Origin of the sequence: Hydrogenophaga pseudoflava (assembly GCF_004353865.1) — a bacterium.
GTDB classification, from domain to species: domain Bacteria; phylum Pseudomonadota; class Gammaproteobacteria; order Burkholderiales; family Burkholderiaceae_C; genus Hydrogenophaga; species Hydrogenophaga pseudoflava.
The window spans coordinates 4,267,511-4,323,817 of sequence record NZ_CP037867.1; the positions used below are offsets into that span (position 1 = coordinate 4,267,511).

Annotated in this window: 50 protein-coding genes (2 of these 50 only partly in view); 23 read left to right on the forward strand and 27 right to left on the reverse strand. The window is 68.8% G+C overall.

Features of this window, described 5'->3' with window-relative positions:
- From HPF_RS20590 to HPF_RS20605, 4 genes are all read right to left on the reverse strand, one after another.
- A protein-coding gene (locus HPF_RS20590) for a VOC family protein (protein WP_133157687.1) crosses the window boundary here: on the reverse strand, window positions 1-444 show its 5' portion. It extends 96 nt beyond the left edge of the window; the window shows 444 of its 540 coding nt (coding positions 1-444); its start codon is at window positions 442-444; its stop codon lies off the left edge, out of view.
- Window positions 445-482: 38 nt separating this feature from the next.
- Window positions 483-707 (reverse strand): DUF2783 domain-containing protein, encoded by a 225-nt coding sequence (locus HPF_RS20595; protein ID WP_066154945.1) that lies wholly within the window; start codon window positions 705-707, stop codon window positions 483-485.
- A gap of 17 nt (window positions 708-724) precedes the next feature.
- Window positions 725-2,437 (reverse strand): FAD-dependent oxidoreductase, encoded by a 1,713-nt coding sequence (locus tag HPF_RS20600; RefSeq protein ID WP_133157688.1) that lies wholly within the window; start codon window positions 2,435-2,437, stop codon window positions 725-727.
- 464 nt (window positions 2,438-2,901) lie between these two features.
- Window positions 2,902-3,357 carry a universal stress protein gene (locus HPF_RS20605; RefSeq protein ID WP_079366679.1) on the reverse strand — a complete coding sequence of 152 codons (456 nt, stop codon included), beginning with the start codon at window positions 3,355-3,357 and terminating at the stop codon, window positions 2,902-2,904.
- Between the two features lie 244 nt (window positions 3,358-3,601).
- On the opposite strand from HPF_RS20605, the gene HPF_RS23980 reads away from it, so the two are divergent.
- From HPF_RS23980 to HPF_RS20620, 4 genes are all read left to right on the forward strand, one after another.
- Window positions 3,602-3,949: a hypothetical protein gene (locus tag HPF_RS23980; RefSeq protein ID WP_143434334.1), complete on the forward strand. Its 348-nt coding sequence runs from the start codon at window positions 3,602-3,604 to the stop codon at window positions 3,947-3,949.
- Between the two features lie 64 nt (window positions 3,950-4,013).
- Complete coding sequence (locus tag HPF_RS23985) at window positions 4,014-4,475, forward strand: MarR family winged helix-turn-helix transcriptional regulator (protein WP_243721630.1); 462 nt, start codon at window positions 4,014-4,016, stop codon at window positions 4,473-4,475.
- Between the two features lie 97 nt (window positions 4,476-4,572).
- Window positions 4,573-5,607, forward strand: a complete 1,035-nt coding sequence (locus HPF_RS20615; RefSeq protein ID WP_133157689.1) for an aromatic ring-hydroxylating oxygenase subunit alpha — start codon at window positions 4,573-4,575, stop codon at window positions 5,605-5,607.
- Window positions 5,604-6,569 (forward strand): PDR/VanB family oxidoreductase, encoded by a 966-nt coding sequence (locus HPF_RS20620; protein WP_066154966.1) that lies wholly within the window; start codon window positions 5,604-5,606, stop codon window positions 6,567-6,569. Before HPF_RS20615 ends, HPF_RS20620 begins: the two co-directional genes overlap by 4 nt.
- Here HPF_RS20620 and HPF_RS20625 read toward each other — a convergent pair whose 3' ends face one another.
- From HPF_RS20625 to glmS, 4 genes are all read right to left on the reverse strand, one after another.
- Entirely contained in the window at window positions 6,570-7,007 is a 438-nt protein-coding gene (locus HPF_RS20625; protein ID WP_079366676.1) for a response regulator, read from the reverse strand.
- Window positions 7,004-10,789: a PAS domain-containing protein gene (locus tag HPF_RS20630; RefSeq protein WP_133157690.1), complete on the reverse strand. Its 3,786-nt coding sequence runs from the start codon at window positions 10,787-10,789 to the stop codon at window positions 7,004-7,006. Before HPF_RS20630 ends, HPF_RS20625 begins: the two co-directional genes overlap by 4 nt.
- On the reverse strand, window positions 10,789-11,817 hold the full coding sequence (locus HPF_RS20635) for an ABC transporter substrate-binding protein (RefSeq protein WP_133157691.1): 1,029 nt from the start codon (window positions 11,815-11,817) through the stop codon (window positions 10,789-10,791). The genes HPF_RS20630 and HPF_RS20635 overlap by 1 nt, the downstream gene beginning before the upstream one ends.
- Before the next feature lie 101 nt (window positions 11,818-11,918).
- Window positions 11,919-13,781, reverse strand: coding sequence for a glutamine--fructose-6-phosphate transaminase (isomerizing) (glmS, locus tag HPF_RS20640; RefSeq protein WP_133157692.1), 1,863 nt, complete (start codon window positions 13,779-13,781; stop codon window positions 11,919-11,921).
- 138 nt (window positions 13,782-13,919) lie between these two features.
- Here glmS and HPF_RS20645 point away from each other — a divergent pair, with 138 nt between their 5' ends.
- Window positions 13,920-14,429, forward strand: coding sequence for an Lrp/AsnC family transcriptional regulator (locus tag HPF_RS20645; RefSeq protein ID WP_066154977.1), 510 nt, complete (start codon window positions 13,920-13,922; stop codon window positions 14,427-14,429).
- A gap of 92 nt (window positions 14,430-14,521) precedes the next feature.
- Window positions 14,522-15,232 carry a DUF2726 domain-containing protein gene (locus HPF_RS20650; RefSeq protein ID WP_066154980.1) on the forward strand — a complete coding sequence of 237 codons (711 nt, stop codon included), beginning with the start codon at window positions 14,522-14,524 and terminating at the stop codon, window positions 15,230-15,232.
- 19 nt (window positions 15,233-15,251) lie between these two features.
- Here the strand turns inward: HPF_RS20650 and glmU are convergent, their stop codons facing one another.
- Entirely contained in the window at window positions 15,252-16,661 is a 1,410-nt protein-coding gene (gene glmU / locus HPF_RS20655; protein WP_133157693.1) for a bifunctional UDP-N-acetylglucosamine diphosphorylase/glucosamine-1-phosphate N-acetyltransferase GlmU, read from the reverse strand.
- On the opposite strand from glmU, the gene HPF_RS20660 reads away from it, so the two are divergent.
- Window positions 16,660-17,568 (forward strand): DUF6279 family lipoprotein, encoded by a 909-nt coding sequence (locus tag HPF_RS20660; RefSeq protein WP_133157694.1) that lies wholly within the window; start codon window positions 16,660-16,662, stop codon window positions 17,566-17,568. The two genes, glmU and HPF_RS20660, sit on opposite strands and share 2 nt — an antisense overlap.
- A 3-nt stretch (window positions 17,569-17,571) precedes the next feature.
- On the opposite strand, the gene HPF_RS20665 is transcribed toward HPF_RS20660, so the two are convergent.
- A complete protein-coding gene (locus tag HPF_RS20665) occupies window positions 17,572-18,834 on the reverse strand; it encodes an SLC13 family permease (protein ID WP_133157695.1) in 1,263 nt (420 codons plus the stop codon).
- Window positions 18,835-18,934: 100 nt separating this feature from the next.
- On the opposite strand from HPF_RS20665, the gene HPF_RS20670 reads away from it, so the two are divergent.
- Window positions 18,935-19,357 carry a PKD domain-containing protein gene (locus HPF_RS20670; protein ID WP_079366668.1) on the forward strand — a complete coding sequence of 141 codons (423 nt, stop codon included), beginning with the start codon at window positions 18,935-18,937 and terminating at the stop codon, window positions 19,355-19,357.
- Between the two features lie 66 nt (window positions 19,358-19,423).
- Here the strand turns inward: HPF_RS20670 and HPF_RS20675 are convergent, their stop codons facing one another.
- On the reverse strand, window positions 19,424-20,413 hold the full coding sequence (locus HPF_RS20675; RefSeq protein WP_133157696.1) for an MBL fold metallo-hydrolase: 990 nt from the start codon (window positions 20,411-20,413) through the stop codon (window positions 19,424-19,426).
- 116 nt (window positions 20,414-20,529) lie between these two features.
- Window positions 20,530-21,129: a TetR/AcrR family transcriptional regulator gene (locus HPF_RS20680; protein ID WP_127804234.1), complete on the reverse strand. Its 600-nt coding sequence runs from the start codon at window positions 21,127-21,129 to the stop codon at window positions 20,530-20,532.
- A 42-nt stretch (window positions 21,130-21,171) separates the two neighbouring features.
- Here HPF_RS20680 and HPF_RS20685 point away from each other — a divergent pair, with 42 nt between their 5' ends.
- On the forward strand, window positions 21,172-21,540 hold the full coding sequence (locus tag HPF_RS20685) for a TfoX/Sxy family protein (RefSeq protein ID WP_133157697.1): 369 nt from the start codon (window positions 21,172-21,174) through the stop codon (window positions 21,538-21,540).
- Between the two features lie 21 nt (window positions 21,541-21,561).
- On the opposite strand, the gene HPF_RS20690 is transcribed toward HPF_RS20685, so the two are convergent.
- On the reverse strand, window positions 21,562-22,035 hold the full coding sequence (locus tag HPF_RS20690; protein ID WP_165961751.1) for a DUF2917 domain-containing protein: 474 nt from the start codon (window positions 22,033-22,035) through the stop codon (window positions 21,562-21,564).
- 121 nt (window positions 22,036-22,156) lie between these two features.
- Between HPF_RS20690 and HPF_RS20695 the strand changes: the two genes are divergently transcribed.
- Window positions 22,157-23,179: a LysR substrate-binding domain-containing protein gene (locus HPF_RS20695; RefSeq protein WP_079366665.1), complete on the forward strand. Its 1,023-nt coding sequence runs from the start codon at window positions 22,157-22,159 to the stop codon at window positions 23,177-23,179.
- A gap of 63 nt (window positions 23,180-23,242) precedes the next feature.
- Window positions 23,243-24,160 carry a DMT family transporter gene (locus HPF_RS20700; protein ID WP_133157699.1) on the forward strand — a complete coding sequence of 306 codons (918 nt, stop codon included), beginning with the start codon at window positions 23,243-23,245 and terminating at the stop codon, window positions 24,158-24,160.
- Window positions 24,161-24,181: 21 nt separating this feature from the next.
- Here the strand turns inward: HPF_RS20700 and HPF_RS20705 are convergent, their stop codons facing one another.
- Complete coding sequence (locus HPF_RS20705; RefSeq protein ID WP_243721631.1) at window positions 24,182-25,366, reverse strand: alpha/beta hydrolase; 1,185 nt, start codon at window positions 25,364-25,366, stop codon at window positions 24,182-24,184.
- The gene (locus tag HPF_RS20710; protein WP_133157700.1) at window positions 25,348-25,980 is read right to left on the reverse strand and encodes a 5-formyltetrahydrofolate cyclo-ligase; all 633 of its coding nucleotides are present in this window, start codon (window positions 25,978-25,980) and stop codon (window positions 25,348-25,350) included. The genes HPF_RS20705 and HPF_RS20710 overlap by 19 nt, the downstream gene beginning before the upstream one ends.
- Before the next feature lie 9 nt (window positions 25,981-25,989).
- Here HPF_RS20710 and HPF_RS20715 point away from each other — a divergent pair, with 9 nt between their 5' ends.
- Window positions 25,990-27,978 carry a lytic transglycosylase domain-containing protein gene (locus HPF_RS20715; RefSeq protein WP_243721632.1) on the forward strand — a complete coding sequence of 663 codons (1,989 nt, stop codon included), beginning with the start codon at window positions 25,990-25,992 and terminating at the stop codon, window positions 27,976-27,978.
- Entirely contained in the window at window positions 27,975-28,922 is a 948-nt protein-coding gene (locus HPF_RS20720) for a complex I NDUFA9 subunit family protein (RefSeq protein WP_133157701.1), read from the forward strand. Before HPF_RS20715 ends, HPF_RS20720 begins: the two co-directional genes overlap by 4 nt.
- Window positions 28,923-28,935: 13 nt before the next feature.
- Here HPF_RS20720 and HPF_RS20725 read toward each other — a convergent pair whose 3' ends face one another.
- Both HPF_RS20725 and HPF_RS20730 read right to left on the reverse strand, forming a co-directional pair.
- A complete protein-coding gene (locus tag HPF_RS20725; protein ID WP_207959224.1) occupies window positions 28,936-30,165 on the reverse strand; it encodes an OmpP1/FadL family transporter in 1,230 nt (409 codons plus the stop codon).
- 52 nt (window positions 30,166-30,217) lie between these two features.
- Window positions 30,218-30,796: a DUF302 domain-containing protein gene (locus HPF_RS20730; RefSeq protein ID WP_066155021.1), complete on the reverse strand. Its 579-nt coding sequence runs from the start codon at window positions 30,794-30,796 to the stop codon at window positions 30,218-30,220.
- Between the two features lie 231 nt (window positions 30,797-31,027).
- Here HPF_RS20730 and HPF_RS20735 point away from each other — a divergent pair, with 231 nt between their 5' ends.
- From HPF_RS20735 to HPF_RS20765, 7 genes are all read left to right on the forward strand, one after another.
- On the forward strand, window positions 31,028-31,351 hold the full coding sequence (locus tag HPF_RS20735) for a metal-sensitive transcriptional regulator (protein WP_066155024.1): 324 nt from the start codon (window positions 31,028-31,030) through the stop codon (window positions 31,349-31,351).
- A 98-nt stretch (window positions 31,352-31,449) separates the two neighbouring features.
- Window positions 31,450-32,136: a glutathione S-transferase family protein gene (locus tag HPF_RS20740; RefSeq protein ID WP_133157702.1), complete on the forward strand. Its 687-nt coding sequence runs from the start codon at window positions 31,450-31,452 to the stop codon at window positions 32,134-32,136.
- Window positions 32,137-32,167: 31 nt separating this feature from the next.
- On the forward strand, window positions 32,168-33,046 hold the full coding sequence (locus HPF_RS20745) for a PhzF family phenazine biosynthesis protein (RefSeq protein ID WP_133157703.1): 879 nt from the start codon (window positions 32,168-32,170) through the stop codon (window positions 33,044-33,046).
- Between the two features lie 43 nt (window positions 33,047-33,089).
- Window positions 33,090-34,403 carry a multifunctional CCA addition/repair protein gene (locus HPF_RS20750; RefSeq protein ID WP_133157704.1) on the forward strand — a complete coding sequence of 438 codons (1,314 nt, stop codon included), beginning with the start codon at window positions 33,090-33,092 and terminating at the stop codon, window positions 34,401-34,403.
- 9 nt (window positions 34,404-34,412) lie between these two features.
- Window positions 34,413-34,823, forward strand: coding sequence for a hypothetical protein (locus tag HPF_RS20755; protein ID WP_066155037.1), 411 nt, complete (start codon window positions 34,413-34,415; stop codon window positions 34,821-34,823).
- Between the two features lie 24 nt (window positions 34,824-34,847).
- Window positions 34,848-35,555, forward strand: coding sequence for a response regulator transcription factor (locus HPF_RS20760; protein ID WP_066155040.1), 708 nt, complete (start codon window positions 34,848-34,850; stop codon window positions 35,553-35,555).
- Window positions 35,552-36,739 carry a sensor histidine kinase gene (locus tag HPF_RS20765; protein ID WP_133157705.1) on the forward strand — a complete coding sequence of 396 codons (1,188 nt, stop codon included), beginning with the start codon at window positions 35,552-35,554 and terminating at the stop codon, window positions 36,737-36,739. Before HPF_RS20760 ends, HPF_RS20765 begins: the two co-directional genes overlap by 4 nt.
- On the opposite strand, the gene HPF_RS20770 is transcribed toward HPF_RS20765, so the two are convergent.
- The 10 genes from HPF_RS20770 to HPF_RS20815 form a co-directional block, all read right to left on the reverse strand.
- Window positions 36,687-37,478 carry a carbohydrate ABC transporter permease gene (locus HPF_RS20770; protein WP_133157706.1) on the reverse strand — a complete coding sequence of 264 codons (792 nt, stop codon included), beginning with the start codon at window positions 37,476-37,478 and terminating at the stop codon, window positions 36,687-36,689. The two genes, HPF_RS20765 and HPF_RS20770, sit on opposite strands and share 53 nt — an antisense overlap.
- Window positions 37,468-38,346 carry a carbohydrate ABC transporter permease gene (locus tag HPF_RS20775; protein ID WP_066155052.1) on the reverse strand — a complete coding sequence of 293 codons (879 nt, stop codon included), beginning with the start codon at window positions 38,344-38,346 and terminating at the stop codon, window positions 37,468-37,470. Before HPF_RS20775 ends, HPF_RS20770 begins: the two co-directional genes overlap by 11 nt.
- Window positions 38,343-39,626, reverse strand: a complete 1,284-nt coding sequence (locus HPF_RS20780) for an ABC transporter substrate-binding protein (RefSeq protein ID WP_133157707.1) — start codon at window positions 39,624-39,626, stop codon at window positions 38,343-38,345. The genes HPF_RS20775 and HPF_RS20780 overlap by 4 nt, the downstream gene beginning before the upstream one ends.
- Before the next feature lie 102 nt (window positions 39,627-39,728).
- Window positions 39,729-40,979, reverse strand: a complete 1,251-nt coding sequence (locus HPF_RS20785) for an ABC transporter substrate-binding protein (protein ID WP_127807283.1) — start codon at window positions 40,977-40,979, stop codon at window positions 39,729-39,731.
- Window positions 40,980-41,145: 166 nt separating this feature from the next.
- Window positions 41,146-42,126: a glucokinase gene (gene glk / locus HPF_RS20790; protein WP_079366653.1), complete on the reverse strand. Its 981-nt coding sequence runs from the start codon at window positions 42,124-42,126 to the stop codon at window positions 41,146-41,148.
- 79 nt (window positions 42,127-42,205) lie between these two features.
- Window positions 42,206-42,652 (reverse strand): thioredoxin TrxC, encoded by a 447-nt coding sequence (gene trxC / locus HPF_RS20795; protein ID WP_133157708.1) that lies wholly within the window; start codon window positions 42,650-42,652, stop codon window positions 42,206-42,208.
- A gap of 82 nt (window positions 42,653-42,734) precedes the next feature.
- Complete coding sequence (locus tag HPF_RS20800; RefSeq protein ID WP_066155069.1) at window positions 42,735-42,929, reverse strand: DUF2905 domain-containing protein; 195 nt, start codon at window positions 42,927-42,929, stop codon at window positions 42,735-42,737.
- A gap of 8 nt (window positions 42,930-42,937) precedes the next feature.
- Window positions 42,938-44,089 carry a class I SAM-dependent methyltransferase gene (locus tag HPF_RS20805; RefSeq protein WP_424955182.1) on the reverse strand — a complete coding sequence of 384 codons (1,152 nt, stop codon included), beginning with the start codon at window positions 44,087-44,089 and terminating at the stop codon, window positions 42,938-42,940.
- 27 nt (window positions 44,090-44,116) lie between these two features.
- Window positions 44,117-47,722: a TonB-dependent receptor gene (locus tag HPF_RS20810; RefSeq protein ID WP_133157709.1), complete on the reverse strand. Its 3,606-nt coding sequence runs from the start codon at window positions 47,720-47,722 to the stop codon at window positions 44,117-44,119.
- 37 nt (window positions 47,723-47,759) lie between these two features.
- Window positions 47,760-54,575 carry a beta strand repeat-containing protein gene (locus HPF_RS20815; RefSeq protein ID WP_133157710.1) on the reverse strand — a complete coding sequence of 2,272 codons (6,816 nt, stop codon included), beginning with the start codon at window positions 54,573-54,575 and terminating at the stop codon, window positions 47,760-47,762.
- Between the two features lie 325 nt (window positions 54,576-54,900).
- Between HPF_RS20815 and HPF_RS20820 the strand changes: the two genes are divergently transcribed.
- The 3 genes in view from HPF_RS20820 to HPF_RS20830 are tightly spaced (at most 46 nt apart) and all read left to right on the forward strand, a layout consistent with a single transcriptional unit that may run on beyond the window.
- Entirely contained in the window at window positions 54,901-55,440 is a 540-nt protein-coding gene (locus tag HPF_RS20820) for a phage tail protein (protein WP_133157711.1), read from the forward strand.
- A 46-nt stretch (window positions 55,441-55,486) separates the two neighbouring features.
- The gene (locus HPF_RS20825) at window positions 55,487-56,017 is read left to right on the forward strand and encodes a phage tail protein (RefSeq protein WP_066155079.1); all 531 of its coding nucleotides are present in this window, start codon (window positions 55,487-55,489) and stop codon (window positions 56,015-56,017) included.
- Window positions 56,018-56,049: 32 nt separating this feature from the next.
- On the forward strand, window positions 56,050-56,307 hold the start of the coding sequence (locus tag HPF_RS20830; protein WP_066155081.1) for a phage tail protein. The gene runs 285 nt beyond the window's last position; only the first 258 of its 543 coding nucleotides appear in the window; it begins with the start codon at window positions 56,050-56,052; its stop codon lies off the right edge, out of view.

Here is a 56,307-nt window from a genome sequence, read left to right on the forward strand (position 1 = left end):
GTCGAGCTTCTTCATCATCTCGGGCGTGGCGGTGTTGGCGGCCAGCTCCAGGCGGTGGCCGTTGGGGTCGAAGAAGTAGATCGACTTGAAGATGGTGTGGTCGGTCAGGCCCACCACCGGGATGCCGGCCGCTTCCAGCTTCGCCTTGGTGGCTTCGAGTTCGGCCACGGTGTCGACCTCCAGCGCGATGTGCTGGACCCAGTCGGGCGTGTTGGGGTCCTTGCCCATCTCGGGCGAGTTCGGCAGTTCGAAGAAGGCCAGGATGTTGCCGCCACCCGCGTCCATGAACAGGTGCATGTAGGGGTCTGGCGCGTGGGTGGACGGCACCTGGTCTTCGGCGATGGCCAGCACGAAGTTCATGCCCAGGTGCTTCTGGTACCACTCGACCGTGGTCTTGGCGTCCTTGCAGCGGTAGGCGACGTGGTGGATCTTGCGGATGTTCATGGGGTTCTCCTGTGGGTGTTCCGTTGTCGGGTGCGGGTTCAGACGCCTTCACGGGCGATGGCCAGGGCTTGTTTCAGGGCCGAGATGTCGCCGACCTGGTTCGCCAGCAACAGGATCAGCTTGGCATTCAACATCTGGCTCTGTTCGTCGCTGAGGTCTCGGTGGGTCTCGATCAGGGCTTCGTAGAAATCGTCGCCGGGCGTGAAGTCGCGGAAGTAGCGCTGGCCGGGTTCGGCGAGGTTGGGTTGCAGTTGCAGGCTCATGAATGTCTCCTCGGGGTTCAGGCGGCGACGGCTTCGGGCTGGGCGGCCGCGGCGGTCAGGCCCTGTCCGGTGGCGCGGGCCAGGGCGGCGCGCACGGCGGCCAGGTCGGAGCGGCGCCAGCGGGCGGTCACGTGCTGGTCGGGGCGGACCAGGTAGGTCGTGCCCGGGCGGGCGTCGTAGCGCTGGGCGAACAGGCCGTCGCGGTCCTGCAGCACGGTGAAACCGACGGCGTTACCGCCATGCGGCGTCACCAGCACCGTCTCCACCGGCACCGGGCCGGCGGCCAGCGCCGTGGCCTGGGCGCGCAGCGACGGCTCCAGCTGGCCCGGGTCGTCCACGAAGGCCAGCAGCACGAAGCGGTTGCCCAGCTGGTCGAGCAGCCAGGCGTCGTAGCCGGCCACGCGCACCGGCGCGTCGTCCATCGGCGCGCCAGGGACCATGTTGCCCTCGAAGGTGTCGGCGTCGGGCGTGTTCAGCGCCGACTGCACCAGGAAGGCAGGCACCGACAGGCGGCCCGAATTGACCAGCTTGCGGGCGAAGGGCTGCGTGCGCGCCAGTTCCAGTGCGGCGTTGCGGAACAGCTTGCTGACCGCGCTCTTGGGCGTGATGAAGTCGGTGGAGCGGGTGGAGTTGCGGATGTTCTCGTCGGCCGCGTAGGTGCGGTCGGCGTCGTAGCTGTCCAGCAGTGCCTCGGGCGCCTGCCCCTTCATCACCAGCGCCAGCTTCCACAACAGGTCGTCGGTGTCCTGGAAACCGGAGTTGGCGCCGCGCGCCCCGAAGGGCGAGACCTGGTGCGCCGCGTCGCCCACAAACAGCAGGCGGCCGTGGCGGAAGTTCTTCATGCGCCGGCACTGGAAGGTGTAGATGCTGGCCCACTCCAGCTCGAACTCGCGGTCGTCGCCCAGCATGGCCTTGACGCGCGGAATGATCTTCTCGGGCTTCTTCTCTTCCTCGGGGTCGGCGTCCCAGCCGAGCTGGAAGTCGATGCGCCAGACGTTGTCGCTCTGCTTGTGCAGCAGCACGCTCTGGTTGGGATGGAAGGGCGGGTCGAACCAGAACCAGCGCTCGGCCGGGAAGTCGGCCTTCATCACCACGTCGGCGATCAGGAAGCGGTCCTTGAAGACATGGCCCTCGATGTCCAGGCCGAGCTGGCGCCGCACGTTGGAGCGCGCGCCGTCGGCCACGATCAGCCAGTCGGCATCGATCTCGAAGTGGCCGTCGGGCGTCTCGACGCTGACGCGGGCGCCCTCGCTTCCGTTGTCACCCAGGGGCTGCACGCCCACCACCTTGTATTTCCAGCGCAGGTCGGCGCCCAGTTCGGTGGCGCGGTGCACCAGCGCCTCTTCGAGGTGGTACTGCTGCAGGTTGATCATGCCGGGGCGCTTGTGGCCGGCGTCGGGCACGAGGTTGAAGCGGTAGACCTCTTCCTCGCGCAGGAAGGTGCGACCGACGTTCCAGCTCACGCCCTTGTCGACGATGGCGTCACCCACGCCCAGGCGGTCGAGGATTTCGAGCGCGCGCTTGGCGTAGCAGACGGCGCGCGAGCCGAAGGAGACGCTGTCTTCTTCGTCGAACAGCAGCACGTCCAGGCCGTGCAGCCGGGCGTCGATGGCGGCGGCGAGGCCGACCGGGCCGGCGCCGATGACGATCAGGGGTTTGCGCTGCGGCGCGCCGGCGATGAGGTCGGCGGGGGCGCGGTACGGAAAGGTGGGGTAGGTGTAGGTGCCCATCGAGGTCGGTCTCCTGCGGGGGGTGCACCGGCTTCAGGGTCGGCCGGCCGGGGTTTGGTCCGGGGCGTACTGTAGCTCAGAATTTCGTATTGGTAAATACGTTTCTCTAAACGTAATTCGCAAAACCTCCCAAGAGGTTCTCGGACCTACCTCGCAGGCACGGCGGCACATGGCGCACTGCGCCGCTCATGTCCCCCGACGGCCTGCGGCCCTCTCCTCCTTTACTTCGCTCTGCAGAACGCCATGCACCGCCATGCATACACGTGCAGGCTCGCCAACGGTGGTTCGTCCACAGTCGTGCGGGCGCCAACGGCGCCGGGTGATCACGCAGCGAAGTAAAGGAGGAGGACCGGCGCAGCCGGTCCGGGGGACATGAGCGGAGTGGTCACCCGGCGCCGTTGGCGCAAAGAGGGGGAGTCCTCAACAACGCAACGTACGAAGGCAGGCCGCCGGAGAACAACAGCTCACTCGTCTTCTTCGGAAGGCGCGACCGGCTCCCGCACCACCGTCACCGGCACCGGCGAGTGGTCCACCAGGTGCTGCGTCACCGAACCCAGCAGGGCTGCCCGCAAGCCCCCGCCGGTGCCAGCGGTCATGATCACCGCCTGACAGCCATACCGCTCGATGATGTCGATCAAGGTGTTCGCCGGATCACCGCTGGCCACTTCCTTCTCGACCTTCTGCCCCGCCGCCTCCAGCAGCGCCACCGCCGGCCGCATCAGGTCCAGCCCCGCGCCCTCGCTCACCTTCTCCAGCACCTCGGGGTCGTGCGCCACCACCATCTCGTACAGCGTCGCGCTCTCCTGCACGTTCGCCACCACGAAGCGCGCCCGCAGCCCCGAATGCACCAGCCGCACCGCGTGGTGCACCGCCAGCAGCGCGTGGGAGGAACCGTCGACCGGGATCAGGATGTTCAGCATGGCGCTCGCCTCCAGCGAATGGCCCCGCCCCTTGCAGGACCTCCGGACCATGATGCCACGCGCGTGCCGCGATGACCATGCCGAGTCCCGTGGCAGCCACAGGGTTGCACCGTGTGCGGAAAGTCTCGCGCTTCCGCCGGCATCCGCAACAACCTGTCAGTGCTGACAGTGATTCATGCTGGCACACCGGGCAAGATGGCGACAGCAACCGCTCCCGAACCGTCAGACCACCGTCCACCACGCCATGCGCCCCCAGACCCGAGAGCTGTTCACCGAGTCCGCCTACGGCGCCCTGCCCCAGCCGGACCCGAGGCTGGCCGCCGCACAGGCCGCCCAGCCCACCGTCGAACCGCCGACCTTCGTCGAAACCCTGGGCTTTCCCAAGGGCACGCCAGCGCTGCCTCTGGCCCTGGTGCTCGAAGACATCCGCGCCACCGCCCCCGGCACCCGCGTCAACCGCCTGCTGGCGCCCGGCACCCTCAGTCGCCTGTTCAGCCAGGAGGCCGCCGCGGCCTCCTACGCGCTTGCCATCCTGTCCATCGTCGAATCCCCCGACTTCGAGTCGACGCTGGCGCGCCTGCGCGCGTGTTGAGTTTCTGCACCTCGCTGCGGGTGCGCGCTTAAGATCTCGGCATCCAACAGCCGCCGAGCCTCACGTGAACACGGACCCGCCGACCAACCTGACGCTGCAGGCCGAACCCGGCCACCTGATCCGCCGCGCGCACCAGCTCGCGGTGTCGACCTTTCATGAAACCCACGGCCGGCAGGTCACGCCGGTGCAGTACGCCGTGCTGCGCGCGCTCAAGGCCGAGCCCGGCATCGACCAGGTGACGCTGGCCGACCGGGTGGCACTGGACACCTCGACCACCGCCGACATCGCCACCCGGCTCGATGCCAAGGGCTGGATCGTGCGCGAACTGCTGCCAAGGCGCCAGCGCGCCCTGCGCCTGACCGCCGACGGCGAGTCGGTGCTGGCCGACATGCTGCCGCGCGTGCACCCGATGTACTCGCGCCTGCTGGAGCCGCTGGAGCCCCACGAACGGGACGAGTTCCTGCGCCTGCTGCGCAAGTTCGTGCACCTCAACGAACAGTCTGGCTCCCCTTCCGATCAGGGTTAACCCGGACTTGCGGGGTCTTTTTTTCCTCGCGCCCTGTTCGTACAATGCACTTCATTCAGCATACTGAATGAAGAAACCACCCACGAAGGAGACCCGCATGTTCCCCGTCAACACCTGGTACGTGGCCTGCTCGGCCGACGAGATCGACGAAAAGCCCCTGGGCCGCACCATCTGCAACCAGGCCATCGTGTTCTACCGGGCCCACGAGGGCAAGGTGGCGGCGGTGGAGGACTTCTGCCCGCACCGCGGCGCGCCGCTGTCGCTGGGTTACGTGTGCGAGGGCAAACTGGTCTGCGGCTACCACGGCCTGGAGATGGGCTGCGACGGCAAGACGGTGGCCATGCCGGGCCAGCGCGTGGGGGGCTTCCCGGCCATCCGCAGCTTCCCGGTGGAAGAGCGCTACGGCTTCGTCTGGGTCTGGCCGGGCGAGAAGGACAAGGCCGACCCGGCGCTGATCCCGCACATGGAGTGGCACGACAACCCCGAGTGGGCCTACGGCGGCGGGCTCTACCACGTCAAGGCCGACTACCGGCTGATGATCGACAACCTGATGGACCTGACGCACGAGACCTACGTGCACGCTACCAGCATCGGCCAGCCGGAGATCGACGAGACGCCCTGCAAGACCACGGTCAACGGCGACGAGGTGGTGACCAGCCGCTTTATGAGCGACATCCCTGCGCCGCCGTTCTGGAAGGCCGCACTGCGCGCCAAGGGCCTGGCCGATGACGTGCCGGTGGACCGCTGGCAGATCTGCCGCTTCACGCCGCCCAGCCACGTGATCATCGAGGTGGGTGTGGCCCACGCCGGCCACGGCGGCTACGACGCGCCGGCCGAACACAAGGTCTACAGCCAGGTGATCGACTTCATCACGCCCGAGACCAACACCTCGATGCACTACTTCTGGGGCATGGCGCGCAAGTTCAACCCGGGCGACAAGGCGCTGACCGCGCAGATCCGCGAGGGCCAGGGCAAGATCTTCTCGGAGGACCTGGAGATGCTGGAGCGCCAGCAGAAGAACCTCAGCGCCTTCCCGGACCGCGCCCTGCTCAAGCTCAACATCGACACCGGCGGCGTGCAGTCGCGCAAGGTGATCGAGCGCGTGATCGCCGCAGAACGGGGTGCTTCATGACCGCCGCCCTGATCCGTGTGCGCGTGGCGGCCCGCCAGGACGAGGCGCTGGACATCTGCAGCCTCGACCTGGTGCCGGTGGACGGCAGCGCCCTGCCCGCCTTCAGCGCCGGGGCCCACATCGATGTGCACCTGCCCGGCGGCCTGGTGCGCCAGTACTCACTGTGCAACACGCCCGGCGAAACCCATCGCTACCGTATCGCCGTGCTGCGCGACGCCGGCTCGCGCGGCGGCTCGGCCACGGTGCACGACCAGCTGCAGGTGGGCACGGTGCTGGACATCGGCACGCCGCGCAACCTGTTCGAACTTGCCCCTTCGGCGCCGCACCACCTGCTGCTGGCCGGCGGCATCGGCATCACGCCGCTGCTGGCCATGGCCGAGCAGCTGGCAGCACAAGGCGGCGGCTTCACGCTGCACCACGCCACGCGCTCGCGCGAGCGCACACCCTTCGTGGCGCAGCTGGCGAGCGCCCCCTACGCGGACCGAGTGCACCACCACTTCGACGACGGTCCGGCGATGCAGAAGCTGGACCTCGCCGCCACGCTGCGCAGCGCGCCGGCCGGCAGCCATCTCTACGTCTGCGGCCCCACCGGCTTCATGGAGGCGGTGCTGGCCGAAGGCCGCGCCCAGGGCTGGGACGAGGCCCGCCTGCACCGCGAGTACTTCGCGGCCGCGCCCACCGGCACGGCGGGCGACGGCGGCTTCGAGCTGGAGCTGGCGAGCAGCGGCCGCGTGATCCCGGTGGCGGCCGACCAGACCGCGCTGGCCGCGCTGCTGGCGGCCGGTCTGGACATTCCGATGTCCTGCGAGCAGGGCGTCTGCGGCACCTGCCTGACGGGGGTGAAAAGCGGCGTGCCGGACCACCGCGACCAGTACCTCACGCCCGAGGAGCGCGCGGCGAACAACCAGTTCCTGCCGTGCTGCTCGCGCGCCAGCAGCGCGCGTCTGGTGCTGGACCTCTGATCAGGCCCGGCCGGGCCGCTCGTTGAGCACGCACCAGTAGAGCTCGATCTGCTCGGCCACTTCCATGAACTTGCTGAAGCTCACCGGCTTCTCGATGTACGAGTTCACGCCCAGGTCGTAGGCGGCGGTGAGGTCGCGGTCTTCGCGCGAGGAGGTGAGGATCACCACCGGGATGCGGCGGAAACGCTCGTGCGCCTTGAGCTGGCGCAGCACTTCCAGCCCGTTGACCTTGGGCAGGTTGATGTCTAGCAGGATCACCGCCGGCAGCTGTTCTCCCGCGTCCCAGCGCGCCATGAAAGCCAGCGCCTCCTCGCCATCGCGCGCCACCTGCACATGGTTGGTGAGCCGCTTCTTCGTGAACGCCCGGAGCGTCAGGTCCAGGTCCATCGGGTTGTCCTCGACCAGCAGGATCGGGGGCGGCTGCAGGGCAGTGTTCATAGCGGGAACTCCAGATAGAAGGTGGCGCCGGCGCCCGGGGCACTCTCGGCCCACACACGTCCGCCCATGCGCTGCACAGCCTTGGCCACCAGCGCCAGACCGACGCCCGTGCCCGGAAACTCTTCCGCCCGGTGCAGGCGCTGGAAGATGCCGAACATGCGATCGTGGTATTTCATGTCAAAACCCACCCCGTTGTCACGCACCCAGAGGACACGGCACCCGTTTTTCAGGCAGCTGCCGATCTCGACCACGGGCGGGCTGCTGTCCCGGCTGAACTTCAGCGCGTTGCCGATCAGGTTGCGCAGCACCACCGAAATGCCCTCGCGGTCCAGTGCCAGCGTGAAATCCTCCAGCCCGGTCCGCACCTGTGCGCCCTGGCGCTCGATGTCGGCATGGAAACTCTCCAGGATCGATTCGACCAGCGGCCGGATCGCCACCGGCCCGGCGGCCATGTCGCGCCGTTCCATGCGCGAGTACTCCAGCAGGTCGGAAATCAATGCGCCCATCTGCTGCACCCCGTGGCGGATGCGGCGCACGAAGTGCCGGCCCTCTTCGTCGAGCTTGTCCCCGTACTCTTCCACCAGCAGCTGGCTGTAGCCGTCGATGCCGCGCAGCGGCGCCTTGAGGTCGTGCGACACGGTGTAGGAAAACGCCTCCAGCTCCTGGTTCGCCTGGCTCAGCTGCGCGGTGCGCTCGGCCACCCGCTGCTCCAGCGCCTGGTTGATGTGCCGCAGCTGCTCCTCGGCATGCACCGACTCGGTGATGTCCAGCAAGGTGCCGATGTACCGCGGTTGCAGCTTCTCGGCGCTCCGGTCGATGCGGCGCGCGGTCCGGCGCATCCAGCGCACAGGGCCGTGGGCGGGGTTGGTGCGGAACACAAAGTCCTTGGGCGGGCCACCGGCGCGGATGGTCCGCATGTCGTCCATCACCATGGGACGGTCGTCGGGGTGGATGCGGTCCAGGTACTGCGCATCCGTCGGCGGCCGGGCCGCCGGCTCCAGCCCCAGGTTGCGGAACAGCTGGGCCGAGACATTGAGCCGCTGCGTTTCCGCATCGCCGGCCCAGCTGCCCAGCAGCGACACCGTTTCGGCCTGCTCCAGCATGTCCTTGAGGTCGGTCACCACTTGCGAAGCCAGCACCCGCTCGGTGACGTCCATCGTGGTGCCGAACAGGCGCATCGGCTTCCCCTGACCGTCGCAGGACAGGCGCGCCCGTGTCTCCAGGTACCGGACCCCTGCCGGCGTCACCACGCGGTGGTCGACCACACGGGTGTCGCCGTCCTTGCCAGCGAGGTGCTCCCGCATGGTCTGCTGCATTCGCGGACGGTCGTCCGGGTGCATGCTGGCCATGAAGTTCTCCATCGAGGCCTGGTCGGCGTCCGGGTCAAAGCCCAGCAGCGGAAACAGGCCTCTCGACCAGGACACCTGACGCGACGGCAGGTCGATGCGCCAGTTGCCCATGCGCGAGAGTTCCTGCGCCTCGGCCAGCACCCGGCCCTGCTCGCGCAGCGCGGCCTCGGCCACCTTGCGCTCGGAGATGTCGCGCAGGATGGTCGACAGGTACATCAGCTGCCCGTCGGCTCCGTGGTGCGAGAGAATCATCTGCGACATCGGGATCTCGCGGCCATCCGCGCCGTACACCGCCGTCTCTCCCAGCCAGCGGCCCTGTGCGATCGCCACCGGTATGCCCTGCTCCTTCACGATCCGCACCGCCCATTCGGGGTGCACGCGACCGATCGCGTCTGCCAGCGGTGCGTCCTCAGGCAACCCGAGCACCTCGTAACCGGCGCGGTTGTAATAGAACACCTCCCCCCGAGGATTGGCCATGCTCACGATGTCCGGGGTCGCCTCCAGCACCGAGACCAGGCGGTCCCGGTCACGCTGCGCCTCGACCAGGTCGGTCTCGTCGACCACCATGCCGACGCAGCGCACGAACTGCCCGTCCTCGGGTTCGAACTCGGCCCGCACATGCAGGTGGCGCACACCGCGCACCGGGTTCAGGACGCGGCAGCGCAGGTCGCTGGGCTCACCGGTGCTGGCACCGCGCCGGACGGCCTCCCGCACCAGCGCCCGGTCTTCCGGCACCACCAGGGCATCGGCTTCCTCCAGCGTCATTTCCGGACGTCCGGGGTCGGTGCCATAGATCACCAGCGCCTGCGGCGACGCCACGAAGGTGCGCCTGCGCAGGTCCATGGTCCAGCTTCCCATGTTGCCGATGCGCTGCGCCTTGAGCATCTGGTCCTGCATCTGCTGCAGCGTCTGTTCGTACCGATGGCGTTCGGTCACGTCCTGGATGGTGGCGAACAGCTGCCGGACCTGTCCGCGCTCGTCACGGACCGCGCGCACGTCGATTTCGGCGTGCACCATGCGCCCGTCCTTACGCACGAAGCGCTTGGACATGCGGTAGCCGCTGCGCTGCCCGGCGATCAGCTCGTCGAACAGCGCCACGTTGCGCTCCAGGTCGCCCGGCGGCGTCATCTCGGCCCAGTTCTTGCGCAGGAGCTCCTCGCGCGGGTAACCGAGGATCTCGCACAGCTGGTCGTTGACCTGCATCCAGCGCTTGTCGGTCGGCGACGAGATCGCCATGCCCAGGAAGGGCAGTTCGTAGAACATGCGCAGCAACTCGGCCTGCTCCCGCTGGGCCTGCTGGGCCTCCTTCTGTGCGCTGATGTCCAGCAGGATGCCGCTGATCCGCACCACCTGGCCGAGTTCGTTGCGCTCGTGGCGGGTGTGGTCGTGCACCCAGGCGGTGGCACCGTCGGCCCGGAGGATCCGGTATTCCTGGTGGTACTCGTCCGGCCCGTGCTCCAGGAAGCGGTCCACCTCGGCCCCGACCCACCCCGCATCGTCCGGGTGCAGCAGCGAGACAAACGGCACGCCCCCCGCCACCAGCGCGTGCGGGTCGTAGCCCCACTGGCGGATGTTGTCGTTGACATAGTGCACGGGCCAGCCAGGCGCCAGACGCCACTCGATCACCACCAGCGGCGAACGGTTGACCAGCTCGCTCAGGTGCAAGGCCACGGCCCGGTCGGTCTCCAGCTGGCCGGCCATGTGGTCGGTGGCGCGTCCGATCAGCGCAAGTTCATCCTCCCCGGTCAGCCCCGCGCGCGCCGAGAGGTCGCCTGCGCCCATGTGTTCCAGGGCCGTGACCAGCTTCTGGGCCCGCCGGAACCAGATCAGGTGCAGCAGCAGCGCCAGCAGGGTCGCCACACCCAGCGCGGCCAGCGCCTCGACGGCCAGTTCCCGCTGCGCCTGCTGCCGGCGCTGCGCCAGAGGGACGGAGATGTCCACGAGCACTCCCAGACGGTGTCCGTCCAGCAAAGTCACCCAGCCGGTCAGCAACGAGGCCTCCCGAACCACCGAGATGTCGATCCCGGTGCGCACCGGCCCGTTGAAAAGCGCCCGCAGGCGCTCGCGCTCGTCGACCTGCGCGAGCGCCTCGTCCAGCGTCCGCCCGATGTCGGCCCGCGACAGCGAGGCCAGCACCACGTTCTGGGGACTGACGAGATAGGCGTGGTCCATGCCATCGTGCAGGCCCAGTGCGCCCACGATCCGGCGCAGCATCAGCGGGTCGGACATGCCCATGCGCACGTCGAGACGGTTCTGGTCAATGCCCAGGCGGTCCCGCAGCCGCTGGGCTTCGATCGCTTCCACTTCGGCCGTCATGCGCCCCATCTGGTGCTGGTACCGGATGCCGATCGCCAGCAGGGCCACCAGAAAGATCAGCAGGGGCACCAGCCGGCGGCCGGACATGCCCAGCAGACCATGGCGCAGCGCCGGCATCACGGCTGTGCACTTTCCAGGGCCTGCAGGCGGTCGGCCCAGCCCTCGTCCAGCAGCCGCGCCCAGTCTGGCGGTGTCCTGATCAGGCCCATCAGGCCCAGGGTGATGGCCAGACTTTCCGACTGCCGCCCCAGTGCGCGCGGCCGGCCCGACATGAGCGCCTGGCCCTCCTGATCGGTATAGAACTTCAGCCCCTTCAGCGTGGTGAGGTAGTCGGCGGGCGTGAGGTCGACACCCACCGCCAGCAGCTCGGCACTCGCCTGCGGATCGCTCTCCAGGGCACTGAGCCCGCGGCGCCAGCCGAGCACGGCCGCCTCGACCTGCGGCTGGCGCCGCGACAGCGTCTCTGCCCGGACCACCAGCACGTCCACGATGTCGCCCGGCATCTGGCGGCTGTCGAACACCGGCCGCAGTCCTTCGGCCTGCAAGGTCCCGGCCAGGGGCTCGTACGTCACCGCCGCATCGACCAGCCCGTTGCGCAGCGCGGCCAGGTGCTGCGAGGCCTCCAGGTTGCGAACCTGCACCTCGTGCGGCTGCAGGCCACCGACCTGCAGCAGGCGCTGCAGCATCAGGGCGCCCACCGTGGTCCGCTCGACGGCAATCGAGCGGCCACGCAGCCCGGCCGGGCTGCGGATGTCCGGACGCGCCATCACCACATCGGCACCGGCCGAGGTCGACAGCAGGAGCACGATGCGCAGGTCGACGCCCTCGTCGGCCAGACGCAGGGTCTCGTCCAGGGTCAGTGCGGCGCCGTCGAGCAAGCCGTTGCGCAGATGGCGCTGGGTCTCCGAGCTGGAGGCCAGCTCCACCACCTTGACCTGCGCCGCGTCCAGCAGCCCCCGGTCACGCGCCAGCACCATCGGGTCGTAGCCGACCCAGGGGTTCAAGCCCAGTTTCAGTGGCGCCTGGGGCGGCGGCTGGCAGGCGGTCAGCGCCGCCGCACCCAAAGCCAGACAGGTCAGCAGGGCCCTGCGGCTCAGGGTCCTCCCGGTTTCGCTGTCTGCGCCTGTCTGTGATTCCTGTGGCATGCAATGGGCCGCTGGCTTCTGGTGTGGAACATTCTGTCACCGAAGCTGACAGGCCGGAACCAAGCGTGGTCAACGAAACCCGCCGGTTCCCCAAGAAAGCCTCACTCCACCGTCACGCTCTTGGCGAGGTTGCGTGGCTTGTCGACATCGGTGCCCCGGGCCAGCGCCGTGTGGTAGGCCAGCAGTTGCAGCGGCACCACATGCAGGATGGGCGAGAGCGCGCCGTAGTGTTCGGGCATGCGGATGACGTGGATGCCATCGCTGCTTCCGATGCGGGTGTCGGCGTCGGCCAGCACGTAGAGCACGCCGCCGCGGGCCCGCACTTCCTGCATGTTGCTCTTGAGTTTCTCCAGCAGCGCGTCGTTCGGCGCCACCGTGACCACCGGCATGGCGCTGGTCACCAGGGCCAGCGGGCCGTGCTTGAGCTCGCCGGCCGGGTAGGCCTCGGCGTGGATGTAACTGATCTCCTTGAGCTTGAGCGCGCCTTCGAGCGCGATCGGGTAGTGCAGGCCCCGGCCCAGGAACAGCGCGTTGTCCATGCGCGCGAAGTCCTCGGCCCAGCTGATGACCTGGGGCTCGAGCGCCAGCACCGCCTGCAGGGCCACCGGCAGATGACGCATGGCCTTGAGGTGCGCCGCCTCCTGCTCGTCCGACAGGCGCCCGCGCACCTGGGCCAGCGCCAGCGTCAACAGGAACAGGCCCGCCAGCTGGGTGGTGAAGGCCTTGGTGGAGGCCACGCCGATCTCCACGCCGGCCCGCGTGATGTAGGCCAGGCGGCACTCACGCACCATGGCGCTGGTGGCGACGTTGCAGATGGTCAGCGTGTGCGCCATGCCCAGGCCCTGCGCATGGCGCAGCGCGGCCAGGGTGTCGGCGGTCTCGCCGCTCTGGCTGATGGTGACCACCAGCGTCTTCGGGTCGGGCACGCTGGTGCGGTAGCGGTACTCGCTGGCCACCTCCACCTGGGTCGGGATCTGCGCGATCTCCTCCAGCCAGTACTTGGCGGCACAACCGCTGTAGTAGCTGGTGCCGCAGGCCAGGATCAGCACCCGGTCGATCTGCTTGAAGATGCCATAGGCGCCGTCGCCGAACAGCTCGGGGGTGACACCGTTCACGCCTTCGAGCGTGTCGCCAATCGCACGCGGCTGCTCGAAGATCTCCTTCTGCATGTAGTGCCGGTAGGGGCCGAGCTCGGCGGCGCCACTGTGCGCCTGCACCGTCTTCACCGGGCGCTGCGCGGCGTCGAAGCTGCGCCCCTGGCCGTCGGTCACCCAGTAGCGGCCCAGCTGCAGGTCCACCAGGTCGCCCTCTTCCAGGTAGACGATCTGGTCGGTCACGCCGGCCAGGGCCATGGCATCGCTGGCCAGGAAATGCTCCTTGCCGCCATCGCCCACCCCCAGGATCAGCGGCGAACCGGCGCGCGCGCCCACCACGCGATGTGGCTCGTCCTTGTGGAACACCGCCAGCGCGTAGGCGCCGTGCAGTTGCGCCACCGCCGCCTGCAGCGCCGCGAACACGTCGCCTTCGTAGAGCGAATCGATCAGGTGCGCGATGACCTCGGTGTCGGTCTGGCTCTCGAACACATAACCCTTGGCCTGCAGGACTGCGCGCAGTTCGTCGTGGTTTTCGATGATGCCGTTGTGCACCAGGGCGACCCGGCCGGCCGCACCGCTGGCACTGGTGTGCGCCGGGCCATGGCTGAAATGGGGGTGGGCGTTGTGCACCGCCGGCGCCCCGTGCGTGGCCCAGCGCGTGTGGGCAATGCCGGTGCCGCTGGCGATGTGCTCGGCCTTCACCTGCTCGACCAGTTCGGCCACCCGGGCCGTGCTGCGCGCCCGGCGCAGCCCCTCGCTGTGCACCGCCACGCCACAGGAGTCGTAGCCGCGGTACTCCAGCCGCTGCAAGCCCTGGACCAGAACGGGCACCACATCACGCCCCGAAACCCCTGCCACGATGCCGCACATATTGGTTCACTCCATTGGTTGGTATGGGGGCATCGTAGGCACGGCAAAAAGAAATAGGCATTCACATATATGCCATTCAGTGCTTGATAATTTCTTCATTTGCTGTGCTTTTGTTTTTATTTCACAAACTACACATTTATGGAATCTGAATTCCTTGATGCCACCGATCTGAGGCTGCTGGAGCTGCTGCAGACCGACGCCAGCCGACACAACCAGGCCCTGGCCGCCCTGGCCCACGTGTCCCCGCCCACCAGCCTGCGGCGCATCAAGCGCCTGCGGGAAACGGGCGTGATCGAACGCGAGGTGGCGCTGCTGCACCCCGACCGCCTGGCCCCGCTGATCGGCCATGGGCTGACCACACTGGTGGAGGTGACACTGGAACGCCAGGGCGCCGAACACCTGGACGCCTTCGAGGCCCATGTGCTGCCCGACCCCGCCGTGCAGCAGTGCTACCGGGTCAGCCCGGGCCCCGATTTCATGCTGGTGGTGCACACCCGTGACATGCCCGCCTACCTCGCTCTGGCACAGCGGCTGTTCACCTCCAGCGCCAACGTGCGCAACGTCAAGGCCTTTTTCAGTGTGAAGCGCGCCAAGTTCGATCCCAGGATCCCGCTGTCCGGCGGCCTCCAGCCCAGCCCGGCCGATTAGTAACAAGGGGTTATTTACGCCCAGACCACGTAACACCCCACCTAGAATCCCTGCACCAAAAAGTTGCCATTTGCCAACAGTCAGGAGGTTGCATGTTTCCGTTGTGGACCGCGTTCTTGGTCGCCATCGCCCTGGTGGCGGGGGGTGTCTGGGTCTATCGCCGCTACTTCCGCAAGGTCTCCGGGCGCGAGGACCGCTACACCCCCGAGCGCATCCTGACGCCCGAACAGGTGGCCATGCTGGACTACCTGCGCGACACCTTCCCCGACCAGGTGGTGCTGCCCAATGTCCCGCTCCAGAACATGCTGTCTGTGCGGCGCTCGGCCGACATCCAGCGCGCCAAGGAACGGCTGAAGACCCAGAAGGTTGACTTTGTGGTCTGTGACGCCGACGGGCGTGCGGTGTTCGCCTTCGATGTCGAGCAATACCATCTCAGCGACGCCAAGGCCAAGGCCCACCAGGTCAAGATCAAGAACCGCATCCTCAAGACCGCCGGCGTGCGCTTCCTGTTCCTCAAGAACAGCATCCACCGCATGCCCACGCCCAACGACTTCCGCCGCCAGCTCGATCTGGCCGCCCTGCCCCGGCCCAAGGCCCAGGACGGCGAAAGCAACAACGGCGAAAGCGTCCGCCAGCAATTGGAGTCGAAATTCTCGGAGTTCGACACCCTGGTCTATCCCAGCACCGGCTTCAAGGAGTCCGAGGTGATGGGCCTGAGCGGCCTGATGGAGCTCGGGGAGGCCCGGACAGACCGCAAGTCTCAGCACGAGCGGCAGATCGAAGCGGTGCGCCGCCGCGCCTGATCCGGGCCGCCCGACCCGATCAACCCTTTTTCTTCGCGGGCCGCTGCCAGTTCGGAATCACCGCCTGGCGCCCGCGCGCCACGCTCAGCGCGCCCGGCGGCGTGTCGCGGGTGATGGTCGAGCCGCCCCCCACCGTCCCTCCAGCGCCGATCGTGACCGGTGCCACCAGCACGCAGTTGCTGCCCACATGCACGTCGGCTTCGATCACCGTGCGGTGCTTGTTGGCGCCGTCGTAGTTGGCAGTGATGCTGCCGGCGCCGTAGTTCACCCGTTCGCCCACGCTCGCATCGCCCAGGTAGGCCAGGTGGTTGGCCTTGGCGCCGTCGGCCAGCGTGGAGTTCTTGACCTCGACAAAGTTGCCGATGTGCACCTCGCGCCCCAGCCGGGCGCCCGGCCGCAGGCGGGCAAACGGGCCGATCAGTGCGCCTTCGCCGACCGACACGCCGGCTTTCTCGCCTTCAATGTGGGTGAACGGATGGATCACCGCACCGGCACCGATCACCGCGTTGGCGATCACGCAATTCGCACCGATGCGCACCCCGGCGCCCAGTTCCACGCGGCCTTCAAACACGCAGTTGACGTCGATTTCCACGTCCTGTCCGCAGACCAGTGCGCCGCGCACGTCCAGCCGCGCCGGGTCGGCCAGGCGCACGCCCTGCTCCATCAGCGCCTCGGCCACGCGCCGCTGGTGCGCGCGCTCCAGCTCGGCCAGCTGCGCCGGGCTGTTGACGCCCGCCACCTGCAGTGCGTCGGTGATGCGGTGCGCCTGCACGGCCACACCGTCGGCCACCGCGAATTTCACCACGTCGGTCAGGTAGTACTCGCCCTGGGCGTTCCGGTTGTCCAGGCGCGCCAGCCAGCCGCGCAGCAGCTGCGTGGGCACGGCCATGATGCCGCTGTAGATCTCGGTGATCGCGCGCTGCGCCTCGCTGGCGTCCTTGTGCTCGACGATCGCGGTCACCGAACCGTCGGTTGCGCGCTCGATGCGTCCGTAACCCGTGGGGTCGGGCATGTCGAGCGTCAGCAGCGCCAGCCGCTGCCCGCCGCTGAGGTTCAGCAGCGCCTGCAGGGTTTCGGGCCGGGTCAGCGGCACGTCGCCCGAGAGCACCAGGGTCACACCGTCGTCGGGCAGCACCGGCACCGCCTGCTGCACCGCATGACCGGTGCCCAGCTGCGGCTCCTGCCGCACAAACTGCAACTTCAGCGCTTCACCCGACTCCAATGCCGGAGCGACCAGGCCGGCTTCCACCTGTTCGGCGCCGTGACCGGTGATCACCACCACCGAACGCGCCGATACCCGGGCGGCCGTGTCGATCACATGCTGGGCCAGTGCACGACCGCCCAGACGATGCAACACTTTGGGCCTGCTGCTCTTCATGCGCGTGCCTTTGCCGGCCGCCATCACCACCACATCCACAGGGAACGACATGAACACCTTTCCTGAGGCCGACAAGGGCACCTCTTCGATGGCGCGGATTATCGCGCGCGCCCTGGTGCTGGGCCTGCTCTCGCTCGTGCTCGTGGGCTGCAGCGCGCTGCGCCTGGCCTACAACCAGGCGCCCAGCCTGGGCTACTGGTGGATCGACGGCTATGCCGACCTGAACGAGGCACAGACGGGCCAGCTGCGGCGCGACATCGATGCCTTCTTTGCCTGGCACCGCACCACGGAACTGCCGGGCTACATCCAGCGCCTGCAGCAGTGGCAGCAGATGGCCCAGACCGACAGCAGCGCCGACCTCGCCTGCGCTCAGTTTGATGCCCTGCGCGGCGCCTACCTGCGCATGGTCGACCGCAGCCTGGAGCCCATGGCCCGGCTGGCCCTCACCCTGACCCCTGCCCAGCTGCAGCATCTGCAGAAGAAGTACGACAAGAACAACCGGGAGTTCGAGCAGAAGTACATCCGCGTCAGCGACGAGGAGCGGCTGGACAACCTGATGGACCGTGCCCTGGACCGCTACGAACCCCTGTACGGCGACCTGAGCAATGCCCAGCTGGCCCTGCTGCGCGAGCGCATCCGCAGTTCGCCGTTCGACGCCCAGCGGGTGAACACCGAGCGCCTGCGCCGCCAGACCGATTTGATCCGCACCCTGCGCGAACTGCAAACCGAGCGCGGCGCCACCGTGGCCACCGCCACCACCGCGCTGCGCCGCTGGCACGACCGCGTGATGCAGTCGCCCCTGCCCGGCTTCGCCGCCTACAGCGACAACCTGGTGCGCAATGCCTGCGAGCAGTTCGCCGCCGTGCACAACACCACCACGGCTGAACAGCGGCAGCACGCCGTGCGCGTGCTCAAGGACTACGAGCTCGACCTGCGTTCGCTCACCGCGCAGCACTGAAACTCAGGCCAGCAGCCAGACCACCGCCAGCGACATCAGGGTCACGGGCAGGCCGGTGACCACGTGCCGCTTCCAGTCCAGCACGATGCCCTCCCGGGCCGCGAGGTCGGCCACGATCAGATTGGCGATCGAACCCACCAGCAGCAGGTTGCCCGCAAAGGTGCTCACCAGCGCCAGCTGGGCGCCGGCATGCTGGTGGTCGGCCCCCAGGTGCGGCAGCAGCAGCATCACCGCCGGCACGTTGGACACCAGGTTGGACAGCACCGTGCCCAGCACCAGCAGGGTGCCCGGGTCGGTCAGGTGCACACCCTGGGTGGCCAGCCAGGCGACCGCCTCGGCCGCCAGTCCGGTCTGCTCGAACGCGTGGTTGACGATGAACAGTCCGATGAAGAGCAGCAGCAGCTGCCAGTCGACCGAGCCCATCACATCCGCGGAATGGAAACGGCGGCTGAGCAGCAGCACGGCCGCCCCCACCAGCGCGGCCACGTCGCGGTGCCAGCCGGTGGCCAGGAACACCACCATCAGCACCAGCGCCACGGTCAGCCCCTTGGCTGTCTGCCAGCGGTCGAACGGCGGTTCGTCTTCGGCCCGCCCCGTGCCGCTGGCCGGCCGAACCGCCGCCGCAGCCCCCACACGCGCCCCGGGACCGTAGGCCAGCCAGAGCCAGAGCAGCGCCAGGCTGATGCCCACGGGCAGCAGGGCCTGCCGCATGTAGCCGTCGAACGGCAGGCGCAGCACGGAACCGATCAGCATGTTCTGCGGGTTGCCGATCAGCGTGGCGGCCGACCCGATGTTGGCGGCGCAGGCCAGACCGATCAGGAACGGCACCGGGTTGAGGCCGCGCTGCAGGCACAGGCGCGCGACCACCGGCGTCATGGCCAGGCAGACGATGTCGTTGGAAAACACCGCCGACAGCCCGCCAGCGACCACGATCAGCGCGGCCAGCAGGCCGGCCCGCGACAGCGGCAGCGCCCCCACCCGACGCGTGACCTCGGTGTAGAAGCCGCCCAGCCGCATCTGGGCCGACACCACCATGAAGGCGAACAGCAGCACGATGGTCGGTAGGTCCACCGACCGGGCCGCGTCCTCCACCGCCATGCCGGAAATCGCGATCACGGCGATGGCGCCCAGCAGCGCCACGCCGGACCGGTCCAGTTTCAGGCGCGGCAGACCGCCGAGAAACATGCCCAGATAGACGGTGGCGAAGACCAGAACCACCCCCCATTCCGAGGGCGACGAGACAAAGGAAGACAGCGCAGGCGACATGAGGAGGCTACAGATCGATACACGATTGTCGGCCCTTGTGCGGTAGCTCCCGGACCCCGAATGGGATTACCATCGTTGGCCACCGATCCGGGAGCCACACATGACAACGTTCAGAAACCTGACCTTCTCGAAATTCCTGCTGGCGAGCTTCACGGCGCTGGCACTCACCGGCTGTCTGCCGGTGCCGATTTACGACGTCACCCCCAGCACCGCGCGGGCCGGTACCGAGCTGACCTTCGACGCGTCCGGATCGGTGGTGTCCAACATGCCCGAGGGCAATGTGGCCGTGGGCTGGTCGTGGAGCTTTGGCGACGGCAGCACCGCCAAGGGCGAAACCGTGACCCACACCTACGACAAGGCCGGCATCTACACCATCAAGCTCACCGTGACCGACAGCGCGGGCCGCGAGGCCTCCGTCGAGGACCAGCTGGAGGTGAAGGAGGCGCTGGTGATCGTGGATACGACCAGCGACGACGAGGACACCAGCTCGCCCCCCCCCATCACCAGCACAACGACGCAGTAGCCCTCTTGCGCCAGCCAACAAAAAAGCCGCTGTATTCACAGCGGCTTTTTTGTTGCCGGAGCGACCTCAGGCCTGCAGCGACTTCCACATCTCCATGTCGCGCTCGGCCGTCCAGATGCGCGGGTTCTTGATGCCGCTGGCCTCGTCGTAGGCGCGGCTGACGTCGAACGGCAGGCAGTGCTCGTAGATGAACACGTGGCCGAACACCGGGTCCATGCTCTTGCGGGTGTGGGCCATGGCGGCCTTGAGGTCCATCCTGGCGGCCACGGCTTCCTTGCCGGCCTGGAATAGGGTCGTGACCCAGCGCTTGGTGTAGTCCAGCGCCTTGTTCACGTTGGCGTTGCCCTTCATGGCCTCGCCGCGGCCGGGCACGATGAACTCGGCGTTCAACGCGCGCAGCGCTTCGAGCGTGGCAGGCCACTCTTCCAGCTGGGCGTCGCCGGTGTAGACGCCGGCTTCGTACTCGACCAGGTCGCCGCTGAACAGCACCTTCTCGTCTTCCACCCAGGCGATGGTGTCGCCGCGCGTGTGGCCGTGGCCCGGACTCCAGATCTGCACCACCACGCCACCCAGGTTGATCGACAGCTTGCCAGGCTTTTCGCCCTGGGTCGGGTCGCCGCCGCCGATCACCATGGTCGGCCAGGTCAGGCCCGGCACCGAGTCGGCACCGCGGAACAGGCGCGGGAAGCGCTCCATCTCGCTCTTCATGTCCTGTTCGCCACGCTCCTGGATCAGCTCCAGCGTGCCCTGACTGGCGATGATCTCGGTCGCACCTTCGGCGAAGTAGGCGCTGGCACCCAGCACGCGCACCGCGTGGTAGTGGGTCAGCAGCACGTACTTGATCGGCTTGTCGGAGACGGTGCGGATCTGCCGGATCAGGTCCTTGGCCATGGCCGGGGTGGCGGTGGCGTCGCTGACCATGATGAATTCGTCGCCAATGATGACGCCCGAGTTCGGATCGCCCTCGGCGGTGTAGGCCCAGCAGTGCGGGCTCAGCTGTTCGAACGTGGTCTTTTTGTCCTGCAGATCGGCCTGGGAGGCGAAGGCTTTGCTCATGGGGAGGTCTCCTGTGGGAATGGTCGACATCGGGCGCCGGAGCGCGAACCGAAGAATTTTACCTAATCGAAATTAATTACGGATGGGTAAATCACTAACCCCATGCATCCACAGGGTCAGCCACCCAGGCCCTGCTCCAGCACCGCCACCACCTCGTCGGCAAAGGCGGCGTAGCTCATGGGCCCGCCGGGACGCAGCCAGGTGAAGGTCCAGTTGATCATGCCGAACAGCATCATGGTCAGCGCGGTCTGGTTGGCCGGCGTCACACGACCGGGGTAGGCGCGCTTGATGAAGCGGGTGAAGGCCGCCACCACGTCGCGCTGGCGGTTGAGGATCAGTTCGCGCTGGGTGTCGCCCAGGAACTTGGTGTCGGACACCAGGGCCACATGGCGCGTGGCCGAGCTTTCGTATTCCGCCAGAAAGGCCCGCACCAGCGCGTGCAGGGCCTCACGCTCGCTGAGGTTCTGGCGCTGGGCATGGGCCTCGGCCTCGCCGATCAGCGCCAGCAGGCGCTGGGTGTAGCGGTCCAGCAGGTCGAACAGGATCGCTTCCTTGCTCTCGTAGTAGTGGTAGAGCCGCGCCTTGCTGGTGCCGCAGGCGGTGGCGATGTCGTTCATGCTCGCGGCCGGGAAGCTCTGGCGCGCAAAGCACTGGGCAGCGACATCGAGGATTTCCTCGCGTTTGAGGTCGTGGGAGGCGGATTTCGGGCGGGCCATGTGGAGATTGTCCACCCCCGCGAGCTTGTCTACGATGCGCGCATGGCGACCAAACCCATCACCGACCCGTTTGCCCTCCACGCCTGCGAGCTGCTGTCCTGCCTCGGCCCAGTGAAGGCGACGCGCATGTTCGGGGGTTACGGCCTGGCGGTGGACGGCATGAACGTGGCCATCATTGCCTGGGACACCCTGTTCCTCAAGACCAACGCCGAGACCGCGCCGCGGTTTCTGGCCGAGGGCGCCCGGGCGTTCGAGTACGAGGCCCGGGGCAAGACCATGAGCCTGCACTACCACACGCCGCCCGAGGAAGCCCTCGAGTCGCCGGCGCTGATGGCGCCCTGGGCACGGCTGGCGCTGCAGGCGGCGGTGGCGGCTCGCCAGCCGGCGCCCCGCCGGGCGAAGCGCCCCTGAGCGCTTGCCGAACGGGGTCTGTCAGCGCATGCACTCCAGCGGCGACAGCACCCGCCCGCGGCCGGCCACCAGGAACTCGCTGTAGCCCAGCAGCCCCCGGGCCACCCGAACCAGCGCCCAGGCCGCCTGGCCGAAGGCCGTGACCGCCTCGCGCAGCGGCGCCCGCACCTCGCGGCCGAAGCGGCTGTCCTTTGCCTGTGCGGCGTCCGACCAGTCGAAACAGACCGGCCCGTCCGACTCGCGCCGCGACAGCGGCTCCATCACCAGCCGGGCGCCGGCGGGCACCACCATCGACTCGCCGGCCATCAGGAAGCGGTCGCCCGAGTCCTGTGGCGACGGGGCGCCCGGCTCGCCCAGGGTCACCCACACCGGGCCGCGGTGGATGCGCAGCACCGAGGTTTCCTGCGGGCGCAGGCTCATGGCGTGGCCGGGGTGCAGGCGCCAGCCGCCGGCCGGACGGAACGAGGACACAGTGGAAGCAGCAGATGAGGACATGACGGACTCCAGTGACGACAGCATGGGCGTCATCTTCTGTGCTGCAGCGCCGCACGTCCAATGAAATGGGGCTAAGCTATTGATTCCCTCATCGCATCAATCCAGTCCACCCTGTCCGCCCATGTCTCAGGCCCTCACACCCAGCCATCCGCGCACCCGGCCGATCTCGGCCGGCCACCTGCGCGCCTTTGAGGCGGTGGCCCGCCACCTCAACTTCCGCGCCGCGGCCGAGGAGCTTTCCCTCACGCAGAGCGCGGTCAGCCGGCAGATCCAGTCGCTGGAGGACGAGGTCGGCTCGGCCCTGTTCCTGCGCCACACACGCTCGGTCGAACTCACCGGCGCCGGCACCATCCTGCTGCGCGCGGCGGGTTCGGCGCTGGAGCGGATTGATGCGGCGGTGAGGCAGATCCGGCAGAGCGCCGGGCGCCGCAGCGTGGCCATCACCACCTGGGCCTCGTTCGCCTCGATGTGGCTGATCCCGCGCCTGGAAGCCTTCCAGCGCGAGCACCCGGACATCGACATCCGCATCGACGCCACCGACGCCGCGGTCGACCTGGCCACCGCCGACGTCGACCTGGCGCTGCGCTACGCCGTGCCCGACACCATCGCCGCCGGCGCGATCCGGCTGTTCGGCGAACAGCTCACGCCGGTGGCCAGTCCCTGGCTGCTGCGCGAACACCGCATCGCCACGCTGGACGACCTGGCCAAGGTCACGCTGATCGAGGCCGGCGACGCTCACCGCACGCGCCACCTCGAATACCTCACCTGGCAGCGCTGGCTGGACCACTACGCCCCGACGCCCACCGGCAACGCGCGTGCGCGCAGCAAGGCGCGCCTGAGCCCACAGCGCTGGCTGTACTTCAACTACGCCAGCCAGATCGTGCAGGCCGCCCTCACCGGCCAGGGCGTGGCCCTGGCGCGCATGCCCCTGGTGGCCGAGAGCCTGGCCAGCGGCGACCTCGTCGAGCCGCTGCCGGCCATGCGGCTGGATTCGCCCCTGGTCTACTGGCTGGTGCTGGCACCGCGCAGCAAGACGCGGCCGGAGGTCAAGGCCTTCTGCGACTGGCTGCTGCGCGAGGCCGAGCGGACCAGGGCCGCGATTGGCGACATCCCCGACCCCGACACGGTGGACCACATCGACTGACCCCCAGTGGCGCCCGCGGCCGTCCGCGGCTGGTGCACACTGCGCCGCTTTGCCTCTTCGTTCATGACCTCCGCCACCCAGCACGCCCAAGGCAATCTCCGCAGCATCGTCAACATGATGCTGGCGGTGATGTTCTTTTCGCTCATGGACGCGGTGCTCAAGACCCTGTCGGCCCACTACCCGCCGCTGCAGATGGCCTGCCTGCGCGGCGCCACGTCCTTGCCGTTGGTGCTGGCCTGGATCCAGTGGCGCGGGGGCTGGCACCGTTTGCGCCGGCTGCGCTGGTCGCTGCACCTGCTGCGTGGCGGCCTGGGCATCGTCATGCTGTCCCTGTTCACTCTGGGCGTGAGAGAACTGCCGCTGTCGGCCACCTACACGCTGTTCTTCATCGCTCCGATGCTGATCACGGCCTTGTCGGTTCTGGTGCTCAAGGAGCGTGTGCCCAAGGCCCACTGGTGGGCCATTGCGGCGGGCTTCGGCGGCGTGCTGGTGGCGCTGCAGCCCAGTGGAGAGGACCTGCAAGCCGGGTTCATCACCATCGGTGGCGCCGCCATCCTGGGGGCGGCGCTGTGCTACGCGGTGGCGGCCGTCGCGGGCCGTCTGCTCAGCCGCACCGACAGCAGCGAGTCCATGATCCTGAGCGGGATGGCATTCATGAGCCTGGGCGGCGGCCTGCTGGCCGCACCGGGCTGGGTACCTCTGTCCATGGAGCATGCGGGGCTGTTGCTGGCGCTGGCCATCACCGGCTTTCTGGGCCAGCTGACCATCAACGAAGCGTTCCGCCATGGCCAGGCCAGCGCGGTGGCGCCCTTCGAATACACCGCCCTGGCCTGGGGCGTGGCGCTGGACTGGCTGATCTGGCAGACCCTGCCCGAGGCCCACACCTGGTTCGGTGCCGCCATCATCATCGGCAGCGGGCTCTACCTCGTGCGGCGCGAGAAGCGCATCAGCGAGGTGCACGCCAACGCCGAGCACCCCTGAGCCGGGAGCTTCCGCGGGAACTCAGCCGAAACGTTCGCGGGTCCAGCCGCTGACCAGCGCCACGCCCTGCTGCATCTGCTCCGGCTGGCCCTGGAAGTAGTGGTTGGCACCGGCGATCACGTGCATCTGCTTGTCGGCGCCGCCGGCGGCCGCGAACATGAGCCCGATGTCGGGCTGCGGCACGGCGTCGTCGGCGCCGTGTTCGATCGCCAGCAGCGGCACCGTGACCCGCCGCGCACAGGCTTCGCCATCGGCGCGCGAGTCGTCGACGGACCACTGCGACAGCCAGGCGCGCAGCGTCGAGAAGCGCGCCATGCCCACCGGTCCGGTGTTCACCGTCTCGGGCACCCCGAGGTAACAACGCCCGACCGGACGCCCGTTGGGGTCGATGCTGCCATCGAGAAAGCGCGGGTCGGCCAGCGTGCGGTGGGTGACGAAGCCGCGTTCCAGCTCGGCGCCGCCGCGGCGCTTCAATTCCGCCAGCGTCTCTTTCACGCGCTGGGTGATGCGCCGGATGCGCGCCAGCTGGGCCGCGCGGTAGGCCACCAGCCAGTCGGCCGGGTATGGCGGCTTCACCGGCAGGTCGGGCGAATAGAGGTCCAGCGCCGGGTCGCGCCGGTCCGGGTCGGACTCATCCAGCACGGACGGGTCGATCCAGTCGCGCAGGCACTGCGCGCGCGAGCGGTGCGCCGCCTCCAGCACCACCGCGTCGGCCGGAATCAACCCGGCGCCCACCAGGTCGACCGGGTCGCCCGCGGGCGTGTGCGTGATCGTCGGCTGCTCGGCCTGCGACTGGTAGAACAGCGCCAGAGAGCCGCCGCCCGACCAGCCCATCAGCACCACGCGACGGAAGCCCAGCACCTCTTTCGCATGGCGCACGCAGGCGCCCATGTCCAGCAGCACCTTCTCCATGATCAGCGCGGTGTCGTTCTTCGCGTAGCGGCTGCCCATGCACAGCACCGGGTGGCCGGCCGCGGCCAGCGCGGGCGGCAGCGGCAGCAGCTGCAGCGTCGAGCTGGGGTGCATCATCAGGAACACCACCTCGCGCGAAGCGCCGGGTCCGCTGATCAGCAGCCCTTCAAGGTTGACCGCCCCCTGGCTGCCCGAAAAACCGTAGGTCTCGGTGAAGGCGCTGGTCTCGCGGTAGGCGATGTGCACCCACTGGTGCTGCAGGTCGCCCACGGCCCTCAGCCCTTGAGCGGCCACATCACGCCAGTGTCCGCCAGGATCGCGTCCAGCGGCACGTCGTGGGTCTCGGGCTCCAGGTCCGGCAGATAGGCGAAGTCGTAGCCCAGGCCGACGGTGAAGGGCTTGGGCCGCAGCGAGGCCAGGGTGCGGTCGTAGAAGCCGCCGCCGTAGCCCAGCCGGTAGCCACCCGGCCCGAACCCCACGCAGGGCACAAAGATCAGCGTCGGCTCGATGATCTCGGTGTCCTTGGGCTTGGGAATGCCGAAGGCGTCCTCTTCCATCGGGCAGCCGGGATACCAGCTGTAGAAGGTGAGCGTCTTGTCGACTTTGTTGACCACCGGCAGGCCGATGCGGCGGTGGCGCGCGGCGCTCTGCGCGTCCTCCTCCAGGCCGGCCTCCTGCCAGCGGAACAGCGCCGGCAGCGGGTCGAATTCACCCTTGATCGGCCAGTAGGCGCCGATCACGGTGTCGGGCCGGTGGATCAGCCAGACCCGCATCACGCGCTGCAGCAGATCGTTGCGCCAGGCGCGATCCGCGAGATTCTGCCGCTTGTCGATCAGCTGCTTGCGCCAGGCGGTTTTGGGGGCTTGCGAGGCCGGGTCTTTCGCGGAGCTGGAGGGCTTGTTGTCCATAATCGACGCATGAGATTGATGCGCGTGAAACAGGGGCTGTTGCCCATTATGGCCGCGCTGCTGATGCAGGGACCGGTCCTGGCCCAGACCAGCGCGGACGCTGCCCTGCTGGAGATGCGCGACGCCTTCCGGCGCAATGCCACCCCCACCCTGACCGCCCTGCTGTGGCGGGTGCAAGGCCACGTGCTCGAACCGGTGGCGGTGTACTGGGAGGCCAGGGCCCGCCTGGAATCGGCACCGGCCGCGGAGATCCGCGCCGCCATGGACCGCATGGCCGGCAGCTACTGGGAAGACCGGCTGCGCAACGACTGGCTGCTTCAACTGGGCAAACAACGCGACTGGGCCACCTTCGAGGCCGAGCTGCCGCGTTACCGCATGAACGACGACCGCCAGGTGCAGTGCTACGCGCTGATGCTGGACGCCGCGGCCCGCCGCAAGCCGTCGGAAGAGGCCGCGCAGGAGGTTGCCCGCCTCTGGCATGCGCAGCGCGAGGCCGACGACGCCTGCGCCACCGCGGCCAAGGCCTTCCTGGACAGCGGCCACCTGCGGCCCGAGGCCGCCTGGCAGCGGGCACGCCTGGCCATGGAAGCCGGCCGCACAGCGGCCGCGGTGCAGGCGGTGAACCTGCTCAACCCCGACTGGGTGCCGATGGTGCATGCCATCGCCAATGACCCCGCGCGTTACCTCGACGAAAAGTTCACGGCCATCCGGCCGCGCACCAAGGAACTGGTGACGCTGGCCCTCATCCGGCTGGCCAGCCAGGACGTGGCTGCCGCCGCGCGCGAGATGGACCTCACCCGCTGGAAGGCGCAGCTCACCACCGAGGAGCGCAGCTGGGTCTGGGGCGTGATCGGCAAGCGCATGGCCCAGTCGCTGCAGGGCGATGCGCTGGCGGCGTTTGCCAACGGGAACGACCGCCACATGGCGCCCGACCACCTGGCCTGGAAAGCCCGCGCCGGGCTGCGCGCGGGCTCCTGGGGCCATGTGCGGGACGCCATCGCCGCCATGGACGAGGCGCAGCGCCAGGAGCCGGTCTGGGTCTACTGGCGCGCCCGCGCGATGCAGGCCCTGCGCGAGCCCGATGCGCTGACGGCCCAGATCGTCGCCAGCGGCCTCTACCGCTCGATCGCCTCGCACCAGGGCTTCTACGAGCTGCTCGCACTGGAAGAACTGGGCCACAGCGTGACCACGCCGCCACCGCCTGCACCGCCCACCCCGCAGGAGATGGCGTCCATCCAGACCCACCCGGGGCTGCAGCGTGCGCTGGCCGCCATCCGGCTGGGCCTGCGCAGCGAAGGCGTGCGCGAGTGGAACTACACCACCAACCTGCACACGCGCGGCGGCATGGGTGACCGCGAACTGCTGGCCGCCGCCGCACTGGCCTGCCAGCACGAGCTCTGGGACCGCTGCATCAACACCAGCGAGCGCACCCGCAGCCTGCAGGACCAGGCCCAGCGCTTCCCGATGCCGTTCCGCACGCAGGTGCTGCGGCGCACGGCCGAGATCGGGCTGGACCCGGCCTATGTCTACGGCCTGATCCGCCAGGAGAGCCGATTCGTCACGGACGCACGCTCGGGCGTGGGCGCCTCGGGCCTGATGCAGGTGATGCCGGCCACGGCCCGCTGGACCGCCCGCAAGATCGGCCTGACCGACTTCCAGTCGCACCAGATCACCGACCGCGACACCAACATCCTGATCGGCACCGCCTACCTCAAGCTGGCGCTGGACGACCTGGACGGCTCGATGCCGCTGGCCGCAGCCGCCTACAACGCAGGGCCGGCCCGCGCCCGCGCCTGGCGCCAGGGTCCGGTGCTGGCCGGAGAGGTCTGGGCCGAGAACATCCCGTTTGAAGAAACCCGCGACTACGTGAAGAAGGTGCTGGCCAACACCACGCACTACGCGAGCCTGATCACCGGGCAGCCGCAGTCGCTGCGCGCCCGGCTCGGGGTCGTCGGCCCCCCCGCCCGCCCGGACGGCTACAACCGGGAGCTGCCATGAAGCGGGTGCTGGTTCTGGGCGGCACCGGGTTCGTCGGGCGCCACCTGTGCGAGAAGCTGCAGCGCGCGGGCTGGCAGACCACCGTGCCGACCCGCCGCGCGGCCAACGCATCGGCCGTGCAGCACCTGCCGCGGCTGACAGTGGTCGAGGCGTCGGTGCATGACGAGGCCACGCTGACCCGGCTGCTGGCGGGCCACGATGCGGTGGTCAACCTCGTGGCCATCCTGCACGGCGACCAGGCCGCCTTCGAGCGGGCGCATGTGCAGCTGCCCGCCACCCTGGCCCGCGCCTGCCAGGCCAGCGGTGTGCGCCGGCTGGTGCATGTGAGCGCGCTGGGCGCCCAGCTGGACGGGCCCTCGATGTACCAGCGCAGCAAGGCCCGCGGCGAAGAGGTGCTGCGGTCCGCCGGACTGGCGCTGAGCATCCTGCGGCCCAGCGTGATCTTTGGTGATGGCGACCGTTTTCTGAACCTGTTCGCGCGGCTGCAGTCGGTATTCCCGGTGATGCCGCTGGCCGGCGCCGGCACGCGCTTCCAGCCGGTCTGGGTGGAGGACGTGGCCGACGCGGTGCTCGCCTGCCTGCGCGACACCGGCCTGCCCCGCAGCAGCATCGGCCAGACCTTCGAATGCGCCGGACCCGACGTGCTCACGCTCGGCGAACTGGTGCGGCTGGCGGGGCGGCTGGGCAGCCGCGAGCGCCCGGTGCTGCCGCTGCCCACCGCCATCGGGCGCCTGCAGGCCCTGGCGATGGAGTGTCTGCCGGGCGAGCCGCTGATGAGCCGCGACAACCTCGATTCGATGGCGGTCGACAACGTCGCCACCAGCCAGTGGCCCGGCCTGTCCTCGCTGGGCATCGTGCCGCGGTCGGTGCACACGGTGGCGCCGCTGTACCTCGGCCCGCAGGCTGGTCGCGGCCACCTGACCAGCTACCGGAAGCCCCGGTAGCCGTCGCGGCGCCTCAGTACCGTCGGCTGTACTGCAGGCCGAAGCCGTTCTGGCTCATGCCGATGGAGGTCGGGGCCGGCGCTGAACCGCTCACGGTGTTCTTGCTGCCGTGCCAGGCGGCGAAGGTCAGCTCGTCCTTGTCCGACAGGCTGTAGGTCGCCCCCAGAGTGATGTGCGACTTGATGACGCCCGGCGCCAGCGTGTTGAGGAACACATCGGGCGAAGTCACGGGGTTGGTGCCCTGGTTGTAGCCGGCGCGCAGCGTCCACTGCGGGTTCAGCTGCCACTGCACACCCAGCTTCACCACCTCCACATCCCTCCAGCCGAAGCCCGGGCCATTGCTGGCGCCGAAGCCGTTGCCGAAGTTCGCCAGACTGGCGTTGCCGATGGCCTTCACGCCGCTGTAGTTGATGCGCGAGTAGTCCAGCGCCACCTGCACCGCGGGACTGACCTGGAACGCCACACCCAGCGCGTAGTTCTCGGGAATGTCGAAGTCGCCGCGCTCGGCGAACAGGCGCTCGTACTTCTTGAACCGGCCCATGGCGATCTTGGGTGAGTAGGACGCGCCGATGGTGACCGCGTCGCCGAGTTTGCCCATGTAGCCCAGGCGCAGGCCGACGCCGGTGCTGTCGTCGGTGCCGGGGTTGTTGATGCCGAAGGCCTGCAGGCCCTGGGCCTTGAAGCGCTGGTACACCAGCAGCGGCGACACACCCAGTGCGTGACCGGGGGCCACTTCGTACGACACCGTGGGCGCCACGATCAGCTGCATCAGGTCCACGCCCAGCTTGCCGGTGCCGCAGGTGGTCGGGCTGCTGCACATGAAGTTGCTGTTGCCCGGGAACACCGCCGGGTATTCGGTGTTCATGCCGCCGTTGCCATAGACCGTCAGACCCGCCGACAACTTGCCCGAGAGCCGGGTGGTGAACCCCAGTTCCGGGATCAGGAAGCTGTCCTTGCCACTCTTGACCTCCATCGCCCCCATCGGGGTGCTCACGGTGGCGCTGCGCCTGGGCATGAACACCTCGGCCCCGAGGTCCCAGCGGTTGCCCGCATAGGACACCGAGGCCGGGTTGTTCACGCCGCCGAAGGCGTCGTGCGACTGGGCCACGGCGGTGCCGCCCATGCCCTTGGCCTTGAGGCCGAAACCATGGGGGAAGTAGCCGTTGGTGGCCTGGGCGGGTGGCAGGGCGGTGCCCAGCGCGAGCAGGGTGGCGCCTCGCAAGACGTGCATGCGAACGTTCATGGGTTGTCTCCGTTGTGGTCGTGGGGGGATGGGAACGCGGCGGGGCAGGCGCTCAGAACTCGCCCTTGGAGGCGCGTTCCATCATCTGCCAGATGGTCTCGCGCACCGCCCAGGCTTCTTCCTTGAGCGGCGAGGGCAGCTTGCGGCCCATCTTGACCATCATGTCCATGTTGAGCGTGTACAGCCACAGGCTGCCGTCGTCGTGCTCCACCACGCTGATGCGGCAGGGCAGGTAGGCCGCCATGTGCGGGCTGAAGTCCACCATCTTGCGGGCGGTGGCCGGGCTGCAGTAGGAGTACACGGTCAGCAGCTTCTCTTTCTTGCCCGAGCGGGCTTCGAGTTCCTTGGACAGCGGCAGCACGCCGACGTCGCGCATGTTGCGCTCCACCGCCACCAGCTTGAGGATTTCTTCGACGTCCTTGGCCGTCACCCCCGGTTTGACTTTGCGCTCCCAGGTGGTGGCGACGGCAATGTCCCCGTTGCCCTCGACCCAGCGGTCCCACATGCGAGAGGCCTCGCCACCGGCGCCGTCCTCGAGCTTGCCGATGGTCGAGACCGTGCCGCAGCCGGTGGTCAGAAGCGCGGTGGCCAGCAAGGCCGATGCAACAGAGATTCGTGTCCAGATGCGCATGGAAATGTCCTCGAAGGGCGAATGGATGAGAGGTGTGGACGGGGCGCCGACCTGACATTTGTCAAAGCCACCGACGAACCACACCGTATCCGTGCATTCGAATATCGCCATCGGCGATTACCCTAGGGGGTAGGGTAATCATGACGCCCTCCTCATGGCATCGCGCCGGTCAGCACCCGTGCCCGGGGTTTTTTGGCACACTTCCCCGGTCCCATCCAACCGAGACACACCATGGCCAGCACCCCCGTCAAAACCAAGCCGATGCCGTCCACCGACGCTGCAGCCGCCGCCTTCCGTTCGGAACACCAGCGCGATGTGGTCAACCGTCTCAAGCGCATTGAAGGCCAGGTGCGCGGGCTGATCGACATGGTCGAAAGCGGCCGCTCCTGCGAAGACGTGGCCCAGCAGATGTCGGCCGCACGCAAGGCCATGGACAAGGCCTTCTACCGCATGATGGCCTGCTCGGTGATGGAGGCCGTCGCGGTGTCGGACTCGGAAGAGCAGACGATCCGCGAGGTCGAGCGCTCAACCCGCATCCTCGAAAAATACGCCTGAACCGCACACCTGCAGGCGGCGAATCAATCGGCCGCCTCTTTGTCATCAATGGCCCGCGGCCAGAGCCCTACCATGCGGGCTCTCAACCGGAGGAACCCATGGCATCGCAGCTCTACATCGGCAACAAGAACTACTCGTCCTGGTCCATGCGCCCCTGGGTGCTGCTGACCGGAGCCGGCATTCCCTTTGAGGAAAAGATGGTGCGCTTCGACTCGTTCGATGCGCAATCGGCGTTCAAGTCGGTGGTCGCGGCCATCAACCCGGTGGGCAAGGTGCCGGTGCTGGTGGACGATGGTTTCGCGGTCTGGGACACGCTGGCCATCGCCGAGTACCTGGCCGAGCGTTTCCCCGACAAGCAGCTCTGGCCAGCCGACGCCAGGGCGCGCGCCCGGGCCCGCAGCGTCTGCGCCGAGATGCACAGCGGCTTCAACGCCCTGCGCAGCCACTGCTCGATGAACATCGAGGCCTCGCTGCCCGAGGTGGGGCGCATCCTCTGGCGCGACCAGGCCGGCGTGCGCGCCGACATGGCGCGGCTCGAAGCCATGTGGACCGGCCTGCTGGCCGAACACGGCGGGCCCATGCTGTTCGGCGACTTCGGCATCGCCGACGCCTACTTCGCCCCGGTGTGCTCGCGCATTCGCACCTACGCCCTGCCCGTCAGCCCGACGGTGGCGGCGTATGTGGACCGCGTGCACCAGCTGCCGGCGGTGCAGGCCTGGGTCCAGCAGGCCCTGGCCGAACACGACTTCATCGACTTCGACGAGCCCTACCGCAGCCGGCCCTGATGCCGGCCGCCGCGACCACAGGACGGACCCCATGCAGGTCGCCGTTCACATCGTCCACGCCTTCCCCGACGCCCCCGGCGGCGGCAACCCCGCCGGCGTGGTGCTGGATGCCGACGCGCTGACCCCGGCCCAGAAGCTGTCGATTGCCCGGCAGGTGGGCCTGTCCGAGACCGCGTTCGTCTCGGCGTCGCAGAAGGCCACCCTCCGGCTGGAGTTCTTCACGCCGGCGCGCCAGATCGCCCACTGCGGGCACGCGACCATCGCCACCTTCTCCCTCCTGAGGCAACAGGGTGTGCTCGGGAACGGCCGCTTCTCGAAGGAGACGGTGGACGGCCCCCGCGACATCCTGCTGGACGGCGACATGGCCTTCATGGAGCAGACCGCACCAGCCTACAGACGCATCGACCCCGCATCGGACCTGGGCGCCCGGATTGCGTCGTCCATGGGCCTTCCGCCAGGACGTCTGGCCGCCGAGGTGGACCCGCATGTGGTCAGCACGGGCAACGCCTTTCTGCTGATCGCCCTGCCGGACGCTCAGGCCCTGGCCGAGCTCCGCCCCCGACAGGACCTGGTGCACGCGATCAGCGAGGAGCTGGACCTGATCGGGGTCTACGCGTTCACCACGAAGACGCAGCGCCCCGGCCGCCATGCCGGCGCCCGCATGTTTGCGCCCCGGTTCGGCATTCCCGAGGAGCCGGGCACGGGCATGGCGGCGGGTCCGCTGGCCTGCCTGCTGCACGACGTGCTGGGTGTGCAGGACCGGGAGCTGCTCATTGAGCAGGGCTGGCTGATGCAGCCCCCGTCGCCAAGCCTGATCCGGGTGGTCCTGGAACTGGAAGACGGGCGCATCACCCGCCTGATGGCCGGTGGCACCGGCCACATCAGCCGGTCGATGGTGCTGGAGGCCTGACCGCACACGTGGCAGGGTGCAGGCCCCGGCCTACACTCGCCCGATGGACATCTACCTGGTGGGCGGCGCGGTGCGCGACGCCCTGCTCGCCCGTGACACCACCGCCGCCGCCCACGTGGACCGCGACTGGGTGGTCGTCGGGGCCACACCCGAGGCCATGGCCGACAGCGGCTTCCTGCCGGTGGGCAAGGACTTCCCGGTCTTCCTGCACCCGCAGACGCGCGAGGAGTACGCGCTGGCCCGCACCGAGCGCAAGACTGCGCCGGGCTACCACGGCTTCGCCTTCCACACCGACCCCGGCGTGACGCTGGAAGAGGACCTGGCGCGGCGCGACCTGACGATCAACGCCATGGCGGTGGCCCAGACCGAGGCCGACGACCCGGCCCGCGCCGCGCTGATCGACCCCTACGGCGGCCGGAGCGACCTGGAGAACCGGGTGCTGAGGCATGTCACCAGCGCCTTCGCCGAAGACCCGGTGCGCATCCTGCGGCTGGCGCGTTTCGCCGCCCGCTTCCCCGACTTCACGGTCGCGCCCGACACCCAGGCGCTGATGGCGCACATGGTCGGGCACGGCGAGGTCGACCACCTGGTGCCCGAGCGCGTCTGGCAGGAGCTCTCGCGCGGCCTGATGGAGCAGCGGCCCAGCCGCATGTTCGAGGTGCTGCGCAGCTGCGGTGCGCTGGCCCGGCTGCTGCCCGAGGTGGACCGGCTCTGGGGCGTGCCGCAGCGCGCGGAATACCACCCCGAGGTGGACACGGGTGTGCACCTGATGATGGTGCTGGACATGAGCGCGCGCCTGGGCGCCAGCCTGCCGGTGCGCTTCGCCTGCCTGTGCCACGACCTGGGCAAGGGCACCACGCCGGCCGATGTGCTGCCGAGGCACATCGGCCACGAAGAGCGCAGCGCACGCCTGCTCAAGGGGGTGTGCGAGCGCTGGCGCGTACCGCGCGAATGCCGCGAGCTGGCCGACGTGGTGGCCCGGGAGCACGGCAACATCCACCGCAGCGAGGGCCTGGGCGCGGCGGCGCTGCTGCGGCTGCTGGAGCGCTGCGACGCGATCCGCCGCCCGGAGCGCTTCGACGAGGTGCTGCTGGCCTGCGAGTGCGACGCCCGGGGGCGCCTGGGCTTCAGGGAACAGGCCTATCCCCAGCGCGAACGGCTGCTCGGCGCGCTGCGCGCGGCGCAGACAGTCGACAGCGGGGTCATTGCGCGCCAGGTGATGCAGCAGCTCGGGCGATCGCGCGAGAATGCCTCCGAACCGCCCGCGGCCGATGCCGGCCCGCGCATCGCCCAGGCCCTGCATGCCGCCCGCGCGGCCGCCGTGGCCCTGGCGCTGAAAGCGGAGAGCCCGACCTAGGAGACGGCCATGGCCCAGCACAACCCGTTCAACCCCACCCTGGCCGACGGCATCCGCCGCCACGGGTTCCGCAAGTGGTATGAACGGGAGCTGCTCTCCAGCCACGCCCACATGGCGCTGGCGCTGCTGGCCTCGGTGGCCCTGATCGCCAGTTTCGAGGCCTTCCAGGGCGGCAGCTGGAACGAGAAGCTGCTCAACACGGGCTTCGTGCTGGCCTGTGCGGTGATCGCGCTGTGGGCGCTGCGCCGCTACCTCTACCTGCTGATGCACGCCGAAGAAATGGCCAACCAGGCCAACTGCGGTCAGTGCAAGGCCTACGGCCTGCTGCTGGTGCCCGACGACGCCCGCAACGATGCGCGGCGGCTGGTGCCGGTGTGCTGCAAACGCTGCGGCTTCCGCTGGGACATGCAGGACGGCTGAGCCGCTCGCCGGATAATCGGATGCATGGCCCATTTGCTGATTGTTGAAGACGACGAACTGCTGCGCGACGGCCTGAGCGCCCAGCTCATGCAGGCCGGCCACCGCATCGACACCGCGGTCGATGGCGAACAGGCGCTCAGCCGCCTGGACACCGAGGCCTACGAAGGCGTGGTGCTCGACCTGGGCCTGCCCAGGGTCGACGGCCTGACCGTGCTGCGCCGCCTGCGCCAGCGCCTGCCCGCGCTGCCGGTGCTGATCCTGACGGCGCGCGACGGCATCGAGGACCGGGTCGAGGGCCTGAACGCCGGCGCCGACGACTACCTCACCAAGCCCTTCAACCGCGACGAGCTGCTGGCGCGCCTGCAGTCCATGCTGCGCCGCGCCAGCCTGCCGGCCTTCGGCCCCAGCCCGCAGGTGCCGGCCCCGCCGCCCGCGCCGGGCACACTGCGGCTGGACCCCGTGCTGCCGCGCGCCTGGCTGGGCAACGAGGTGATCGACCTGACCCAGCGCGAGTGGTCGCTGCTGGACCTGCTGGTGCGCCACAGTGGCCAGGTGGTGAGCCGCGAGGACGTGCTGGCCGCCTGGCAGTCCGACCCGGGCGAAGGCGGCGTCGCCTCCAACGCGCTGGAGGTCTACGTGCACCGCCTGCGCCGCAAGCTCGCCGGCTCGACGCTGAACATCCGCAACATCCGCGGCCTCGGGTACCTGCTGGAAAACACCGGCGCGCCATGACGGGCGCGACCACCACCCGGCTCTCGCTGCGGCGCCAGCTGCTGCTGTGGCTACTGTTGCCGCAGCTGGTGCTCTGGGCCGGCGGTGGTCTGCTGGCCTACCGCATCGCACTGTCCTACGCCGAAAAGGCCATCGACCAGTCGCTGACCCAGTCGGTGCGGGCACTGGCGCGCCAGGTCAAGCCCATCGGCTCGGGCCTGCTGATCGACTTTCCGCGCGCGGCGCAGGACGTGCTGGAACAGGACCCCAAGGACCGCATCAGCTACATGGTGTCCTCGCCACCGGGCCAGTTCCTGCTGGGCAACCAGACCCTGCCGCAGCCGGAAGAGGGCATGGTGGGCACCGAAGGTCCCCTGCTCTACGCCGCCGAAATCGACGGCAAGCCGCTGCGCATCGTGGCGCTGGACGTGAACTACGGCGAGGTCAATGCGCCGCAGACCCTGCGCGTGCAGGTGGGCAAAAGCCTGGCGGTGCAGCAGCGCATCGCGCGCGAGCTGATCGCCGACATGCTGGCGCCCCTGCTGGCGGCTGGCGTGCTGCTGAGCCTGGCGGTGTACGGCGGCATCCAGCGCGGCCTGGCGCCGCTGACGCGGCTGACGGCCCAGCTGGAGAACCGCTCGGTCAACGCGCTCTCGCCCATCGGCATGACGCAGGCGCCCAACGAGGTGCATGCGCTGGTGCAAGCCATCAACGGCCTGCTGGACGAGGTGGCGCGCAACGTGAACCAGGAGAAGCGCTTCATCAACGACGCCGCGCACCAGCTGCGCACACCGCTGGCCGGGCTGATCAGCCAGGTCGAGCTGGCGCAGCGCGAGAACAGCGACCCGGTGCTGGGTGCGCGCCTGACCAAGGTGCGCACCGGCGCCGAGCGCAGTGCCCACCTGGTGCACCAGCTGCTGACCCTGGCGCGCACCGAGACCACCGCGCGGCGCGAGCCGCTGGACCTGGCGGCCCTGGCGCGCGACGTGGCGCGCGAATGGACGCCGCGCGCGGTGGCCGCCGGCGTCGACCTGGGCTTCGAAGGCGAGGAGCACCGCATGGTGCAGGGCGACGCGCTGCAGCTGCGCGAGGCCATGGCCAACCTGATCGACAACGCCCTGCGCTACACGCCGCGCGGCAGCGCGGTGACGCTCAAGGTCGAGGCCGATGGCGAGCGCACACGCCTGCTGGTGGAAGACTCTTGACGCTGCTGGTGGTGTTGGCCATGTTGTTCAGGCCCACGGTCACCGGCTTGCTGTCGGCGCCGCTGAAGGCCACGCCGAACAGGAAGTCGTTCCAGATGTTGGTGAACTGCCAGATCAGCGTCACCATCATGATGGGCGTGGACATCGGCAGCACGATGCGCCAGAAGATGCGCCAGAAGCCCGCGCCGTCGATGCGCGCGGCGTTCACCAGTTCGCGCGGCACCGCCGTGTAGTAGTTGCGGAAGAACAGCGTGGTGCCGGCCATGCCGGCCAGGCAGTGCACCAGCACCAGCCCGCCGATCGAGCTGGACAGGCCCAGCCAGCCCAGCACCTGGCTCATGGGCAGCAGCACCACCTGGAAGGGCATGAACACGCCGAACAGCAGGAAGCCGAACAGCACTTCCGAGCCGCGGAACTTCCACATGGAGAGCACGTAGCCGTTGAGTGCGCCCCAGGCGGTGGAGATCAGCACCGCGGGCACCGCCATGAACACCGAGTTCATGAAATAGGGCTTGAGACCACGGCAGTCGACACCCGTGCAGGCGGTGTTCCAGGCCAGGTGCCAGGCGTCCAGGTTGAGCGAGGTCGGCAGGCTCAGCAGGTTGCCGGCGCGCAGCTGGTCGGCGTCCTTGAACGAGGTGACGATCATCACGTACAGCGGCGCCAGGAAGAACAGCGCCGCCACCAGCAGCAGGCCGTAGGTGAACACCCGGCCGAAGGTCAGGGATTTAGCGGTCATGGGGCTTGCTCCGCAGTTCGCTGTAGAGGTAGGGCACCACGATGGCCGCCACAGTGGCCAGCATCATGGTGGCGCTGGCCGCGCCCAGGCCGATCTGGCCGCGCGTGAAGCTCATGGTGTACATGAAGGTGGCGGGCACGTCGGTCGCGTAACCGGGGCCGCCGGCCGTCAGGGCCATCACCAGGTCGAAGCTCTTGATCGACAGGTGCGAGAGCACCAGGATGGTGGAGAACACCACCGGGCGCAGGATGGGCAGGATGATGCGCCAGTAGATCAGCGGCAGCGAGGCGCCGTCGATCTGCGCGGCCTTGATGATGCTGTCGTCAATGCCGCGCAGGCCCGCCAGGAACAGCGCCATGGCAAAGCCGGCCGACTGCCAGATGCCCGCGATCACCACGCAGTAGATGGCGTAGTCGGACTGCACCAGCCAGTCGAAGTTGAACGAGGTCCAGCCCAGGTCGTGCATGAGTTTCTGCAGGCCATCGCTGGGGTTGAGGATCCACTTCCAGGCCGTGCCAGTCACGATGAACGACAGCGCCATGGGGTAGAGGTAGATGGTGCGCAGCCAGCCTTCGGCGCGGATCTTCTGGTCCAGGAAGATCGCCAGGATCATGCCGACCAGCATCGAGCCGCCGACGTAGAGCACGCTGAAGATGCCCAGGTTCTTGAGCGCGACGTACCAGCGGTCCATGGTCCACAGCTGCGCGTACTGCTCCAGGCCCACGAAGTTCTCGTAGTTGGGCAGCATGCGCGAGCCGGTCATGGACAGCACGCCGTTCCAGATCATCAGCCCGTAGATGAAGGCAAAGCCGAGCACGAAGCCCGGTGCGATCACCAGCTTGGGCAGCAGGTTTTCAAAGGATTTCATGGGAGGGGCTTCTGAGGGCCGGCCGCCAGGGCCAGCAGTTGTTTCTGTGTGTCATTCACCGACATCTGCGGGTTGTTCCAGAAATCCGAGACCAGCTTGCGCATCAGCGCCTGTTGTCCCGGGGCGAGTGCCATGCCATGGGCCACCGAGGGCACCAGGGTGCCGGCCTTGGCGGTCTTGCCAAAGTCCTGGGCAGAGACTTTGGCGCATTCGTCGAATTTGTCCATGGCCACGTTCTGCCGCACCGGGATCGAGCCCTTGCGCAGGTTGAAGCGTTCCTGGAAGTCCTTGCCCATCAGCAGATAGGCCAGGTAACCCTGCGCCTTCTGCGCCTCCCAGGCCTTGAGCTGGAACATGGCGAAGGAATCGACGTTGTAGGTGAAGGCCTCGGCCGTGCCCGGCGCGGGGAAGCAGCGGAAGTCCTTGCCCGGCTGCTGGCCTGCGGCGAGGAACTCGCCCTTGGCCCAGTCGCCCATGAACTGGAAGCCGGCCCTGCCCTTGATGACCAGGTCGGTGGTGGCGTTCCAGTCGCGCCCTGGCGAGGCGGCATCGACATAGCCGCGCAGGCGCCGGAAGGTCTCCAGCGAGCGGCGCAGGGTGTCGCTGCCCAGGGCTTGCGCATCCAGCTTCACCAGGGCCGCGTCGTAGAACTTCGCACCGCCCACGCCCAGCACCACCGACTCGAAGGTGGTGAAGTCCTGCCAGTCCTGGCCACCGTGGGCCAGGGCGATCAGGCCGGCCGCGCGCACCTTGTCGGCGGCCTTGAAGAATTCGTCGAAATTGCGCGGCGCCTCGTTCACGCCCGCCTGGCGCAGCACCTCGGCGTTGGCCCAGAGCCAGTTCACCCGGTGCACATTGACCGGCACGGCCACGTAGCGGCCCTTGTGCTTCATCTGGTCGGCCACCACCTTCGGCAGCGCCTCGTCCCAGCGGTCGAAGGAGGCCATGGCGTCGAGGTTGGTCAGCGCGCCCAGCGCCGCCCATTCCTGGATCGCCGGCCCCTTGATGTTGGCCGCGGCCGGCGGGTTGCCCGCCAGCACACGCGCCTTGAGCACGTCCATCGCGTTCTGCCCGCCGCCGCCCACCACCGCGAAGTCTTTCCAGCTGTGGCCGCGCTGGGCCATCATTCCCTTGAGCTCGGCGAGCGACTTGGCCTCGCCACCCGAGGTCCAGTAGTGCAGCACCTCGACCTCACCCGCCCGGACACCGGCGCCGGCGGCCAGCAGCAGCGATGCCAGCAGCGATGCACACGCGCGACGAAAGCCTGTGTAGTGACGCATGGTGAAGCTGAAGAAGGGGTGGCGGGCGCCCGGCGGGCAGCACCCGTCCCACCCACCCCGGTGGCGGGGCGGGTGAAGGCCGGGCGAGGCTCCGGACGGGGCTTACTTGGTGGTCGCGGCCTTGGCGATGTTCTTCACGCCGTCGGCGACCGAGATCTTGTCGTCGTTCCAGAACTGGCTGACGGCGTCCTTGATGGCGCCTTCGGCAGCCGGGCTGACCGCCATGCCGTGGGCGATCGAGGGCACCAGGCCACCGCTCTTGGCGGTGTCGACGAAGTCCTTGCTGGAGAGCTTGGCGCAGTCGTCGAACTTGTCCATCTTCATGCCCAGGCGGACCGGGATGGAGCCCTTGTTCAGGTTGAAGACTTCCTGGAACTCGGGGCCCATGATGGCAGCGGCCAGGTCGCCCTGGGCCTTCTGGGCCGCGGCGTCCTTGAGCTTGAACATCGCGAACGAGTCGACGTTGAAGGTGTAGGCGTTGCCCGTGCCCGGGGCGGCGGCGCAGATGTAGTCCTTGCCCGGCACCTTGCCGGCGGCGGTGAACTCGCCCTTGGCCCAGTCACCCATGAACTGGAAGGCGGCCTTCTCCTGGATCACCATGGCGGTGGCCAGGTTCCAGTCGCGGCCCGGGGCGGCGGGGTCGGTGTAGGACTTGATCTTGCGGAAGGTTTCCAGCGACTTGGTCATGGTCGGGCTGGTCAGGGCCTTCTGGTCCAGCTTGACCAGGGCGTCCTGGTAGAACTTGGCGCCACCGACGCCCAGCACCACCGATTCGAAGGTGGTGAAGTCCTGCCAGTTCTGGCCGCCGTGGGCCACGGCGATCAGACCGGCCTTCTTGACCTTGTCGGCAGCGGCGAAGAACTCGTCCCAGGTCTTGGGCGCGCTGGCCACACCGGCCTTCTTCAGCACATTGGCGTTGGCCCACATCCAGTTGACGCGGTGCACGTTCACCGGCGCGGCAACGTAGTTGCCCTTGTACTTCATGACGTCGGCGACCACGCCGGGCAGCAGGCTGTCCCACTTCTCGGCCTTGGCGACGGCGTCCAGGTTGGCCAGCACGCCTTCGTTCGCCCATTCCTGGATGCCCGGGCCCTTGATCTGGGCGGCGGCGGGCGGGTTGCCGGCCACGACGCGGCTCTTCAGGACGGTCATGGCGGCATCGCCACCGCCGCCGGCCACGGCGAAGTCCTTCCAGGTGTGGCCCTTGCCCTGCATGATCTTCTTGAGTTCGCCGACCGACTTGGCCTCGCCGCCCGAGGTCCACCAGTGCAGGACTTCCACCTCGCCGGCAATGGCGGCGGAGCCGGCCATCACGAAGGCGGCGGCGGCGGCGAGTTTCGACAGTTTCATCATCATGTCTCCAGTAAAGAAGGGACGCCGCACGCGAGGGCGTGCACGGCGCGGAACCATCCAGAGCGGCACCATGCCGCCGGATGTCTGTAATTTATCTTTAATTAAAGAATTATTACATCCGCAGAAACCCGAAGTCCCTGCCCTCCCTTGCGCTGGTGACAAAGTTTCAGCGGTGGCGGTCCAGCGCGCGGGCGGCACCCAGCAGCGCGGGCGACTGGGCCGAGGTGATGACCCAGACCGGCATGCCTTGCAGCAGGCGGGTGAAGCGGCCCTTGTTGTCGAAGCGCTCGCGGAACGGCGATGTATCGAACCAGGCGCCCAGGCGAGGCACGATGCCGCCGCCCACGTACACGCCGCCGCGCGCGCCCAGCGTCAGCGCCAGGTTGCCGGCCACCGAGCCGAGCATGGCGCAGAAGATGTTCAGAGTCTCCAGCGCCTGCGGGTGGCCGGCCTTGAGCGCGGCCTCGCTGACCGCGCTGGCGGAATCGAGCCCCTGCACCGTCACGCCGTCGGCCTCGCAGAGGATGGCGCAGGTGTCGACCAGCCCCTGGCCGCAGCACACGCGCTCGGCCGAGGCGTGGCCGTAGCGGCGGATCAGGCCGTCCATGACGGTGCGCTCGCGCGCGGTGGTCGCCGGCAGCGTGACGTGGCCGCCCTCGCCTTCGAGGGGCACCCAGCCGCCGTGGCCGTCGGGCAGCAGGCCGGAGACGCCCAGCCCGGTGCCGGCGCCGACCAGGCCCATGGCCACGCCGGGCACCGCTTCGCCGCCACCGACCTGGCGCAGCTCGGCCGCCGGCAGGTCCGGCAGGGCCAGGGCCAGGGCGGTGAAGTCGTTGAGCATGCGCAGCGTGCGCAGGCCGAACTCGGCCTTGACCGCGGACTGGGAGAAAGCCCAGTCGTGGTTGGTCATGCGGACCATGTCGCCGGTGATCGGGTTGGCAATCGCGATGGCCACCGCCGCGGGCGCGCCGCGGCCCAGCCCGTCGAGGTAGGCGTGCATGGCGGCCTGCAGCGTGGGGTAGTGCGCGCCGGGCAGCACCTGCACGTCGGTGATGGGCGCGCCGGGCGCGGCCTGCCAGGCGAAACGGGCGTTGGTGCCGCCGATGTCGGCCAGCAGCCGGGCGGTGTCGGATGGGGTCTGGGGCATGGCGTCGGTTCCGGAAAAGGTCCCGGAATTATGCCGGAGCTGTAACCAAATTACAGCCGCCCTGCCCCCTGCGGGGGCTTCAGCCCAGGTGCGAGCGGGTCCAGCGCACGATGTCGGCCGCGCCCATGGCGCCCGGCTGGCGCGCCACCTCGCGGCCGTTCACGTACAGCGCCAGCGTCGGAATGCTGCGGATGTTGAGCCGCGCGCCCAGCGCCTGCGCCTCTTCGGTGTTGACCTTGGCCAGGCGCACATGGGGCTCCAGCTGCTTCGCCGCGGCCTCGAACTGCGGCGCCATCATGCGGCAGGGGCCGCACCAGGGCGCCCAGAAATCCACCAGCACCGGCAGTTGCGAGCGCGCGATGTGCTTCTCGAACGCCGCCTCGTCCAGCGCGACCGGGTGGCCATTGAACAGTGGGCGGTGGCACTTGCCGCAATCGGGCGTGGCCGACAGATCAGCCGGCGCCACGCGGTTGGTGGTGTGGCAGTGCGGGCAGACGACGTGCAGGGATTCGGTGGCAACGGTCATGGGCGGGCTCCAAGGGTTTCGGGGCAGATGGGGACCGCCGGCACCACTTCAAGAGACACCCCACCGGGTATGCGACGGGCGCTCAGATCAGCTGGCCGATCAGGCTGGCGACGAAGCTCAGCAGGATGGTGGTGGTCAGCGGGATGAACCACTCGCGGCCGAAGGCCTTGAAGCGCAGGTCGCCCGGCAGCTTGCCGAAGCCCAGCTTGTGCAGCAGCGGCGTGAACCAGCTGATCAGCAGCAGGGCCAGGAAGATCACGATCATCCAGCGGATCACGGCGGCTCCTACAGACGGTGGGTGCGGTCGCCGGTGGCAAAGCCCATCGGGTTCCAGCCTTCGGCGCTGGGCGCCGGCGCCAGGCCGATCACCTTGAACAGCTCGCCCATCTCGTGCTCGTTGACCAGCCTGGAGAGCATGGCGTTCTCGCGCGGGCCGGCGTCTTTCGCCACCTCCAGCAGCCCGCAGTTGATCAGGAAGCGCCCCTGCGAGGTGTAGCCCAGCACCGCCATGCCGGCGTCCTGCGCGGCCAGCGCGATGCCGGTGAAGTTCACGTGTGCGGTGATGTCCTTGAGCCCCAGGTCGGTCAGCGGATCGTCGTCGCTGCGGTGCGCGCGGTGGCAGATCAGCGTGCCCATGTGGCGCTGCGGGTGGTAGTACTCGGCCTCGGGGAAGCCGTAGTCGATGAAGAAGGCCGCGCCGCGCACCAGGCGCTCGGCCAGCGTGCGGACGAAGGCCTCGCCCTGCGGGTGGATCTCGGTGAGGTAGTCGTGCGGGCCTTCGATGTCCAGCGGCGGCCGCAGCGCCGTCGGCCGGTCGGCCCAGTCCAGGCGGCCGTCGTCGGCCAGCGCCACACCGCGCTCGTGCCAGACGCCGTCGTCCTGCCCGCCGACGCGGTGCAGCAGCTGCACCGGCATCGCGTCCAGCACCTCGTTGCCGATCACCACGCCGACGAACACCGCGGGCAGGCGGTCGGCCCACACCACGCGGTCCGCATGCCGCGCCAGCGTGGCCCGCTGGCGCTCGCGCAGGCTGCCCGAGAGGTCGACGATGGTGTAGCGGCTTGGCGCCTGGCCCAGCGCCGTGAGCGCGTCCAGCACCTGCAGCGCGAGCGCGCCGGTGCCGGCGCCGAACTCCCAGACCTCGTCGGTGTGCGTGGCGGCGAGCGCCTGCGCCACCTGGCGCGCCAGGGTGTGGCCGAACAGCGGCGAGAGCTCGGGTGCGGTCACGAAATCGCTGCCCTGGCCGGCCACGCCCTCGGGCATCTGGCCGAACTTCGGCGTGGCGTTGGCGTAGTAGCCCAGCCCCGGCTCGTACAGGGCGATGGCCATGAAGCGGTCGAAGGGCAACCAGCCACCGGCCTCGCGGATGGCCTCGGCCACGGTGGCGTTCAGCTCGTTGCGGGCACCGGATGGCGAAGGAACGGACGGGGTGATCACCCGCCCATTATCCGGGACGGCCTGCCCTCAGTAGACGCCCACGGCGTTGAGGTACCAGCCCTTGAAGCGGTAGTCGGCGTGGCGCAGGTCGTCGCTGAAGCGGGTGAAGTTGTAGCCCACCCCAAGGCGGAAATAGGGCGTGACCTGCTTGTCCAGCCCTACCAGCCAGCCGGCCTGTTTGTTCTTGTCCTGCACCGTCTGCAGCCAACGGTGTTCGACCAGCGCCTCCCAGTCCTGCGCCATGTGCAGGCGGACCTGGGCGGCCACGAAGTGCCGGGTGTTCTTGTACCAGGCACCGGTGTTGCGGCCTTCGCGCAGCTCGCCGCTGCGGTAGGCGTATTTGCCTCCCACTTCCCACAGCGGGTTGATGCGGTAGAGCAGCTCGCTGGCGAGGATGTGCGCGCGCTGGTCGACCTCGTTGCTGGCCACGCCCGAGGTGGGCGAGACCTGGGTCAGCGCCCCCAGGTCGTACAGGTAGGTGTACTTGCCCAGCCAGGCCCAACGGCCATGGCCTGCGGGGCGGTAGGACAGGCCCAGGTTGGCCTCGGTGAAGCGGGCCTCGTCCTCGCTGGACAGCCGGTCTTCGGTCACGGCGGTTCTGAGCCGGGCGGCGGCGCGCCAGTCTTCGCTGAACTTGTGCCGCAGACCGACGCTGAGCAAGGTCTGGTCGCGCGACTGCGCGCCCCGGTCGCGGCGGAGCTCCAGGCGCGGCGTGAAGCTGGTGCGGTGGTCGTTGTAGCTGGCCAGCACGGTGCTGGAGCGGCGCGTGGTGCTGCCGCCTTCGGCGTGGTCGATGCGGCTGAGCGCATGCCGGAAGCCCAGTTGCCAGTGGCGGGCGATGTTGTAGTCCAGCCCCAGGTTCTGGCCTTGCCCGTCCTCGTCGGGCCGGCGGCTCAGCTGCGCCTCCTGGAACAGGCTCAGGCCGCCACCGGCGTTCCAGCGCTGGCCCACCGAGAACGTGCGGCCCGCCCCGTCTTCGAGAAACTCGCTGCCGAAGAGGTCGCCCGGCTGGTGGGCGTAGGTGTAGCGCGAGTAGAGGTTGTAGTCGGGCGTGAGGTAGTGGTTGCCTTCGAGCTTGCCGGCCACACCCAGCGTGCCGGTAGAGACCTCGCCGGTGACGGACGAACGCTCGCCAAAGCGCCGCGTGGCCCCCAGGCCGTAGCGGTCGTTCTTCAGGCCCTCGTCGCTCTGCAGCGTGCTCTGCACGAAGCCATAGGCCTCGGTGCGGCCGCTGAGCCGGCGCTTGTAGCGCAGACCCGCATAGGTCGCGGTGCCCGCATCGGCCCCGCCGGCCACCGCCTCGGGGTCGGCGAACCCGTCGTCGGGTTCGGAACTGCGCACCCGGCGCAACTCCAGCCCCACGCTCTGCTGGTCGTCGAGGTGCCAGTTGCTCACCAGCTGTGCCTGGTCGATGCGGTTCTGCCCTTCCACTTCGCGTCGGCTCAGGCGCGCCCCCACGTCCAGCCCGGTGCCCACCTCGGTCAGCGCCTCGACGCCGGACTCGCGGCTGCGCAGCCCGCCGGTTTCGGCGCGCGCGGTGGAGTAGCCGGCCTCGCGGTCCTTGTACCAGGCGCCTGCGCTCACGTTCTGCTCGGTCCACCCCAGCTCGTTGAGGTTGACGCGGGCCTCGACCCCCAGGGCCTCGCCGGAGCGGGGACCAGCTTCCACGCCGGCGGTGCGGTCGGTGTAGGTCAGCCCGCCGTTGTCGGAGTAGTTCACGCTGGCCTGGGTCGATTCGCTCTGCGCCACCTCGGCCTTGAGGTAAGTGCCGCGCCCGGCGCGCAGGGTGAGGTCCAGGCCGCGCAGCTGGTAGTCGTCTCCGGCGCGCTCCTCGGTCACGTAGGTGCCGCCCACCGCCACATGGTCATTGGCCCAGACCTGCCCGCGCCCGCCGGCCACCAGGTTCTCGATGCCCTGGGGCACGTACTCGTAGTCCACCAGCAGGTGGTTTTCGTAGTCGCCGTCGGCGCTCAGGCGCACGATGCCAAAGCCGCTGTCCAGCTCGCTGCGGCCCAGCGGGCGGCTGAGGATGATGCGGCCCTGGATGTAGTCGATTTCGTAGTCGGTGCCGTAGGCCAGGCGCCCACGCTGCACGACCTGACCGGTGACCCGGTCGCGCACCTCGATGCTCAGCTGTTCCGTTCCGCGCAGGAGGTCGGTGTGCTTGAGGTAGTACAGGCTGCCGCCGGTTCCCAGCAAGTCGCTGTAGCCCTTGGCGGACTGCGCCTCGGAGGCGAACACGCTCACCTGCGACCGGGGATCGTCGTAGGGCGTGGTTTCGCTGCTGCGCCAGCGGAACGCGCCGCCATAGAGGGTGCGGTTGTACTGGTTGAACTCGCCGCCGCTGATGCCGGTGTTGAAGCTGCCCCACACCGCCTGGTTCTTGTCCCAGTCCAGGCGCAGGTAGAGCTTGCCGGCGGTGTCGGCGTCGCGGTAGCTGGTGGAATCGTCGCCGTACACCGCGTAGTACTGGTCCGGGTCGAGGCGACGGAACACGTCCTGCGGCGTGGCCTTGAAGAAGTGGTGGAACAGGTTGTTGAGTTCCTGGTCCTCGGTGTCGGCCTGCGCGGTGAACAGGTATTTGCCTTTGACCTTGCCCTTGAGGTAGAAGGCCAGGCGCCCCTCCTTGAGCAGTTCCTGCTCGAAGCCGTCGGCCGCCGCCGCAGGCTCGATGTTGCCCGTGACCTGTGACTTGGAGAGGTAAAAGTCGGCCATGCCGACCATGAAGAAATACTCGCCGCTGATGTTCACATCGAGCTGGCGCGTGAACACCGGCTGGCCGGGCAGGCCGTTGACCTCGATGGTGAGCGCGTGCGAACCGACGGGCAGCAGCACCTCGGAGACGAAGCGCTGGTTGACGTCGATGGACGCGCTCTTGCCGTTGATCTTGATGCTGGCCTGGTCAGGGATGTCCTGGCCGAAGATGCGCACGATGGAGCCCGACACCGGGATGTTCTGCCGGACCAGCCCGTTGACCAGCTGCGCCTCGCGCGCCAGCCGCTGGTCCAGCGTGAAGCCATCGGCCAGTTCGTTGCTCTGGCTGATCAGCTGCTCGCGGGCGATGCGCCATTCCTCTTCGGTGTACAGGCGCACCGTGCGCGCCTGGGTCTCGTCGGCCTGCCCGCCCCTGCCATAGGCGCGCACCAGGTAGACCAGGGTGTCGCCCGGCCGCAGCCGGTGACCCGCGGGCAAGCGGCCGTCCCACTGCACCACGCCTTCTCCGCTCACCGGCACCGGCAGCCGCACCAGCGGCCTGACCATATCGGTGTCGCGCCCGGCGTAGACGAGCAGCTCCATGCGCTCGATGAAGTGCGCGTAGTTGTTGCTGACGTTGAAGCTCAGCCCCTCGACCACCTGGTCGTCGCGCAGGCCTGCGATGCCCGAGGCCGAGACGTTCATCTGCGGGCTGAGGTTGGCCGGGTCTTCGGTGGCCCAGACCCGGCCACCGCCGGGCAGGGACAGCACCTGCCCGGTTCCGACAGCGGACCGGGCAGCCGTCGGGGTCGCTGCGGTGCCGGCAGCCTCCTGGGCCACGGGCGCAGGGGCCGCCATCTGGGCCACTGCGGCCAGCGGCGTCAGTACGAACAGGGCGCAGAGCAGGCGTTCGATGCGATGGGTGGGGGTGTTCATCATGCGGTCATCCGTAGGGTGTCTTCGGGCATCTGCGCCATCACCGGGTTGCAGGGGCCGTGGCCGGTGCCGGAGCGCCGAAGCCCACGCCAAAGTCGAAGCGCACCGCCAGCCCGCCCGTCAGGCGACGCACCAGGGGGTTGGCCGAGGTCACCCGCGCGCCCTGCGGCAAGCTGACCGGGTCCACCTTGAGCACGAAGTTGCGTCCATGGGCGCGTGCCGCTGCATCGATGCCGACCAGATGGAAGCGCCCGTAGCTGTCGGTCTGCACGACCAGTCCTTCGGGGCTGGCCAGGCGCACGCCCGGAATGCCCACTTCCGAGACGCCGTGGTTGGTGACGATGTAGTCCACCCGGTAGCGCCCCTCCTGCGGCGTCACCGTGCGCTGCACGCGCAGGTCCTGGTTGTTCAGGCCAGCGGCGACGTCGCCTGCGTGCTCGTAGCGGACATCGCCGCCGGGCGCCACGACCAGCCGCGCCCCGTCCTCACTGGTCACCACGGTGTCGCTGGTGAACACAGGTGCTGTCACCCACTGGCTGATCACCACGCTGTGTGATGGCACCGAGGCGTCGCCACTTTCGCGCCCGCGCAGCGTGCCGAGGCGGATGCCGTGCAGCAGCGGAGCGCTGGCGTCGGGCTCGGGCTGGGCGCCCTGCCCGCGGTCCACCGTGGTGGAGCCGGCCACATAGACGGCGGGGTCGATGCCGCCCTGGATGCGCACGCCCTGCGCGTCGGCACTGTCCTGCCAGCCGTCACCGTCCTGGTCGATGAACACCTTGCCGATGATGGAGGTTTCGTCGGTGTCCGGGTCGGCGCTCACCACCACCACGGCCTTGGCCGTGCTGCCGACCTTGGCACCTTCGTGGAAGGGTTCGGCGGTGTTGGTGGCCTCGCCCCGGCGCGCGTTGGCACCCACGCGCACCACGTAGCTGATGTGCGCCCGGCCGTTGCCCGCCAGGTCGATCTGGCCCAGGGTGATCGGGCCGGTCCCGCTGGCCGTGCCGCGCGCGTCCACGTCCTGGAAGCGCACGCTGCCCGGCACCAGGCTGAAGCCTGGCGGCGGCGTGTCCACGATCTGCAGGCCGTCGACCTCACCGTCGTTTTCGGTGAGGTTGTCAATCTGCAGGGTGTAGGACACAAAGTCGCCCACGCGGGCCTGCCGGGTCTGTGCGGTCTTGATGACCCGCACCAGCACCTGGCACTGCTTGACCTTCACCACGATCCGCGCGCTGTCGCAGTTGTTCGACACGCTGCGCTGGCAGATCCGGTAGCCGATGACGTAGGTGCCGCCCGGTGTGCCGGCCGGCACCTTCACTTCGCCCGTGGCCGTGTTGAGCTCGGGCACGGGCTTGCCCGGCTTGGCGGGTTTGGCCGGGGAGGTCACGGTGCCCAGGATGTCGGCCGCACGGACGGGTTGGCCGTCCAGGGTGTCGTTCTTGTAGGCGTTGCCCACCACCACGTCCGATTTGGGGCACATGACTTCGCCGAAGTCATCGTCCTTCGCCCGGATCACGGCGTTCACCACCTGCGTCGTCAACGTCACGCGGCACTGCGCGTCCTGGCTGCCCGCGGCGCACACATTGCCGGTGGCGGTGGCCACGTTCACCACCCGTCGGGCACGGGCATCGGCCGCTGTGACCCGGTAGGTGCCCTGCAGCACGCAGGTCTGGCCCGGCAGCACGCTGGCACAGACGGCATTGCCGGGGTTGATCTGGGCATCGCTGATCACCACGTCGGTGAGCGGCACGAAGCCGGAGTTGGTCACCGTGACGCGGTAGGTCAGGGTGTCGTTGAGCGAGACTTGGCCGTTGCCGTCTTCGTCGGCGTTGCTCAGCACCTGCTTGCCCAGGGTCTGGCGCGGTGTCGAGGTCACGGCCATCGCGAAGCTGCGGGTCGAGATCTGTCCGTTGGCGTCGGTGGCGGTGATTGTGAAGCTGAAGGAGCCGACCAGTGTGGTCGTGCCCGACAGCAGGCCGGTGGTGCTCAGGGTCAGGCCCGAGGGCAGCGCCCCGCTGGTGACCGAGAAGCTGTAAGGCGCCACACCACCCGAGGCGGTGATGGCCTGGCTGTAGGCCTCACCGGCGACCGGTTCGGGCAGGGTGGCAGGCGCCATCACGATGGTGGGCGTGGCCACCTCGATGCTGTAGTTCTGGGCCACCGAGAACGGCGCGCCGGCTCCGGTCAGCACGCTGTCGGTCGCCGTGATGGTGACGGGATAGTTGCCAGGCGCGGTCGGCGTGCCGGACAGCGTGCCGCCGGCAAAGCTCAGGCCCGTCGGCAGTGCGCCGGTCAGCGCATAGGTGTGCGGACCCGGGCTGCCGCTGGTGCTGAAGGTCTGTGTGTAGGCGCTGCCGTACGGCGCTGTCAGCGTGCCGGCGGCCGGTGTCATCAACAGCGTCGGCGCGCCGATGACCATGGTGTAGGCCCGGCTGCCGACCTGGCTGAAGTTGTCGGTCGTGGCGACCGTGAAGTTGAAGCTGCCCACCTCGGTCGGCGTGCCGGTGAGCGCGCCGCCGCTGCCCAGGGTAAGGCCGGTCGGGAGGCTGCCAGCGGTCAGGGCGAAGCTGTAAGGCGCGATGCCCCCGCTGGCCGTGAGCGTCTGGCTGTAGGCCACACCGATGGCGGGGTTCGGCAGGGTCGCCGGACTGACCACGACCGTCGGCGCGGCCACCTCGATGGTGTAGTTCTGCGTGATCGAGAACGGCGCGCCGGTCCCGGTCAGGCCGGAATCCACCATCATGATGCTGATGTTGAAACTGCCCAGTTGCGTCGGGGTGCCCGATATCGTGTAACCGCTGATCGTCAGGCCGGTCGGCAAGGAGCCGATCATCACCCGGTTGTACGGACCGGGGCTGCCGCTGACAGCGAAGGTCTGGCTGAAGGGCACGCCGTAGGGCGCACTGAGCGTGCCCGGGGCCGGCGTCATGGTCAGCGTGGGCGCGCCCACCACCAGGGTGTAGGCGCGGCTGCCGGTCTGGCCGTTGGCGTCCGTCGCGGTCACGGTGATCGGGAAGCTGCCAGCCTCGGTCGGCGTGCCGCTCAGCGCGCCCCCCGTGCTCAGGGTCAGCCCGGCGGGCAGACTGCCGGCGCTCAGGGCAAAGCTGTAGGCGGCCACGCCGCCGCTGGCGGTGAGGGTCTGGCTGTAGGCGGTGCCGGCGGTGGCACCGGGCAGGGTCACCGGGCTCACCACGATGGCCGCTGCGGCGACGGTCAGCGTGTAGTTCTGCGCGATCGAGAACGGCGCGCCGGTGCCGGTGGAGCCGGTGTCGGTGGCGGTGATGGTGAAGCTGGTGCTGCCCGGCACCGTGGGCGTGCCCGAGACCGTGTTGCCCGAGAACGTCACACCCGTCGGCAGGGAGCCCGTCAGCGCGTAGCTGTAGGGACCGGTGCCGCCACTGGCCGTGAAGCTCTGGCTGTAGGCCGCGGCATAGGGGGTGTTGAAGGTGGCGGCGGCCGGGGCCAGCGCCAGACCGGGCGCCGCCACGGTCAGCACATACACCTCGCTCACCGTGTACGGTCCGTTCCCGGTGCTGCTGTCGGTGGCAGAGCCGGTGAGCGAGAAGCTGCCGGCCTGGGTCGGTGTGCCGGACACGGTCACGCTGTTGGCCGTGGTCCCGGTGATCGACAACCCGGCCGGCAGGTTGGTGACCTGGTAAGCGCCCCAGGGCTGCGCGCCCCCGAACAAGGTGATGGTCTGGGAATACGGCAGGCCGACGGTGGCCGCGAAGCTGCCGCTGGCGGTGGAGGTGATGACCGGGTCATTCACCGTGACGGTGACCGTGGCCGGCGCCGAGGTGCCGCCGCTGTTGGCCGCGGTGTAGGTGAAGCTGTCCGGCCCGCCGTAGCCGGTGGTCGGCTGGTAGGTGATGCTGGTGCCGCTGGCGATGGCCGTGCCGTGGCTTGGCGCGCTGGCGACAGCCACCGAAGTCGCCGCACCACCAGTGATGCTCAGCGTCACCGGCGTGGCCGCCGCGTTGTACGCCACGGTGAGCGTCACCGCGTTGGCCACCGGCGGGATGTCGATCACGGTGATCGCATACGCCCGGGTCGCAGTGTACGGGCCAGTGCCCGTGCTGCTGTCGGTCGCGGTGATGCTGAAGTTGAACGTGCCCGGCGCACTGGGGGTGCCGGTGATGGCGCCGCTCGCGGCGTTGAGGGTCAGGCCGCCCGGCAGTGCACCGGCGGTGACCGCGTAGCTGTAGGGCGCCGTGCCGCCCGAGGCCGCCGTGATGCTGTCGGCGTAGGCCGTGCCCACCGTGCCACCGGCCAGGCTGGCCGCCGGCAGGACGATGGTGGGCGCTGTCACGGTGAGCGTGTAGGCCTGGCTGCCGGCGAACGGGCCCGGGAATGGGCTGCTGTCGGTGGCGGTGGCGGTGAAGTTGAAGCTGCCACCCGCCGTCGGCGTGCCGCTGAGCACACCGCCCGCGGACAGGCTCAGGCCCGCGGGCAAGGCGCCGGCCGTCACTGCAAAGCTATAGGGCGCGACACCCCCGCTGGCGCTGAGGGTCTGGCTGTAGGCCGCAGTGACGGCGCCACCGGGCAGCGTGCCCGGGCTCACCGTCACGGGCACATCGTCGTTGGTGATGGTGCCGACGCCCTGGTTGTCGGCGATGGTGGCGTTGGACGCGCCGCTGAGGTTGACGAAGAAGGTTTCGTTGGCCTCGGGCACGGTCTCGCCCACCACCGGCACCGTGATGGTCCGCGTGGTCTGGCCCGGCGTGAAGGTCAGCGTGCCGCTGGTGCTGGTGTAGTCGGCGGGCTGGGTGGCGGTTCCGTCGGCGGTGGTGTAGTTCACGCTCACGGTCTGGCCGCTGGCGGCGCTGAGGGTCACCGTGAACACCGCATTGGTCGTGCCGCTGTTGCCTTCTACCACCGTCACGTCGTCGATCGACAGACTCGGCAGCGGGTCGTCGTTGACCACGGTGCCCACACCCTGCCCGTCCACGACGACCGCATTGACCACGTTGGTGACGTTGACGAAGAAGGTCTCGCTCGCTTCGTTCAGGGCATCCCCGTTGACCAGTACGGTGAAGGTGTAGCTGCTGCTGCCCGCCGGGATGGTCTGGCCGGTCAGGCTGTTGGCGACGTAGTCGACACCGGCTGTGGCGGTGCCGTTGGCGGTGGCGATGTCGAAGGTGACGCCGCCCGGGCCCGCCGGCGCGCCCAGGCTGACCGTGAAGGTGAAGCTGGTGGTGCCTGCATTGCCTTCATTGACGGTGACGTCGTTGATGGTCAGCGTCGGCAGGTCGTCGTTGAGGACCGTGCCGGTGGCGCTGGTCGGCACGCCCACCGTGTAGCCGGAGCCGGCCGCGAGGGTCAGGGTGACAGTCTCGTCGGCCTCGATGGTGGCGTCGGCGGTCGGGTTGACCGTGATCGTGCCCGTGGTGTTGCCAGCGGGAATGACCAATGGCGATGCGATGGTCGCGTAGTCGGTGCCGTTGGCAGCGGTGCCGCCGATCGTGTAGTCGACGCTGATCGGGGAGAACGCTGCCTGGTTCAGGGTGACGGTGTAGACCAGGTTGGGTGCGCCATCTTCGGCCACGCTGGCCGGCGACACCGAGATGGTGGCGGACGGCATATCGTCGTTGAGGATGGTGCCGGTGGCGCTGGCCGGTGCGCCGACCGTGTAGCCGGAACCCGCTGCCACTGTCAGCGTGACCGTCTCATCCGGTTCGACGGTGCCGTCCACCGCGGGGTTGATGGTGATCGTCGCGGTGGTCGCCCCGCTCGGGATCGTCACCGTGGCCACACCACCGGTGTAATCGACGCCCGAGGTCGCAGTGCCGCTGGTGGTGATGTTCACCACGGTCGGCGAGGACAGGTTCAGGCTGCGCGTGACGGTGTAGGTCAGGTTGGTCGCCCCGTCCTCGCTCACGCTGGCTGGCGACACCGTCATGGTGACGCTGGGCGGCGGGCTGACGGTGAGGGTGAAGGTCTCGAGTTCGAAATAGGGCGCGCCACTGGGCGTGCTGGCGTCGGTGACGCGCAGCGTGACCGGGTAGCTGCCGGTGGCGGCAGCGGTGGTGCCGCTGATCACGCCAGCGCTGGAGATGGTGATGCCGGCCGGGAAGCTGCCGGTTTCAAGCTGGTAGGTGTGCGGCGCGACGCCCCCGCTGGCGGTCAGCGTCTGGGAAAACGCCACGCCCTGGATGGCGGTGGCCGAGGTCGGCGAGATGGACAGCGAGGGGTTCTGCACCGTGCCGGTGTAGCCCCGGTCCACGAAGTCGGCGGTGCTGTCGGTCGAACGCACGCTGAAGCTGTAGGCACCGCGCTGGGTCGGCGTGCCGCTGATCACGCCTCCGCTGGTCAGGCTGAGACCGACCGGCAGGGCGCCGGTCTGCAAGGTGTAGGTGTAGGGGCCCACGCCGCCAGACGAGGTGAGGGTCTGCGAAAACGGCGTGCCGGCGGTCATGGTCGGCAACGCGGAGGGCGACACGGTGATCGCGGAGACCGGCGCCGAGATGGTGATGTTCACCCGCACTGTGTCGCCGAAGTCGTCCTCCAGCCAGATCGTGTCGCTGCCCCCACCCGCGGGCGTGCTGCCGTTGTGTGCGTAGGTGAGCGACTGCGGCCCGCCGGTGCCCGGACCCAGTGTGACCGTGCCATGCTGTGCGAATGGGGCGAAGGGCCCGCTCACGCCGCCGAAACCACTTTGGCAGGCAGTGACATCGACGACCACGGAGCCACCCCAGCTCACCGTCGCAGTCAACGGTGACGGACAGAAGGAGGACGTCTGCGCCGAGGCCAGCGAGGGCCACAGGAGAACAGCGCCGAACAGCAGCACCAGACGCAACAGCCACGCGCTCACGCGGCGCGCGCACGCAGCCGCACCCCCACTCAAAAATCCTGCAGGCATGTCGCCCTCCCTCACGGCCGTTTCGGCTTGCGTCGCTTGAATGAACGGTTCGCTGGAGGCAAACCATTTCGGTCGGGCAGTATAGATACATCTCGCAACAAATGGCGTTGCCGCCAAGCGACAGCGACATCGCCCTCTCTTTCACGGCAGTGGTCGCGGGCACCAGATCACCCGGGGGACGACTGTCGCCCCAGACCCGTCGGACAGTGGCGATGTTCCCTGCTAGTGCTGACAGGGGAACGCTCGACCCGGACCGCCCAAGCTGCAAAGAATGCGGCGCGGCGGCGCTCAGCCACCGCCCACCACTAACCCAAAGGGAGCCCACGTGAGCGACTTCTTCATTGGCCAGGTCATGATGACCGGCTTCAACTTCGCGCCGAAGTTCTGGGCGCAATGCAACGGCCAGCTGCTGCCGATCAACCAGAACCAGGCGCTGTTCGCCTTGCTGGGAACACAGTTCGGGGGCAACGGCACCACCAACTTCGCACTGCCCGACCTGCGCGGACGAACACCCCTCGGGTATGCCACCTCAGCGGACCCCAGCTGGCAGCCCCCGCCGGTGCAGATGGGCCAGTCGGACGGCGCCGAGAACGTGGCCCTGCTGTCGACCAACCTGCCGGCGCACGTGCACAGCGTGAACGCATCAACCACAGCGGGAGACAACCGGATACCCCGCGACAAGGTGTACGCGACCAACACCACAGCAGACCAGTCGCTCTATGCCGCGTCCAGCGGCCCGCTGGTCCCTCTGAATCAGCAGACAGTCGCCCCCGCTGGCGGCAACCAACCGCACCCCAACCTCCAGCCCTACACCGCGATCAACTTCTGCATCGCGCTCAGCGGCATCTTCCCTTCACGCGACTAACGGCCCGTACCCAGGCCCCCCGACTGACCATTCGGAGCACCGTCTCATGTCCACACCCTATATCGGCGAAATTCGCATGTTCGGCTTCGGCCGCACCCCCATCGGCTGGCAGGCCTGCGACGGCAGCCTGCTGCCCATCTCCCAATACGATGCGCTGTTCGCGCTCATCGGCACCACCTACGGCGGCGACGGACAGAACACGTTCGCCGTCCCCGACCTGCAGGGCCGGCTCCCCATCCATCAGGGCCAGGGCCAGGGGCTGAGCAACTACGTCATTGGTCAGCGTGCCGGCACCGAAAGCGTGACAGTGCTGCCGACCCAGATGCCGGCGCACTCGCACGTCATGGTGGCCACCACGGGCGCATCCACCGCCATCACGCCCGGCCCGACGTTGTTGCCGGGCACCGTCAGCAGCGACACGTTCTACGTGAACACCATCAACGGCAACAACGCAGCGGCGATGTCGAACCAGATGCTGACGGTGAGCGGCGGTTCGCAGCCGCATGAGAACTGCATGCCGACACTGACCGTGCAGTACTGCATTGCCACCGAAGGCATCTTCCCGCAACCGGCCTGAACGCAGAACAACCCCCACAAAGGAACCAGATCATGAGCGAACCCTATGTCGGCGAAATCCAGATGTTCGGCTTCAACTTCAATCCACGCGGCTGGGCGTTCTGCAACGGCGCCACACTGCCGATCCAGCAGAACACGGCGCTGTTCGCCCTGCTGGGCACCACCTACGGTGGCGATGGCAAGACCACATTCCAGCTGCCCAACTTCGCCGGTCGTGCCGGCTGTGAACAGGGCCAGGGACCGGGCCTCACGCCGCGCTCGCTGGGTGAGACCTTCGGCACCGACTCCGTC

Excerpts from the sequence above, each read along its gene's own strand:
- HPF_RS20660 (WP_133157694.1), top strand. The coding sequence starts at position 16,660 with ATGAACACCTTTCCTGAGGCCGACAAGGGCACCTCTTCGATGGCGCGG.
- HPF_RS20720 (WP_133157701.1), top strand. The coding sequence starts at position 27,975 with ATGAAGCGGGTGCTGGTTCTGGGCGGCACCGGGTTCGTCGGGCGCCAC.
- HPF_RS20600 (WP_133157688.1), bottom strand. The coding sequence starts at position 2,437 with ATGGGCACCTACACCTACCCCACCTTTCCGTACCGCGCCCCCGCCGAC.
- HPF_RS20620 (WP_066154966.1), top strand. The coding sequence starts at position 5,604 with ATGACCGCCGCCCTGATCCGTGTGCGCGTGGCGGCCCGCCAGGACGAG.
- HPF_RS20680 (WP_127804234.1), bottom strand. The coding sequence starts at position 21,129 with ATGGCCCGCCCGAAATCCGCCTCCCACGACCTCAAACGCGAGGAAATC.
- HPF_RS20750 (WP_133157704.1), top strand. The coding sequence starts at position 33,090 with ATGGACATCTACCTGGTGGGCGGCGCGGTGCGCGACGCCCTGCTCGCC.
- HPF_RS20770 (WP_133157706.1), bottom strand. The coding sequence starts at position 37,478 with ATGACCGCTAAATCCCTGACCTTCGGCCGGGTGTTCACCTACGGCCTG.
- HPF_RS20635 (WP_133157691.1), bottom strand. The coding sequence starts at position 11,817 with ATGCCACAGGAATCACAGACAGGCGCAGACAGCGAAACCGGGAGGACC.
- HPF_RS20645 (WP_066154977.1), top strand. The coding sequence starts at position 13,920 with ATGGAATCTGAATTCCTTGATGCCACCGATCTGAGGCTGCTGGAGCTG.
- HPF_RS20765 (WP_133157705.1), top strand. The coding sequence starts at position 35,552 with ATGACGGGCGCGACCACCACCCGGCTCTCGCTGCGGCGCCAGCTGCTG.
- HPF_RS20775 (WP_066155052.1), bottom strand. The coding sequence starts at position 38,346 with ATGAAATCCTTTGAAAACCTGCTGCCCAAGCTGGTGATCGCACCGGGC.
- HPF_RS20760 (WP_066155040.1), top strand. The coding sequence starts at position 34,848 with ATGGCCCATTTGCTGATTGTTGAAGACGACGAACTGCTGCGCGACGGC.
- HPF_RS20755 (WP_066155037.1), top strand. The coding sequence starts at position 34,413 with ATGGCCCAGCACAACCCGTTCAACCCCACCCTGGCCGACGGCATCCGC.
- HPF_RS20745 (WP_133157703.1), top strand. The coding sequence starts at position 32,168 with ATGCAGGTCGCCGTTCACATCGTCCACGCCTTCCCCGACGCCCCCGGC.
- HPF_RS20670 (WP_079366668.1), top strand. The coding sequence starts at position 18,935 with ATGACAACGTTCAGAAACCTGACCTTCTCGAAATTCCTGCTGGCGAGC.
- HPF_RS20690 (WP_165961751.1), bottom strand. The coding sequence starts at position 22,035 with ATGTCCTCATCTGCTGCTTCCACTGTGTCCTCGTTCCGTCCGGCCGGC.
- HPF_RS20715 (WP_243721632.1), top strand. The coding sequence starts at position 25,990 with ATGAGATTGATGCGCGTGAAACAGGGGCTGTTGCCCATTATGGCCGCG.
- HPF_RS20595 (WP_066154945.1), bottom strand. The coding sequence starts at position 707 with ATGAGCCTGCAACTGCAACCCAACCTCGCCGAACCCGGCCAGCGCTAC.
- HPF_RS23980 (WP_143434334.1), top strand. The coding sequence starts at position 3,602 with ATGCGCCCCCAGACCCGAGAGCTGTTCACCGAGTCCGCCTACGGCGCC.
- HPF_RS20665 (WP_133157695.1), bottom strand. The coding sequence starts at position 18,834 with ATGTCGCCTGCGCTGTCTTCCTTTGTCTCGTCGCCCTCGGAATGGGGG.
- HPF_RS20695 (WP_079366665.1), top strand. The coding sequence starts at position 22,157 with ATGTCTCAGGCCCTCACACCCAGCCATCCGCGCACCCGGCCGATCTCG.
- HPF_RS20810 (WP_133157709.1), bottom strand. The coding sequence starts at position 47,722 with ATGATGAACACCCCCACCCATCGCATCGAACGCCTGCTCTGCGCCCTG.
- HPF_RS20825 (WP_066155079.1), top strand. The coding sequence starts at position 55,487 with ATGTCCACACCCTATATCGGCGAAATTCGCATGTTCGGCTTCGGCCGC.
- HPF_RS20735 (WP_066155024.1), top strand. The coding sequence starts at position 31,028 with ATGGCCAGCACCCCCGTCAAAACCAAGCCGATGCCGTCCACCGACGCT.
- glmS (WP_133157692.1), bottom strand. The coding sequence starts at position 13,781 with ATGTGCGGCATCGTGGCAGGGGTTTCGGGGCGTGATGTGGTGCCCGTT.
- HPF_RS20675 (WP_133157696.1), bottom strand. The coding sequence starts at position 20,413 with ATGAGCAAAGCCTTCGCCTCCCAGGCCGATCTGCAGGACAAAAAGACC.
- HPF_RS20740 (WP_133157702.1), top strand. The coding sequence starts at position 31,450 with ATGGCATCGCAGCTCTACATCGGCAACAAGAACTACTCGTCCTGGTCC.
- HPF_RS20625 (WP_079366676.1), bottom strand. The coding sequence starts at position 7,007 with ATGAACACTGCCCTGCAGCCGCCCCCGATCCTGCTGGTCGAGGACAAC.
- HPF_RS20725 (WP_207959224.1), bottom strand. The coding sequence starts at position 30,165 with ATGAACGTTCGCATGCACGTCTTGCGAGGCGCCACCCTGCTCGCGCTG.
- glmU (WP_133157693.1), bottom strand. The coding sequence starts at position 16,661 with ATGTCGTTCCCTGTGGATGTGGTGGTGATGGCGGCCGGCAAAGGCACG.
- HPF_RS20630 (WP_133157690.1), bottom strand. The coding sequence starts at position 10,789 with ATGCCGGCGCTGCGCCATGGTCTGCTGGGCATGTCCGGCCGCCGGCTG.
- HPF_RS20780 (WP_133157707.1), bottom strand. The coding sequence starts at position 39,626 with ATGCGTCACTACACAGGCTTTCGTCGCGCGTGTGCATCGCTGCTGGCA.
- HPF_RS20730 (WP_066155021.1), bottom strand. The coding sequence starts at position 30,796 with ATGCGCATCTGGACACGAATCTCTGTTGCATCGGCCTTGCTGGCCACC.
- trxC (WP_133157708.1), bottom strand. The coding sequence starts at position 42,652 with ATGACCGTTGCCACCGAATCCCTGCACGTCGTCTGCCCGCACTGCCAC.
- glk (WP_079366653.1), bottom strand. The coding sequence starts at position 42,126 with ATGCCCCAGACCCCATCCGACACCGCCCGGCTGCTGGCCGACATCGGC.
- HPF_RS20785 (WP_127807283.1), bottom strand. The coding sequence starts at position 40,979 with ATGATGAAACTGTCGAAACTCGCCGCCGCCGCCGCCTTCGTGATGGCC.
- HPF_RS20650 (WP_066154980.1), top strand. The coding sequence starts at position 14,522 with ATGTTTCCGTTGTGGACCGCGTTCTTGGTCGCCATCGCCCTGGTGGCG.
- HPF_RS20605 (WP_079366679.1), bottom strand. The coding sequence starts at position 3,357 with ATGCTGAACATCCTGATCCCGGTCGACGGTTCCTCCCACGCGCTGCTG.
- HPF_RS20710 (WP_133157700.1), bottom strand. The coding sequence starts at position 25,980 with ATGGACAACAAGCCCTCCAGCTCCGCGAAAGACCCGGCCTCGCAAGCC.
- HPF_RS20815 (WP_133157710.1), bottom strand. The coding sequence starts at position 54,575 with ATGCCTGCAGGATTTTTGAGTGGGGGTGCGGCTGCGTGCGCGCGCCGC.
- HPF_RS20615 (WP_133157689.1), top strand. The coding sequence starts at position 4,573 with ATGTTCCCCGTCAACACCTGGTACGTGGCCTGCTCGGCCGACGAGATC.
- HPF_RS20700 (WP_133157699.1), top strand. The coding sequence starts at position 23,243 with ATGACCTCCGCCACCCAGCACGCCCAAGGCAATCTCCGCAGCATCGTC.
- HPF_RS20685 (WP_133157697.1), top strand. The coding sequence starts at position 21,172 with ATGGCGACCAAACCCATCACCGACCCGTTTGCCCTCCACGCCTGCGAG.